We start from the raw sequence: 52569 nt of genomic DNA, 5'->3' as shown, positions 1-52569 counted from the left end.
ACGGCGATGATCGCCCGGCGGGCGGACTTACCCATCGCCTTCTCGATCTGGATCATCTCTTCAGGTAGGTCGAGGTCGCCGGCGATGTCGTGGAGGGCGGAGACGGCGCGCCGCCAGTTGCCCTTCTTGAGGACGATGACGCCGGTCCAGCCGTAGTCGGTGGTGACGACGTCGACGAGCTTGGAGCCGGGCAGGGAGCCGTCGGCGGAGGCGACGTTGTCCTGCCAGGCCTGCATCTGCTCGCCGAGGTCGCTGACGACGGGGGCCGCGGTGCGCCGGCCGCGCCGCCACCAGTACACGCCGTGGGCGAGGCCCCAGGCGAGGAGGAGGCCCGGGTAGGGGCTGTGGCCGGGCTGGAGTCCGCCGGTTGCCGCCATGGCGGTTAGGAGGCTGCCGCCGGTGGTGACCGCGGACGTTGCGGCGATGACGTCGCGGCGGGCCGGCATCCGCTTGCGGAGCCGCTTCTTCCCGACCCGCGCGTTCCAGCGTCCCCAGGCCGCCGTGACCGCAGCCCCGGTGAGGGTGGCGGCGACGGCCGTCTTCCAGCCGTCGGCGGGTACGGCGAGTGCACTGCCGGCGATGGCGAGGGTGCTGGTGGCGTAGAGGGGGGCCATGCCGCGGCGGGTCCGGTAGGCGAGCTTCAGGAGTCGGCGGGCCCGCTTGCTGGCCTGGCTTCGCCCTTTCCGGGCGTTGGGGGTGGTGGGCTTGGCGACGGTGCTGGTCTTCGACATGGCGGCCGTGTCTCCGTGTGTCGCGGCGGGAAAGAGAGGCGGCCCCGGCGGTCGCGCCGGGGCCGCAGTGGGGCTCAGACGTCGTTGGTGTAGGCCTCCTTGGCCGCCATCCGCCCGCCCTGGGCGGCGACGGCTTCCTGGATGTGGGTGTGCCGGTCGTGGATGTTCTTGCTGGACAGAGTGGCGATCGTGGCGCTGTCGAGGGCGGCCTTCTGGTACCGCTGTGCCATCGCGAGGGCCTCTGAGTAGGTGTCCCGAAGGGCGAGGAGCTCGTCGAGGGTGCCGCCGTCGTCGCCGAACTCCAGGGCGCCAGCCTGCTCGATGGCCGCCTCGATCGCGGCGAGCTGCTCGGCGGCGCGCTGGGCCAGCGCCGCGGCTTCCTCGGCGGTCACGTTGGCTTCGGACGCGAAGCGGGCGACGGCGGCCTTGAGGGTGTTGACGCCGGTGACTTCGGGGATGGTGGCAATGGCCATGGGGTCGTCTCCTGTGATGTCGGGCTGGTCAGTGGTCTTGATCAGGACGAGGTTGGGCTTGTTCCCGGGTGCGGCAGGGGGGCCGGGCGGGGTCGGTTCGGGGGTGGGGCCGGCCTCGGGCTGTACCTCGACGGCGGGTTCGTCCTTGCCGAAGCGGGCAGCGGCGCGCTCGCGGGCCTTGGGCCACTCGCGCTTCCAGCCGCGGATGAACCCTTTGCCGAAGGTCTGGCCGAACGTGGCCGCGGTCGCCGTGTAGGCGGCGAGCTTGGCGCCGAGCTTGCGGCCCGTCTTCTTACCGGCCTTGGCAACCCGCTCCTTGTGCTTGTCGCCGACGGCGCCGAGTGCGTTGTCGATGGCCTTGGCGCAGCAGTAGGCGATCGCGAAGAGCAGGATGAGGGCGAGCACGGTCACATCCCCAGGAGGAGACCGACGAGGCTGCCGACCTGAGTGGCGATGAACCCGAGCGCGCCGGAGGCGCCTTCACCGAGAGAGCCGGGGATCATGACGGCGAGGAACGGGGTGACCGCGGCGAGGAACAGGGTCCGCGTCTGCACCCCGGTCATGAAGTCGGAGATCAGCCACAGCAGAGCTGCCATCGCGAGGGCGAAGCTGATGCCGACGCCGGTGTACTGGCCGACGATTCCCGAGACCGCGCCATCGACCACGGTCACCATCCGGTTGAGAAGCTGACCGAGCGGGGTCGAGACCAGACCGATCGACGCGGTGAGCACGAGCACGGTCTGGATCTGCGGGCTCTTCATCTTCCCGGCAAGCTTGTTGATCCACGGCAGGCGGTCGGCGACGAACAGCACGCCGGCTGCGCCCAGGCAGGTCCCTCCGGTAGCGACGGAGATCCCTGCATCGATAGCAGGCATATCAGGTTCCCCTCTTGCGGTGACGGTGTGTAAGTGGTTTCATCGCGCGCGCGGGCGCGCGGGGGCGCGTTGGAGCCGGCGGCTCGTCCCGGACGGCTTGAGCCGAGCCGTTGAGCCATTACGGACGGTCAGCTTGCGGCGATGTCCTGCCGCAGCCCGTCGAGGAGCTGGACGGCCTGTTCGGCTGCTGCCGCTCGCCGGGATTCCGGGAGCTTCGCGATCGCGGCCCTGAGTTGATCGACGGCGATCGGGAGGGCGGTGAGGGGTCCTTCGGCGTCCGCGGCCCGGCGCCTGTCGCCCAGGTGCTGGGCGGACCGGGCCTGTCGCTCGGCCTGTCGTGGGCGGCGGGTGCGGGACGTCATCGGTTCCCTCCTGATGGGTGGCCTGTCCGGGTCTGCTTGCCGGGTCTGCGAGGGTTCCGCTCACCGGGGTTACTCGCCGGGGCTGTGACCTGCGGTTCTTGCTTCGACTGCTTCCGGCAGTCTCGGCAGAGTCCAGGGGCTGATGCCGCTGGGCTCCGCCGGCTGTGCCGGGGGCGAGTGTTAGGCGGGTACGGCTTCGGCTTCGCGAGTCGCGATCTCGCCCCAAATGCGGCGGACGCGGTGCTCGCGGGCCTGGAAGTTCAACTTGCGGAAGGAGGCATACGCCTGGCGGTAGGAGCGGGGCGGCTCCATCGCGTAGCGGAGCCAGCGGAGGACGACTTCGAGCTGTTCGTCGGTGAGAGTCACGCCCGGCTCGGGAACCTCGACGCCAGCGGCTGCAGCAAGTTCCTCGAGGGTCATGGCTCCCTCAAGAAGGGTCTGCTCCGCCCCCACTTCGCTGTCCGTTTCGTCCGTGGTCGCGGGCGGGATGGCCACGGCCTCGATTTCCGGGATGACCTGCGTGGCCACGGTGTGGCCATCCAGCTCAGGGAGGGCGTGGCCGACGTCCGTGGCCACGGGGCGTGGCCCGACGGTCAGGAGCTCCCGGGCCATGAACGCTGCGGCCTTCTTGCCGTGCTCCTCGTCTGCCTTGGCAAGGGTCTCCTCGGCCTTGGCGCGAGCCTTGCTGATCTTCTTCTGCGCGGTGGTCAGCACCTCAGCCCGCGCGGTTTGGCGGTGCAGCTCGGCGAGGTGCCCGGCTGTCTCGGCGAGGACTTCGGTGTGGGCTTCCGATTGCAGGTGTCGGGCGTCGGCTGCGGCCAGGGCGCGGGCATTGCGGTCCGCCGCCGACTGATCGGCGATCTGGGCCGCAGTCGCAGGGTCCGCGAGCACGTTCCCGGCGAACAGCCGCAGCCCCATAAAAACGGCGGCGGCGACCGGAACGCCGGCGAAGACCTTGGCGTGCCCGAGGATCAACAGCGTCGCCACGGACACGGCGATCGCCGCGGCCGAGATGCCGAGCATGACGGCCATGCCGATCCTGGACCGCTGCCGGATGGCGACCTCGGACATGCGCAGCGCACCGATCCAGAGGGCGTCGTAGACGATGGCGATGGACCAGCCGACAGCGAGTGCGGCTTTGCCGTGCAGGCCGATCATCTGGCCGAGCTGCCCGCCGACGGTGACGGCCATCAGCGTCAGTGCCGCGGCGGTAAGAAGCTTCTCGACTGTGGCGAAGACATCCAGGCGAGGCAGCCGATAGTCGGTGAACTTCACTGCCGTCCTCCTTAGTCCGTGTCGGGGGTGGTGTCGCGGTCGCCGTGCTCCCAGATCCAGGAGTCGCCCATGCCGTCGTCGGCAGGCTGGGGACTGGGCTCGGGCTCGGGAGGCGTCGGCCGGCTGAAGATGCCCATCACGCGGCCTGGGCAGTGCGCGCCTTGCGGCCGCGGTCGACGAAGCGGAGGGCGTCCATCGCGCGGGGGCCGTCCGGATTCGCGTGGTCGTGGTCGTAGGCGGCCAGCTTGATTTCCAGCTGCAGGTCCGGGTCGCCAGCAGCGATGGCGTCCTGATAGTCGGCGGCGAAGACGGCGATGCGGGTCTGAGTGGTCATGGCGGTGGTTCCTTCCGGTGGTCAGGCGGTGCAGGGTCAGCGGGCGTTGGAGTCGTACATGTCGAGGTTGATCGTGTAGTCGCCGTCGTCCTCGACGACGACCTCGGCCGGGACGGGCTGCGGCGCCGGCTGCTGCTCGGCGGGCTGCGATTCGGGCATGACTGTGCTCCTCGGGTGGTCAGGCCTGGATGGCGGCGAGTCGATCCAGCTCGGCCTTGTAGGTGCGCCGGTATGCGGCGATCTCGGCGTCGGTGACACCGTGCTGCTGACGCAGGGCCTCGACGTTCGCGAAGGCCTGCTCGTTGTCGGCCGTCAGCTCGCGGCCGGTCCGCTTCCAGTAGTCCTTGATGTGGGCGTAGGTGGCAGCGCCGGAAAGGATCCGGGTGTGCGCTTCGGCAGGGGTTTCGGGCATGGCTGTGCTCCTCGGTTGGTCGTGCCGGGTGGGGTGGCGGTCAGCGGTTCTCGAGCTGGGCCGCACGCTGATCGCAGTCGTCGGCCATGTCGCGGAACCGTCGGGCGAGGGAGGTCCGGCCGGCCTTCTCGTGCCAGGCGGCGGTCCTCCGGTGCTCACGGGCCTCAGCCCGATACGCCTCGGGGGTCGCGTGCTGCACGGCTACTCGCCGTCCTGCGGCTCGATGGGGTCGTGGCCGCCCTGCCCGCACCAGTCGCAGGCTGTGAACGCGGCGGCCATCAGGCGGCCCGCCCGTCGGACGGCGTGATGAGGGAGTTGGCGAGGTACTGGTCGACGGCCGCTTCGGGAACCCGGAGGCCACGGGGTCGGATCTTCCCACCGCCGTTGCGGTGAGCCGGGAGTCGCCCTTCGGCGATCAGGTTGTAGACGGTCGAGCGGGAGACGCGGAGCCGAGTGGCAACCTCCGCAGCGTTCAGGAACTCAGGCTGTTCGGTGGCCACGTTCTCCGTGGCCGGGGTCTCGTGGCGCATGAAGGCTCCCGGTGAAGGCATGGATGAGGTGAAGCCGGAGACTTAGACGGCTAAGTTCCGGTGTTCCAAGAGTGCGCCCACTTAGACGTCTAAGTCAAGCTCCAAGAGTTCCGGGCATGCAAAAGGGCCCCCGCCGAACGGCGGGGGCCCCGAGGGGAGCGATCAGGCTTCGGTGACGTAGTCGAGGATGTAGCTACCGGCGTCCAGCACCATGTCATTGACTTCCACGGCCCGCCCCGCGGCATCGAAGGCCGTGCGAACCACTCCCAGGACTGGAGTTCCCGGCTCTAGGCGCATCAGGGCCTCCTCGGCTCGCCTGGGCATCCGGGCGAGCACCTCCTCCTTGAAGCGAACCGGGCCGTGCCCAGCATCGTCGAGCCGGGCGTAGATTCCACCGGGGCCGGTGTCTTCGTCGGCAATGGGCGTGCCGTCGGCAAGGTCTGCCGGGATGTACGAGTCGGACATCAGAACGGGCTTCCCGCCGAGGACGTAGTGCCTACTGCGCAGGACGACTGGAGCGCCGCGCGGCAAGCCCAGGGCCTCGGCAATTCGCGGGGCCGCCTCCAGGTGGTCGACTCGCAGGCCGGCGACCGTGGGGCGCTCATTCCTTACGTCGACTGCCCACATGGAGACTCCGGCGCCCCACGTGGACTTGGAGAGGCGCTCAACCGCATTCCTCCGGACGGGCCTGAAGTCGCGAACCTTGGCCGCAGCTCCGCGGCTCACCGTCGTCAGGCCGTAGTGCGTCAGCTCTCGGAGAGCCTTCGTGACCGTTTCCCGCCCAGCGCCAAACTCCTCGGCCACAGCCGACTCGCTGGGGATCTTCTCCCCGACTCGATAGAGGCCCTGCTCGATGCGAGCTCGCAGTTCATCGACGATCTCTCTGTAGCCACGCTTCGCCCCAGCCAACGCTCCTCCTCCACGGTCGACGGCGAACGTCGACACCGATTTGGGTGACCGGCTTGACTTAGACGTCTATGTGCCGGACCGTATTCCAGTAGTTCCATCAGTACGCAGAGCCACAGGAGCGCCACTATCTGCTGCAACAGCGCTGCCGATGGCCCATTTCTGCGTACCTTCAAGCCACTGTACGCAGAACTTCCACGTCGAAGGGAAGGCGCCGTGAACGCGAACGGCCGGGCGGTCATCACCCGCCCGGCCTGTTCGACCAGCGAGTCATCACCTCGCTGATCAGTGATCCCAAACGCCAAGAAAGGGATACACCGTGAGTGTACCTGGCACGCCTCTGCTCGACTTCTCCAAGTGGGGATTCCTCTCAGCGCCGCTCGCCGAGCTGCTGGAGCGCCTAGGCGCTCGCATCGTCGAGGTCCCGGTCGACGACGACCACTTCCACGGCGGGTGCATGGACCGTGGCGGGAGCCTCGTCATCGTCCTGCCGGAGCGTATGAGTGCCCTCGAGAAGGACCTTTCGGCGCGCGGTCTGCTCGCCTACCGGTTCGACGTCGACACTTCGAACTGGCCCACGGGGGCGACGTTCTCCGACCTCGCCGACTTGGAGCATGCCGCGTGAGCGACCTTCAGGTATTCGCCTACGACGGAGCCGAGGTCCGGACCGTCGTCCTTGACGGTGAGCCGTGGTTCGTTGGCTCCGACGTCACCGCCATCCTCGGCTACGCCAACGGTCGGGACGCCCTCTCCTCCATCCCGGACAGGATGAGGAATACCGTCGCCATCGCCGACGGAAAGCGCGGCAACCCGAACCGGGTCATCGTCTCCACGCCGGGCGTCTACCGCCTGGTCATGCGCAGCACGCTGCCAGCCGCCGAGCGGTTCCAGGATTGGCTGGCGGAAGATGTGCTGCCGGCGATCCAGAAGACCGGGCGTTACGAGGTGCAGCCGTCGGTGCCCGCTCGCCGCGAGATCACGGCCGCTGCCGGCCCAGTCTCGTACAGGGATCAGGCGGAGATCCTCGCGATCCTCCGCCCCGCTTTGCCGGAGCCCTACGCCACTGCGACGGCGAAGGTCATCCTGGCCCGCGCGATGGGTGAGCGCCCAGAGCTAGACCCGGCGGAGACGCCGCTGTACGCGGCGACGTTCCTGGCGGAGAAGGGCCACAAGGCGAAGACCGTGGCCAAGTTCCAGTCGGGCTTCGGCGCCCGGGTGTCGAACGCCTTCTTCAAGCGACACGGCCGGCGCCCGGAGAAGATCGCCGGTCCGGCCGGTTCCCGGATCGACAAGGTCGCCGTCTACACCGAGGATGACCGGCCGCTGCTCGAGGAGGTGTACGCGGGGATGGCCGACCTGATCGCCGCGTTCGAGCACGGGGACCAGATCGCGCTCAGCGCCTGACCCCGGACAGCAGTGAAGGCCCCCACCCAACTGGGCGGGGGCCTTCGTCATGCCGCGATGCCGCCTGTCCGTTGCGCGAGCCGGATCAGCTCGCCGTGTTCGTACAGGCTCCCGCATCCTCGGCAGCCAGCGGACGCAGTGTCGAAGCTGAAGCGGAGTTGCCCGCCGCAGCGGCAGGTGGCGTACAGCTGGGCCGCAGGGCCGTCGGTGTCGCCTGCGTGGTGGAGGCAGGTGCGGTGGATGCGGGCGACTTCGGTAGCGAGTTCGTCGATCGCCTCGTGCTGGCGGCAGGCCGTGTCGAGGTTGAAGCGGAGGCTGGCGACGGCGGCGTCGAGGCGGTACTGGAGCCGGCCGCCGGTGCCCGGCTGCCCGTAGCCGCGGCTCGCCCAGTCGGCAACCCAGGTCTCGAGGATGGCCGTGATGCCGCCTTCGGCTATGAGTGACAGTGCGTCGAGGCGGACGGGGACGGGTGCGCTGCGGCTGCCGGTGACGCGGGGTCCGTTGCCTCCGGCGCCGGGTGCGAGGTCGGCGGCGATGCGGGCGTACAGGCCGCCGGGTCCGGCGAGTGCGGCGAGCTGCTCGGCGATGCGGGTCTGGCAGGGGTGGCAGGCGTATCGGCCCAGCTCGTCTTCCCACAGCTCACGGCGGCAGACGACACAGGCGGGGCTCTCGTTCACGGCGTGCTCCTTGTGCGGCAGTGCGGTCGGTCAGGCGGTGGGGCGGTTCATGCTCTGGACGTGGCCGGCGGCGGCGAGAAACCCAGCGGCCAGGTCGCTGTGGCCGCCGGCGAGTTCGGGGTACTGGGACCGTTCGGCGGCTCGTTCGTGGCGGTCGGCTTGGCCGCGGAGTTCGGCGACGACCGAGCGGAGGACGACGGCGAGGACGGCGTCGACGAGCTCGGCTTGTCCGGCGGGTGGGAGCCACCATTGCCCGTCGCGGATGGCTTGCCGGGCGGCAGCGAGGGCTTGGTCGCGGAGGCCGCTCACGGCTGGTCCTTCGGCGGTTCGAGCGTGGCGCGGAGCCGCTCGATGGTGCCTTCGTGGTCGGCCTGGAAGCAGGTCCCGGCCCTCATGCCTGCGTCGATGACTTCTGCGGCCACTTCGAGGCGGCGGCTAGCGCTGGCCCGGTTCCAGAACCAGAGCCATTCGCCGGGGGTGGGCCCTGAGAGGCGTATGGAGGTGGCCTCTTCCTCGCCCTCATGCAGGGCAGCGAGGGAGGCGTTGAGCGTCTTGACCTGCTCGACCAGCTCGAGGACTTCCTGCCGCCACCGTTCCCGACTGGCCTGGGCCTGCTCGAGTTCCAGGTCGCGGACGGCGAGCACGGCGTCTCGTACCCGCTGGACGCCATCGCTCCCGCCGCAGTTGACGTTGAGACCGATGGCCGCCTCGACGCCGGCGGCGTACTCGTCGCGCGGTTCGGGGACGGGGCTTGCGTTGTGGTGGCGGCAGCCGTCGCAGGCACACCGGCAGTCCGTCGGATGGGGCTGCTCGTCGCCGCGGAGGACGGTCAGGAGTGCGGTCTGCTGGTCGGCGGGCAGGTTGCGGCGGGCCCAGGTGCGGGCAGCGTCGATGCGTTCGATGAAGGCGAGCCCGCGCCGCTGGCTGGCCTCGAGCTCGGACCGCACTCGCCTGTGCTGGCTGGCAAGTTCGGCGTACTCGCGGCGCCACCGTTCCCGGCTGGCCTGTGCGGTGGCGAGGTCGACGCCCGCCTTCCGCAGGCTGACCTTGCTGGCGGGGTCGGCGGGCGGCTCGCTCTGGGTGTCGACGGCAGCGAGCACGGCGTCGGCGACGGCCCTGCGGACTGACAGCGGCACCCATTCCTCGTGCGCCTTCAGAGCGGGGCCAACCGCGTTGAAGGCGAGCGCGCGGCGGCGGTCGCGGGTCTGGTTGGTCACTGCCCCTCCTCAAGGACGTAGCCGGTCCGGCGGGGCTGGCCTTCACGGGTGGTGGCGGTGGCGTGGAGCTGGGATGCCTCGATAGCCCGGCGGCGGACTTCACGGCCGGCGGCGGTGATGGTGACGACATCGACCTTCCCGTAGCCCCACACGCCGGGGATGGTGATCGGCGTGCCGACGACCTTGATGCGGACGGGCACGTCGTCGGGGTGGTGGCGGTTGCTGAGGCTGCGGTAGGTCTGGCCGGGCTGGATCACAGGAGGTCTCCTTCGAGGCGAACGTCGGTGACGGGCTTGAACAGCCGCCACGCATCGGGCCGTCCGGGTGGCCGGGCGTGGTCGCTGGTGAGGGGGCGACTGCGGGAGTGGATCCATGCGACGAGGTCCGCGTCGGTGTACTCGGCGTTGGCGTAGGGATTGCCGTGGCCGGGCTCGCGGGGCTCGGTCACCGCCTACTCCTCGCTCTGGGCGATGTCGTGGAGGCTGAACCGCTGGCGGGTGGTGGTGATCCTGTCGAAGCGGATCTCCTGCACGGTGGGGATCGCGACGATCGCCTCGGCCGACCGGATTGCCAGGTCGGAGGTGGGCCAACCGCCCCTACCCCAGTCGCCCTTGCTGTCCTTGAACATGACGGACCAGGTGACCGTCACCTCGGGCTGCTGGCTCACGCTCCGGCCTCCTCGACGGCGGGCGGGTCGATGCCGAGCGCGCGGAGGACGGCGGCCAGCACAGTGCCGGGGTCGGCTCCGTCCTCGCCAGCGGTGCCCTCGATGGCGTGCCAGGCGGCGTCGTGCTCCAGCTCGGTCAGTCGGCGGCGCGGGGCGGGCGCGGTGCCGCCGGTCTGGCAGGCCATGTCGCGGAGGCCGGCGACGACCTCCTCGACACGGGTCACGGGGATGGCGGAGCCGGGGATGTCGGTCATGACGAGGATGTACGGGACGCCGGGGAGGGGCTTGACGGCCAAGCGGCCGCCGTCGCCGTCGGTGTACTCGAAGCTGCTCATGCAGGTCTCCTGGGGTGAGGGCTGGGGCCAGCCGCCCCGGGCTGCGGGACGGCCGGAAGGGCTGGGTCAGCGGTGGCCAGCGGCCCAGCAGTCGGGGCACAGATCCCGTCCGCCAGGGCGCTGGTGCCAGCCGTCGGGGCGGCGGATCCGGCGGACGTCCGTCACGGTGCGGGCGGCCGGGGAGTGCGTGGCGTTGTGGCAGCCGGGGCCATCGCAGTTGACGGCCGGTACGAGGTCGGCGGACATGTCGGGCCTTTCGGTCGGTTGGTGTGGCGGACTGGGCTGTGCGCCTCGCTGGCGTTCTCGGCCTCCCGGGTCTCCGTGGGCCCGGGAGCGTCGTTCGCGGCTTACGCGGGCACTGAGGGGCCTTCTCGGGCCTGTTGCGCCTGACGGTCTGGAACGTCGGCGAGGGTGATGCGGCGGGAGCGGATCGCGAGGATCACCGTGTGCGTCCTGTCCCGGCCGCCGAGTTGACGCTTCAAGCGGCGCCAGGCCCACGTGACCTTGCCGAGGCTGACACCGGTCCGGTCGGCGATCTCCTGGTCGGTGGCGCCGTTGGCGGCGAGGCGGAGGAGCTGCCGTTCGAAGTCGGCGGTTGGGGCGGGCTTGCCGCGGCGGCGGGCCTTGTACCGGGCGACCGCTTCCCGCCGGCATTGCTGGCATCGGGCGGTGGGGTCGGTGGGCGAACGGTAGGTGGTGGCTGCCGTGAGTGGGTGGCCGTTCCTGCATGCAGCCATCGGGGGCTCCGTCCGTGAGAGGCTCTGGGTGCGGACGCCCTCGCTTTCTCCGAGGGCGTCCGTCCAGCGTTCAGGCGGCGGGGGTGAGGTGCTTGCGGACGATCCGCTGATGCCAGCGGTACGCCCAGTCCGGGCAGTTGGCGCAGTTCTTGTGGGTGTGGCCGGGCAGTGGGTCGGAGCGGCGGGCGTCCATGGACCAAGCCATGGAGTCGGCTGAGATGAGGTCGTCGGCGTAGGCGCCCAAGCCCTGGGTCTTCACTCCGAAGCCGTGGAGCTTCAGGCCGCGGCCGGCGAAGTGCTGGACGATTTGGCGGATCTCATCGGTGGCTTGCCTTCGGCAGACGGAGCCGAGTCCGACGACGGGTTGCGCGGCGAGATCGATGCCCGCCTCTGTGTACAGCTGCGCGCAGTGGATGTAGTCGGCGAGGCTCTGGCCTTGGAGGACGGGGATGAACGGGAGGTCGGGGGCAAGTGCGCGCAGTTCGAGATAGTTGTCGACGGTGAATCGCTGGTGGATTCGGACGGCGGCTGTCAGGTCCTGCTCGGGCTCGAAGGGGTCGAGGCCGCGGGCTGCGCGAGTGCCGTGGAAGGTCATGCCGTTCAGGGAGCCGCCGCGGATGACGACCTCTTCGCACATCCAGTCCTGTGGGGCCGCCCATTCGAGGCGGCCGATGGCTTCGGCGTAGCGGCGGACTTCGGCGACGTAGCCCTCTGGAGTGATGGTCCATCGGCCGTGCTGTTGGAGTTCGGTGAAGCCGCCGGAGTCGAGGGCCCAGGGGGCGCGGGCGCGGGGGAATGTCTTGCGGTCCTTGAGGCGGTTGCGAGAGATGAACAGCGGTATCTCGGAGGTGGCGAGCCAGTTCGGCATGTGGGTTCCGAGGAAGAACCGCGTTCCCTGCTCGGTCATGCCGCGGCCTGGGCGCGGCGGCGCTGGATCGCGGCGATGACGGTGATCGCGGCGATGGTCATCCATGCCTTGCCGAGCAGCTGGCCGGGGAGGTAGGCGAGGCTGTCGAAGGCGAGCCACAGGAAGACGAGGCTGTCGGCGGCGAGGCCGGCCGCGTTGGAGGCGGCCATGGCGGTGATCAGGCCGCGCTGTCGGAGCGGCTCGTAGACGGCGAAGTCCATGGTTTCGGCGATGGCGAAGGCTGCTGCGGAGGCGAGGGCCAGGGCGGGGCTGGCGAGCCAGTACGACAGGGCCGCGCCTACGACGATCGCTGCGATGACGGGGCCGCGGCCGGCTGCTTCTCGGGCGAGGTCGCGGAGGACGAGGGCGAGGCCGACGAGGTAGACGCCGGCGGGTGCTGTGTAGCCGAGGCCGACGGGGAGGAGGCCGATGTGTGTGACGGCAAGGTTGGCGGCGGGGATGGTGGCGATGTACGCGGCGAGGGCGACTGTGGCGCGCAGGTTCATCGGGTGGCCTTTCGTGCGGGTCGTCGCGGGATGGGCTGGTGCTGTTCGTGGCCGTCGAGGGCCGCGGTGTAGCGAGCGGGGTGGACGGCGCTCATGCGGCGTCCTGCCGTTCGGCGGGGTAGGCGGTGTCGAGCCGCTCCGTGATCCACTGCTGACGGCAGCGGGGGCACTGGTAGCCGTGGCGGGTGCGCTGGCCGCGGCGCCGTTTTAGGGCGGGCTCTATGTCCCGCTCGAGGCAGTTGGGGCACGTGTCCTTCACCTGGTTCCTCCTGGCGTGCAGCCCTCGCAGGGGCATCGGGTGGGAGCGTTGGGCCGGTCGGCGATGATCCAGTGGCGGTAGTCGGTAAGGGCCGCATCGATCTGCGGGCCGGACGCGGGGGCGACTCGGGCGGGTGGCCGGGTGCCGGTCGGCCAGGCCCCGGGGTGCGGGATGTGGACGGGGTCCGGGACGGTGGTGGCGGCGGTCGTCCGCTGCCTGGGCACGGTCGGGTAGATGCCGGCAGCGGCGAGGATCACGGCGACGAGCTCGCCCTCGTCGCGGGCGGCGACGATGTCCTCGGGGGTCAGGTCGGTCATGACGCCGCCTTGCGGATTCGGTTGCACGCTCGGCAGTACCTGCGGCCGTCGTAGACGTGCGTGTTCACCTCGTCGTAGGGGTGCCCTTGCGGGCAATGAGTCCTGGTGCCGTTGATCGCCCAGCTCTTGCCGCGTCGTGTGTTCTCGGCCCCCGTGACGGGCTCAAGGTGGTCCACGTTGATGCAGCGACGGTGCAGGCAGGTTGGGCCACCCAGACACCCCTGGTCCCGGTTGTGGCAGGTGTGATCCAGAGCCATGCCGGCGGGTATCGGCCCCACTTTGAGTTCGTAGATCGCGCGGTGGGCCAGCTTCAGTGAGCCATCAACGCTGATCTGCCCGTAGCCCATGTTGGTGACAGTTCCGGTGTAGAGCAGGCATCCGTCGGCCCTGGGCTCGATGCGCGCTTCCAGCCTCTGAAGCGGTGCGCCGTGAATCAGGACGAGGGTGAACCCGCCCGCCCGCTTCTGGGTCCGCCGGTATCGCCCGTAGCAGGTCTGGCAGCGCCCTCGGGCGTAGTACTTCGGGGAGGAGCACTCAATGCAGTGGCGTTCTTCCGTGGACGGCATCTCGCGCTCCTAGGTCGCAGCCATGTCGACGAACCGGGCAAAGTGGCCCTGGAAGGCTGCGGTGATCGTGGCGGTGGGCCCACCGCGGTGCTTGCCGACGATGAGGTCGGCCTCGCCTGCTCGCGGCGACTCCCGCTCGTAGGCGTCGGGCCGGTGGAGCAGGATCACGATGTCGGCGTCCTGCTCGATCGCGCCCGACTCGCGGAGGTCGGAGACCTGCGGGAGCTTCTCCTGCCGCTGCTCGGGTCCGCGGTTGAGCTGGGCGAGAACGACGACGGTGATCTGGAACTCCTTGGCGAGGAGCTTCAGCTGTCGGGACATCTCGGAGATGGCCACCTGCCGAGACTCGGCCTTGGGGGCCTGCATCAGCTGGAGGTAATCCACGATCACGAGCCGCAGGCCGGCGGTACGGACCAGGTTGCGGACGCGGGCCCGCAGCATGGGCATCGACAGGGTCGCGCCGTCGTTGATGTGCAGCGGGGCGGCGGCGATGTCGGGTGCGCGGCGGGCCATGCGCTGGACGTCGTCGTCGGTGGCCATGCCGAGCTTCATGTGGTGCAGGGCGACGCGGGCCTCGGCGGAGACGATGCTGCGGCCGAGCTCGCTGGCGCTCATCTCGAGGGATTCGAAGAGCGTCGGGATGCCGTGCCTGATTGCCGCGGCCCTGGCGAAGCCGAGAGCGGCCGTGGTCTTGCCCATGGCCGGCCGGGCGCCGATGACTACGAGCTGACCGGGTGCGAATCCGCCGGAGAGCAGGCTGTCGAGGTCCATGAAGCCGGTCGGTACGCGGTTCTCGTTGGTGGGCGGGGTCGTCGCCTCAGTGAGCACGTCTTCGAGCAGGGTGCCGACGAGTCGCGTCTCGTCCTCGGCGCTGGTGCGGACGACACCGTCAAGGGCGGTCTGGACCGCGGCGACGTCCTCGTCGGCGTTGAAGGCCGCCGACTTGGAGCGGGCCTGGGCGTCGGCGCCGACGGCCGCAAGGCGGGCGGCGACCGCCTTCTCGGTGATGCGGGCGGCGTACCAGCCGGCAGAACCGTGCTGGGCGTGGGCGTACAGCTCGGTGAGCTGGTCCTGATTGAGCGGAACGGCGGGGATGCGGCCTTCGGCGCGCCATGCCTGGAGCTGCCGGTCGACGGCGACGTAGCGGATCTCGCCATTGGCGAAGCCGGCCCGCAGTTCCTCGACGGCGTACCAGACCCAGCGGTACTGGTCACGGGTGAAGTCAGCCGGGTCGAAGCCCTGCATAGCCAGCTCGTCCACGATGTCGGGGCGGGCCATGGCGGTTGCGGCAAGGATCCGTTCGGCGTCGATGTCGCCGTGGTCAACCTTGTCGGCGTCGATGTCGTCCCACATGTCGTTCACGCGGCACCGCCCTGGCGGCGGTCGTGGCCGGCGAGGTGGACGACTCCGCCGCGGAAGATCTCCGCCGCGCGGGAGGTGACCCGCTCGCCGACGATGTGGCTGATCTGGTTGGGCTTGACGTCGCTGGTGACGAGGATCGGCAGCCGGTTGACGTACCGCTCGTCGAAGATCTCGTAGAGCCGTTCCTGGGTCCAGCCGGACGGCGAGACGCGGGCCGCGGCGAGGTCGTCGATGTAGAGCAGGTGTGCGGTCTGCAGCTCCTTCATGAGCTTCTTCGGGGTGCCGCCCTCGCTGTCGGGGCGGAGGGCGTCGAAGAGGGCGGTTGAGCGCCACGTCTGGACGATGGGGGTGCTGCGGTAGTCGCCGGCGAACTGAGCGGCGACCCATCGGCGGGCGGCCCGCCAGGCGGTGTGGGTCTTGCCGACGCCGAGGGGGCCCCAGACGAACAGGCTCGTGGGAGTGCCGGGCTCACGGTCGGCCCATGCGGCCACGTCGTCGTGGAGCGGGATGTCCTCGGCGTACAGGGCGGGGATGCGGTCGGTGAAGGCGGCGACGGCCTGGTCGCGGCGTTCGTTGCGCCAGGAGTCCATCGGGGACTCGTCAGGCGAAGTGGGAGGCATCTTCGATCTCCTGCTCGGTGAGGTCACGTTCGCTGGTCTGGGGGCCGGACGAATGCCGGCGTTCATTGGTGGCCTGCCTGCGCAGCGTTGGGTACTTCTCGCGGAGCTTGGCCGGGCTGAGGATGTGGGCGTTCCAGAAGCTGGAGGCGTGAGCCCAGTCGATGGCGGTGATGGCCTGATCCGGCGAGACGCCATCGAGGTCCAGTAGGCGGCGCATGTCTGTGCGCCATTTCTCGGTGATGCGGGGGCGCTTGTCGCCGCCCTTTTCGATCACGGCGGCCAGGTGCTTGCAGACCCGTTCGACGTCGTGCCGGGGAAGCGCATCCGCGGACTCCGAAGGAGTTCGAGAAGTCTTTTCTTTTACTTCTGTCTCTGTCTCTGTCTCTGCTTCGGTTTTGCTTCGCGGTTGCTTCGGTTTTGCTGAAGCACTTGCTTCGCGGTTTGCTTCGGCGGCGGAGGCGGCCCGACGGGACTCTCCGGACCGCCTTCCGCCCCGCTGACCTGCGGCTGCTCGCTTGGCGCTGAGCTCGGCCACCTCGGATGCGGAACGTTGGTGCCAGGTGTAGTCGTGCACGACGTAGGTGTCGGACGTCGCTGGCCGGCACTTCGGGCAGTCGTGTTCGCCTTCATGCCACAAGCCAACGCGTAGCAGTGCCGAAGCAAGTGCTTCGGGTTTGCTTGAGTCCGTGAGCCGGCCGATGAGTCGCTTCGGGATTACGCCGTCGGTCAGCTGCCGGGAGGAGTACGCCAGCCCGCAGATGTAGAGCCAGGCCGCTTCTCCACCCGCTTCGATGATCTTCGGGTGGTCCGGCAGACCGTCGTGCACCCTGACGTAGGTGCGCTTGTCCTTCTCGGTCATCCGACGTCTTCTCTCTGGCTGGATGGCTGGTGCGGGTGGTGGTGCCGCGGTCAGGCGGCGGTGGCGGCGGCCGGCTGGGGCATGGGGATGCCGGTCGCGGCGGACACGATGTGCGCGGCGAGGAGCGGCGGGACGGCATTGCCAATCTGGAGAAACCGCTTCGTCTTCGAGCCCTGCCACGGGTAGTCGGCCGGGAAGGACTGCAGGACTGCGGCTTCGGCCTCGGTGATGCGCACTGCCTGACCGGTGTCGTTGCAGACCCAAGAGACGTCGTTGCAGCGGGCGCCGAAGAACAGGGTGGCGGCAGGCTGGTCCATGGACCTGCGGGCTGCGTTCTTCTGGGTGTTGTTGCGGAGTGACCAGGAGCGGGTCTTCTCGGTGAGCGCCCAGGACGGGCCGTCGGCGCTGAACTCGTTGCCGCCGGGGGTCTTCCTGTTGCCGCGGGTGTTCACGGTCTGGCCAGCGGCCCAGCCGAGTGCGTCGGCCATGGAAACCCATTCCCGCAGGCGGTCGCCGAACAGATCGTGGGCCGGCTCCTCGGCGTGTGTGGGAGTGGGGGCGGTGACGGGCCGGAGCCGGGAGGCGATGAGGATGGCCCGCTTGCGGGACTGGGGGACTCCGTAGTCGGCGGCGTTGAGGATGCCGGTCCAGGCGCTGTAGCCCCAGCCGCGGAGGTGTTCGCGGTATTGCTCCCACAGGGGCAGGACGTCGGGGACTTCCTCCATGCACACCCAGTCGGGGCGAAGGTCGTGGAGCCAGCGCATGGGTTCGGCGGCGAGGAGGCTGCGGTCGTCGCGGCACGCGGCCCGTAGGGCGACGCGGGTGTCGCGGCCGTGGGCGAGGTCTTGGACGGTTTGGTGGACAAGGGGCTGGTCGATGAGGCCGAGACCCTTGCCGGCGCGGGACCAGGCCTGACAGGGCGGGGACCAGATCTGTCGCCTGGAGCGCCCTTTGAACGGGGCGGTGGGGTAGGTGGCGATGTCGGTCTGGATGGTGAGGTGTCCGGCGGCGGCCCGGGTCTTGCAGGCGGCGGAGTCCCATTCGAGGCCGACGTCGCGGAGGCCGAGCATGCGGAGGCCGGTTGACCAGCCGCCGGGGCCGGCGAAGCCGTCGAGGATCAGGTCGGACATCAGGCGGCCTTCCCCAGCTCGATGGCGGTCTGCTTCTGCCGGTAGAGGGAGAGGGCTCGCTGGAGTCCGTCGCGGGTGACGCCGAGGCGGGCGGCGATCTGCTCTCGGCTGTGGCCCTGACGCTCCAGCTCGAGGCAGTCCTCACCGAGGGCGATGTAGCGCGGGGTGGTCGGGCAGGCCTGAGGTTCGGCATCCGGGTCGTCGATGGCGTCGTCGTCCCACATGGCGGGCCTGACCCATCCGAGTCGCGCGGCATGGTTACGGCGACGCTCGGCTACCCAAGGGCTGATCTCATCGGCGGAGATGGGGAGATGCGATTTCTTCACGTAGAAGTCGCGTACCGCTCGCGCCAGCTGGGCGGTGACCTTCGAATCGCGCCCGGTTCGACCCAGCTGCTCGAGGGTCTTGGGGCTGACGCAGGTCACGTAGGCGCTGATGGCCCGGGTGGTCCAGCCGAGTACGGCAAGGGCCTGAACACGTCGGATGGTTCCTGTGGCGTCCACGCGGGCGCCGGCTGGGTAGTCGTCCAGGGTGGGCGTGAACGAGGTCAGGGCAGCCGCGGTCTCGGTCCGGATCCGCTTGCTGGGCGGGTACGGGGCCTTGCCGTACAGGAGCCCGCAGAGGGTGGGGAGCGGCACACCGGTTTTGGCTGCCTGCACGTGGAGGGCGAGCCCGTTGTGCTGAAGGCGAGTGACGTGCTCGCGTGCAGGTTCGGCGTCGACCATGGGTTCCCACTGGCCGTAGGCCATCAGGCGCCGGCGGCGGCGCTGGTTGTGTGCCCTCGCGGCTCGCTGGGCGGCGGTCCTGGTCATCGGTCGTCCTCCGTCCGTCGGGTCTGGTTGGGGATGCGGGTGGGTGCGTCGGGCCAGATGGCTCGGCATGCGGCGAGGTCTCGGGCTGCTCGGGCTGCGTTGACGTCGCGGGCGGCTTGTGCGGCGCGGGCCTGCCAGGCGGCGAGGTCGAGGCGTTGCTGGCGGCGGGCGCGGATGTGGCGGTCGAGGAGCCAGCAGAGGTAGCGGTAGGCGGCGAGGACGGCCACGCAGATCACGAGGACGGTGGTCGCGCCGGCTTCGGCGGGGCTCATGCCGCCTGCTGCTTCCGTGCGGTGGCGCGGTGGGCTGCGATGGCCAGGGCCTTGTCGGTGAGTTCCCAGACGCTGATGCGGTGGCCGTGGGTGCTGGACAGGTCCGAGGGGACGTAGTAGCCGGTGTGCCGGATCAGTCCTCCGCCGTGGAGTGCGCTGATCGCGGCGCCGAGGTAGCCGAGGCCGAGCTCGGGGAGCAGGTCGCGGAAGTCGTTGGCGGAGAACTCGCCCTGGTGGCGGCCGACGGTGAGGACGGCCTGCTCGACGAGGAACTGGCTCCAACTGGACTGGGTGGCTATCTCCTTCAGTAGGAGATCCTTTTCGGCGGAGGCGTGGCGTTCGGCGACGGTGAGGCGACGGGTCATGGCGATGTCCTTCCGAATCTGCTGTCCTGGGGTGGGCCGGCCGCATTGCCCGCGGCCGGCCCGATGGGGCTACTGCTCGGCCGGTTGCGGTGCGGCGTGCAGCCAGGCGAGGAGCGGACCGGCGATGTCGCGGGCTCCGTTGGGGCGCTCGATGACCTTGCGGTTGAGCTCGGGGCAGCGGGACTTGAGAACTTCGAGCCGGTTGTCGAGGTCCATGGACACCGCGATGTCGAACTCGTACTCAATGCCCTTGCGCTGCTCGGGGCGGGTGCCAACGCGCTTCGGCTCCCTCTTCCCTCGCTCGTTCTCCTCCAGAACCCACTCGGTGTAGGACCGCATCGAGGCGACGACGTGGCCGGGGTAGGCGAGGAGCGCGGCAACCATGTCGTTCTGGATGGGCGTGCCGTCCTTCCAGCCCGCGAACGCGTTGTTGCCGTACTTGCCCTTGGCCCTCTCGACCTGGTCGAGGGTTCCGTCGGTGCCGGTCCAGAAGTGGCTGAGGCTGTCGACGAAGACGGTCGGGTAGCCAGCCTGCCCGGCTGCTTCCAGTGCGCGGCCAAGGTCCCGGGGGTCGTAGCGGTCCATGGCTAGCGTGTCGAACTGGATGCCGCCGATTCCGGCGTAGAGGCTGGCGGCGCCCTTCTCGGTGTCGATGACGGCGAAGCGTCGGCCCTCGGAGAGGCCCTGGGCGATGCTCAGCCCGGTCCAGGTCTTGCCCGATCCGGACACGCCTTGGATGGACAGTCGGGCCTTGCGGCCAGCCTTGTTGGCGGGCTGGAACGCGAACTGGCTGGCGCTGTGGTCCTGGGTGGTGGGGCGGGCTGTGCGGACGGGCGGGGGGAGCTGGGACACGATGGCTCCTAGACGTACTGGCGCTCGATGTACGGCGGCAGGGAGAGGACGGTGGAGGTCTCGGCGTAGGCGGGCCAGTGGCCGGTGTCGCGGCCGTAGAGGTAGCGGCCGACGGCAAGCTGGGTGAGGTAGCCGCCAACGTGACGGGCGACGGGGTCGAGCTCTGCGACGGTCACCAGGTAGGGCGGCTGCTTCTCCTGGTAGATGAACTTGAAGGCGGCGCCCTCGGGGAGGAGGCCGAGCTCGACGGCTGCGCGCCGGTAGACGTGTTCCTGGATGTGGTAGCCGAGTTCGTGGACTGCCTTGCTCAGGTAGTCCGGGTGAACGGACCTCGTCGTCTTGTAGTCGCCGATCAGGTCCGGCCGGAGCCAGTCGAAGCGGCTGCGCCACCAGATCTCTCCGTCCGGCCAGAACGCCGACTGCTCGGCGACTCCACTGCCGGGCGTGAGGATCTCGGAGGCTTCCGGGTGGGTGGCTATCACCTCGGCCATGTCGCAGATCCGCTGGTAGGCCTCCGGCTTGAGGGGTACTCCGCCGGCTTCTCGTATGGCGACCACGCGGGCTTTGATCTCGTCGGTGTCCCAGCGCTTCTCGTCGACCACGACCAGCTCGGGCCCGTCGCCGAGGACCACGGTGTGAGCCGCGGTCCCGAACTCGAACGCCGGCTTGTAGGGCTGCGGGTGGTCGAGGAGGTAGCCGTAGCGGGCGGGGCAGTCGGCGAGGAGCTTGGCGCCGGAGGCTGAGAGGCTGCCGCCGGGGACCGGGTCAAGGTGGTAGAGCTCAGCCGGGATGTCGTACAGGCCGGGCTCGATGTCGGTGGTCACTCCGGCTCCTCGACCGGTGCGCCACACGGCTGGTCCTCGCAGATCAGCTCGTCGTCGAGGCGGATGAACGGGCCGTTCTCGTCACCGCAGTAGGCGCAGGCTCGGGGCATCAAAACGGGTACCTCTCCGTGATCGGCGTGCGGCGGATGAGCGGGATGCGCTTGCTGCCCCACGGGTTCCAGCAGTGGCAGATCTCCATGGGCGGCACGGGCTGGCCGGGCGGTGTCTCGATGCCCTGGCCTTCGGGGTCGGTTCGGCCGGTGCCGTGGCAGTCCTTGCAGCGGGGCTTGGGCTCGAGCTGCAGGTAGAGGGCGTGTTCGTACACCTCGATACGCAGTCGGCCGATGCGGATAGTCATGACTGGTCTCCTGATTTAGGGATGGGTGGGCCCTCGCCCTGGGTCAGGGAGGTGGGGCGAGGGCCCTGGCTGGAGCGGCGTGGGGTCGCGCTCGACGGCCGGTCTGTGCGGTTTGGTGGCCGGGCTCGGGGGCCGGTTTCATCCGCCGGCCCGGCAGTCTTCAGCTGGCCTTGCGGCCGGGGAGCGGCGCCCGCCACAGCGGCACGACGCGGATCGCTCGAGCGGGCGGGGTGGCGTCAGCCTGGCGGCTGCCTTCCCCGTAGGGCCCGTTCACGCCGGGACCGCCTTCTCGTCGAAGTCCAGGACGCTGAGGAGTCCGCTGAGCTGCCGGGTCCGCTCGTCCAACTGGTCGGCGAGGTCCGTGTTCCGCCGCTCGGCAATCTCCAGCTTGGTCGTGGCCTCGAGGAGCTCGGCCCGCAGCCGGTCGACTGCGACCTCCGCACGGGATCGGTGCCCAGCTTCCACCTGCTTCTGCCACGCGCTGTGCTTGTCGCAGGCGAGGTCCCCGTCGCACTCGTCATTCGCCTTCTCGCACGGTGCGCACTCTTCCCAACCCCCGAAGACCTGGTGCATGTGTGCGGTCTGCTGGTGGCTGGCTGCGAGTGCGGTGCGCAGGATCTCGATCTCGGCTCGGGCATCGAACTGTCGATCAGGCACAGCGTCCTCCTCGGTTGATGCGCCACCCGAGGAGGACGAGCGCGATGGATGCGAGGCCCGCGAGGGCATCCAGGACGGCGATCCGGCGGGGGCTCATGACGCCGCCTCGATCCGGGCGCCGAACTCCTCGACACCCTCGACGTAGCCGGCGGCCTGGGACTGAGCGAACCCGGCGCCAGCGACGGCCACCGCCTTCGGGACGGCCTTCGTGGCGTCGTACTGGCGGATGCCCCAGAGGACGGCGTGGCAGGCCCACAGGAACTCCCACGAGTAGTCCTCGAAGCTGACCTCCCAGTGGTCCGGGAAGCGAAGCCGGAAGTCACCGTGGCGGAACTGGGCGAGGGCGAACTCGGCGGTTCCCCGGTACTCGGTGCTGTACTGGTCGCTGTTCAGCACCTGCTCGCCGACCGCTTCCACGAGGCCCGGGTGCTGAGCCTCGTAGCCTGCGGCCTCGCCGACCAGCCAGGTCCGAAACATGTCCTCCGACCAGGACTTCACCTCGCCGGCGGTCACCTTCTCCTGCCAGTAGCCGGGGTTGATGCCACCCGACGAGGAGCCGCGGAACATGTCGAACAGGTCCTCCGTCGGCCACAAGGCGAACGCGAAGGTCGGGCCATCCACACAAATCAGCAGGCCGTGCGGCCAGGTGATCAGATCGAACCGGTGGAAGTTGGGTACCGGGTCCGCGAAGACGAGGTGCCGGTACAGGCCGTCCTCGTGCAACACAGTCATCTGGTGACCGGCGGTCTCCCGGGCGAACCGGGCGGCGATCTCGGGGTAGTCGGTCACGACTTGCCTCCGGCAGCCTTCGACTTGCTGCACTTCTCGGGGTGGGCCGCGGCCAGGTCGGCGAAGACGGCTTCGTACCACTCGCCCGGCTGGGGGTCCTCAACGTGACCGAGAGGCGGGTGCGCCAGCAGGTGGGCCAGGTGGACGGAGGCCTCGCTCACGGCAGGCGGCACGTCCAGGCGGGCGATCTCAGGCGTCGGCGCGGTCATCGGGACTCACCCCCGTCGGCGAGGAATGCGGCGACGATGGGGAACTGGGCGTCGACCGACCGCTGAGCGGCCTTCTCGGCGAGGTGCTGCGGCGCGCAGCCCTGGCACGCGTCGTCGTCGCAGTCGTCGAGGTGGATGTCGAGGATTCGCGGGGAGACGCTGTGGTCCACCAGTGCGGACAGCGTCTCGCGGTCGGTCGCGGTCATCGGACGCCTCCCTCGTGACGGGCCAGCGTCCGGCGGTCGTGCTCGCGGCCCGACCAGTACGTGTAGAACAGCTCCGTCATCGCCGCCGCCTTCTCGGCCGCAGGCAGCCTGTCGAACGCAAGCCGGCCGATCTCCTCGGGCTCGAAGCCTTCCGGGCGCGTCGCCAGCAGGAACTCCTCCGCCTCGTCGTACAGCGACTGGAAGGCGGTGACGTAGCCGACCTGGTTCTGGCTCATCAGGACGTCGAACTCGTCGGGGGTCTCGAAGGCGGGATCGGGCATGATGTGGGACATCGGTCCTCTTCTCCTTGCAGGTAGATGCAGGTGAGGGGTGGATCGGGAGGCCCTGGCCGGCGGTGTGTGGTAGCCCGGCGGTCGGGGCCGCATGCCGCAGCTAGGCGGCGATGGAGCGGCATTCGTCGAGGTGGGCCTCGATGACTCGGACCTCGTAGGCGATGCGCCGGGCGACTGCGTATCCCTGGGGCCCGATCTTCTTCAGCCGCCACTTGTAGAGGGTCGACTTGGCGACGCCGAGCATCACGGCTGCCTCCTCGATCCAGACGCTCCCCGGCGGAGCGGGGATGTGCTTAGAGGGCTGCGGCACGAGAACTCTCCTGATTCATGGTCGAGGCGTCCCGTTCTGGGGACGCTGGGGGCGCGAAAAGCACCAGCACGGCGGTACCGACGGCCTCCGAGATTGAGTGCGCGTCGTCCATGGATGCGGTCTTCTGGTGGCCGGAGAGGAGTCCCTCTATGACTCCTTTGCTGCAGCCGCTGGTCTGGGCCAGGGTGCGAACGGAGAGGGGAACGCCTGATCCGGGGTGTTCCATGACCCACTTGAGAATGCTGCGGTCGCGAAGGGCGTAGCGGCGGCTCAATGGATCTCCAGTGGGACGGGGTTTCCTTGACTGAGATGAGCTAACCACACCTGGGACGCCGTGTCCACAAAATAGGACGGCCGGATCTGGAGTTTTCGCAAAGAAACCGTCTCGGTAGCATGGATGTGTAGACGATTCGTCTGCGATCCGGGATGGTTGTACGGCCTGACCTGCGTCTTCCCGAGTCGAAGCGGGCAGCAATGGAGACAGTCGACTTGAACGTAGATGGAGAGGGCGAAGACATGACGGTGCCTGCCACCGCCCCAGACCTCAACGCGGCCGACGCCGCCGGGGCCCTGTCGCGTCTCATCCTGGCCGCCCTTGATGAAGGGCTGTCGTACCAGCAGCTGGCGGATCGCGCCGTCGATCCGAAGACCGGCGCCACAGTGTCCAAGCAGTACCTGCAGAAGCTCGCGAAGACCCCGCCGGCCAACCCGCCGAACCCAGGGCAGCTCGGAGCCATCGCCGTGGGGCTCCGCAAGTCCGAGCGGCGGGTCAAGGAGGCGGCCGCAGAGCAGTGGCTGGAGTATGAGGCCTTGGAGCTTTCGGGCTACGACGAAGACGTGCGGATCATCGTCGGTCACCTGGCAGGAAAGTCGAAGGCGGAGATCCGCCAGTGGCGCGCGATGATGGAAGCCGCGGAGCAGGCCAAGCGCGAAGACTGACAACTGGTCAGTAATGGCACACCGGCGATCGGATGTGTACATAGTTCTTCGCTTCAACCGATTGTGGTCAATCCCTCGCCGGTCGTAGTCTTCACCCACCGCGCACAACTGGACCCACACGTCCCAGTAGTGCCGACTTCGGGGAGGGCGCATGCTGAATGTCACCTACGAACTCGCAGACAACCTTGGGTATGGGATGCCCGTCGAGGTTCACGAGACGCGTGGCAGCGTCCGTATACGCCTCGATCGCAACGCGACGCTTGAGGAAATCGTGGCCTGCCTCAACCCGGTCATTGCTGAAGTCCTGGCCGGCGGGCAGTGGTTCCACGTCTGGAAGGGCGAGATCGTAACGGTCGACTCGCCCGAGGATCCGCGCGACGGAGGTACGGTTGCCCGGCTACATCGAGGACCGCTGGTACAAGAAGGGCCCCGCCGACCCGAAGACGGGAAAGCCCACGCGGGCTGAGACCGACCGGCATGGCAAGGGCAAGCGGTGGCGGGTGGCCGGCATTCCCGGCGTCCGCGACCGGTCCTTCGAGAAGCTGGAAGGCCCCGACGGGGCCAAGAAGTGGCTTAAGGACTCGGCGACAGACACCACCCGAGGGACGTTCTACGATCCGCGCGACGGCAGCATGCTCCTCGAGGAGTACGTGACCGAGCACTGGTGGCCCAACCTGCGACTGCCGCCGACCACGAAGAACGGCATGAAGCCGCGGGTCTTCAAGCACATCGTCCGCCATGTCGGCCATCTTCCGTTGAACCGGATCGGGCACGACGAGATCAGGGCGTGGCTGACGCGCGTTGAGAAGGACATCGACGTCAACACCGTCCGCACCACCTGGCGCCACTTCTCTTCGATCATGCAGGCGGCGCACAAGGCGAAGCGCATCCCGGAGAACCCGTTCAGGGACGCCGACCTGATTGCCCCCGCCCCGTCGGTCTCGAAGGCGAAGGCGTGGCCCAAGGACCAGGTGTCGGCGGTGCGCAAAGAGCTGGGGGAGCGGTACGGGATTCTTGTCGACCTCGCCGTGGGCGCAGGCCTCCGCCAGGGGGAGTGCTTCGGCTTCTGCCCGGACGACATCGACGGGGACGAGATCAACGTGACCCGGCAGGTCGTGCTCGTCGGCCACAAGCCGGCGTTCGCCCCTCCGAAAGGCAACAAGACGAGGACGGCGCCGTGTCCGCCCGAGCTTGCCGCGGCTCTGAAGCAGTACGGCGAGGCGCACCCTGCTGTGGAGGTGACGCTGCCGTGGATCGACCCGGCCCGACCCAACCTGGAGTGGGAGAAGCGTCCGAAGCGGACAGTACGTCTACTAGTCACGACCCCCACTGTGTCCGGCAGGAACCGTGGCGCGCTGACACGAATGACCTTCGATGACCATCAGTGGAAGCCGGCACTGGCCAGGGCCGGTGTGATCCCGGATCCGGTCAAGGAGCTGGTGCAGGGGAAGGGTAAGCGGCCCTGGCAGAGGGTGAAGTGGGAGATGCCGCGGGAGGACGGGTTCCACGTTACGCGGCATACATTCGCGTCCGTCGTGCTGGCTGCTGGCGAGACCATTACCCAGCTGGCAGCATGGATGGGGCACAGCGACCCGGCGTTCACGCTGCGGACCTACGTTCACTTCATGCCGAAGTCAGGCAAGAAGGCGATGGCTGCGCTGGGTAGTTGGATGTCGGCCGAGGCGCCCAATTCGGGGGGCGAAGAGCCTTCCCAGTAAGTGGATCTCCCCAGATCCCGCCCAGCCCCTACGAGAGAAGCGCCCCGACCTGGATTCTTGCAGGTCAGGGCGCTTTCTTCTGAGGTGTTCAGCCAGTACTCCGTGTACTGCCTGTCCTTGGCCACGTACGAGGCCCAGGTCTTCGGACCGGTGCCACCGGTGCCCTGCTTCCACCACTCGACCAGCAGGTGGTCGCGGCTGTAGCCGGTGAGCAGGGAGTGGCCGTCCTGCGGGGTGTCCGGGGTGATCCCCGCGGCGTCGAGGATGGTCGGCGCGATGTCGATGTTGGCGACGACGCGGTTGTCGACCGTACCCGAACCCAGGCCGCCGGCAGGCCAGGAGAGGTAGAAGGGCACCTCGTGCGACGGGCTGTAGGGAACCGACTTCGCGGTCCAGCCGTGGTCGGCCCAGCCGAAGCCGTTGTCTCCGATGTAGATGACCAGGGTGTTGTCCAGCTGCCCGAGGGCGGCGAGCTTGTCGTGGAAGGCCTGGACGGCGTCGTCCACGGTCAGCAGGGTCCGCAGCTGCTCGGCACGGATCTGCCGGCCGTCGGCCAGGGTTCCGGTCGCGTTCTGGATGTAGGCCGGCTTGTCGGCCCGGTCGGCCTCGGGAACGGAGGGGCGCCCGTTCCAGGTCGGGACGACCGTGTCCGCGTACTTGGCCTCGGGGGTGCGCGGTCCGTGCGAGGCGTACGGGGTGACGTACGCGAACCAGGGCCGGCTGTCGGTCGCGGCCTTGTCCAGGAAGTTCAGCGTCTTGTTCTTGATGATGTTGGTGGTGTAGCCGTTGATCGTCTGCACCGTGCCGTTCACGTTCCAGTTGGCGTTGGTGTACGCGGGCTGGAGCAGGGCGAACTCCTCGAAGTGCGGCGGGTTGTCCGCCAGCGTCCAGGAGTTGAGGTACTTGCCGAACAGGCCGGTGCGGTAGCCGGCCTGCTTGAGGTAGCGCTGCACGGTGGTGTGCTGGTCCAGGCTGTGGGACGCGGCGTTGTTGCGCACGCCGTGGTTGTGGGCGTAGCGGCCGGAGAAGACCGAGGACCGGGACGGCGCGCACAGCGGCGTGGCCACGTGGCCGTTGGTGAACTTCACACCCTGGTCGGCGATCCAGCCGATCGTCTTCTGGATGGCCCAGTCGGTGTGCTTGGGCTGGTCGTCCGTGACGATCAGCAGGATGTTGGGGCGGGCGGCGGACGCGGTGCTCGCCGCGGCCGGATGGGCGAGGGCGGGGGTGGCCGCTGCCGCCGCCACGGCGGCGGCGCCGGCGAGGAAGCCGCGCCTGCCGACCGCACCGGTCCGGGGCGTACTGATGTGCTCGCTCACGAGGGTCTCCTGTACGTGCGGGGGAGTTTGACGTACGAACCGGGGGCTCCCGGCAACGCCTGCGCGTAACCGGAACCTGCAGGTCAGACCCTAGAATTCAGTTCCCCGCCACTCAATGACGGCCGCATGGCAGTGCTGTTCCAGTGCTGTGCCGGGGACGTACCGCCGATGTGCCGGGGATGTGGCGCCGTCATGACGGCGACATGGCAGCGGATGTGACGTGTCGCTCAGAGCCGGTGGACGCGTTCCCCGTCGAAGCCCAGCGGCGACCGCCCGGAGGCCAGGATCCGCAGTCCGGGGGCCACGGCGAGCAGGTCCCGCAGCCAGGCCAGGGCGTCCGGGGCGAGCTGCTCCGCGCCGTCCACCACGAGCAGCATGTCCCGCTCGGCCAGCCAGGAGGCCACGCCCGCCGTCCGCCCGCACGGCAGCAAGGGCGTCCCGGGAACGCAGCTCAGTTCGGCCGTCAGCTCGCGCACCCCGAGGAGGCCGCGGACCGGCTCCGCGGCGACGACGGCGACCCCGTCGTAGAAGTTCGACACGAGCCGCCGCGCGATCTCACGCACCAGCACGCTCCGCGGCCCGCGTAACCCGCCGGCCACGGTCAGCACGCGCCCCCGCCGGACGGTGGAGAGCAGGCGGGACATCTCGGCGGATGTCGCGGGCAGTGTTCCGGACGGCGACCCTGAGTCCCTCATCGGCACGATGCCCCCCATTGCATGCGTGACCAAGCGCGGCAACAGGGTTCTTTCGAGCCGCGTGACGACGATTATGCGCCACGCTGGGCAGAAGACCAGGGGAATGTCGTATTCCGCTGCCCCGCCCCCGGTGGGCCGCTCGATGGGAGCGGCCCACCGGGGGCGGGGCGGGGCGGGGCGGGGCTGGGCGGGTCCGGGCTGGGTCCGGGGCGACTACGCCCGGCGGCGCAGGCCGAGCGCGACGAGGAGGGCCACTGCCAGCACGATCGCGGCGTCGATGGCCAGGACCGTGCGCACCCCGGTGAAGAGCGAGGTCTGCGTGGTGGCCAGCACGCCCAGCAGCGGGATGCCGATGGTCAGGCCGACCTGCTGGGTGGTGGTTACCAGGCCGGTCGCCAGACCCTGTTCCGAGTCGGGCACACCGCTCGTGACCACCAGCCCGTACGAGATGATCGCGCCGAGGTGGCACATGCTCGCCAGCGACACCAGCACGGTGGCCAGGAGAGCGCCCGACGACGATCCCGCGGTGAGCAGCGCGCCGGTGAACACGCCCTGACCGACCAGGGAGCCGGCCAGGGTCCGGTGGGCGCCGAAGCGGCCGATGACCCTGGGCGCGTACGAACCGGCGAGGATCGAGGCGATGCCCTGGACGCCGAAGACCAGACCGGTGCGGAAGGCGGACAGCTCCAGCGTCTCCTGGAGGTAGAGGGTCAGCACGAAGACGACCGTGGACATCATCGAGAAGGTGACCAGACCACCGACATTGCCCCAGGCCACCGTGCGCCGCTTCAGCATCGCCGGAGAGACCAGCGGGGCGGGGGACTTGGACTCCACGGCCACGAACGCGACGAGAAGTGCCAGCCCGGCCACCAGCGTGCCCCAGACGTCCACGCCGCCGAAGCCGCGCTGGGCCGCCGTCGTCAGGGCGTAGATCAGCGCCAGCAGCGCGCCGGTGACGGTGACGGCCCCGGGCGTGTCCAGTCGGGGCCGGTCCGTCGTGCGCGACTCCCGCAGCAGCCCCGGGGCGAGGAGCAGTACCACCACGGCGGCGACCGCGAGCAGTCCCATCGTCGAACGCCAGCCGAGCGTGTCGGTCAGGACACCGCCGAGCACCATGCCGATGGTGAAGCCCAGGGACAGCAGCGTGCCGGAGATGCCGAGCGCCCTGTCGCGCAGCGGGCCCTCGGGGAAGGTCGTGGTGAGCAGGGACATGCCGGTGGGCACGATGACCGCCGCCCCCAGTCCCTGGAGCGCGCGCCCGGTCAGGAAGGAGGTCGGGTCCCAGGCGAGCGTGGCGAGGACGGAGGCCGCGCCGAAGACCGTGAGACCGGTCAGGAACAGCTTCTTGCGGCCGTACAGGTCCGCGATCCGGCCGAAGAGGAGCAGGAAGCCGCCGGACGGCAGCGCGAACGCGGTGACCGCCCACTGCAGGCCGGCCCGGCTCAGCCCGAGGTCCTCGCCGAGCACGGGGAGGGCCACGTTCAGCACGGAGAAGTCGAGCGCCACCATGAACTGGGCGGCGCAGAGGACGAAGAGGACCAGCCTGGCCCGGCCGGAGAGCCGGCCGTCCTCGGGAGCCACCGCCTGTGGCGGGTTGGTCGTGGAGTGTGTGTCTATCGCCATGGCCACTACCTTCGTGGCGCGGGAATGGCCGTGGAGAGTGGGAACTTATCCTGTTGGCGGCACCACCAGGCAGCCGTGCGGGGAGGCCGTACGGCCGGCCGGCCGGGCAAGCCGAGCAGACAGCAGACAGCAGACAGCAGACAGCAGACAGCAGACAGCAGACCATGCCGAGCAGGGGGACTCCGTGGCCACACCGATCGAAGCGCACCGACGGACCGAGCTGCGAGGGTTCCTGATGAGCAGACGGGCCAGGATCAGCCCGGCCGAGGCGGGCCTGCCGGACGGCGGGGCCCGCCGCCGCACGCCGGGCCTGCGCCGCGAGGAGGTCGCCGTGCTCGCCGGCGTCGGGGTCTCCTGGTACCAGTGGCTCGAGCAGGGCCGCGACATCACGGTGTCCTCGCAGGTCCTGGACTCGGTGGGCCGGGTGCTGAAGCTGAGCAGCGCCGAACGCCGGCACCTGTACGTGCTGGCCGGGCTCAACCCGCCCGCCCTGGAAGTCGCCCCGGCCGACCAGGACATGTGCGACGGTCTGCAACGCCTGATCGACGCGTGGATGCCGTTCCCCGCGCACATCATGGACGCGTACTGGAACACCGTGCTCTACAACGACGCGGCCGCGCTGGTGCTGGGCATGCGCCCGGAGATCGTGCAGAACTGCCTGATCGCCTTCTTCACCGACCCCGTCTACCGGGCCCGTTCCGCGCGCTGGGAGGAGAACGCGGTGTCGGTGGTGGCCCAGTTCAGGGCGGCCTGCTCGGAGCGCCCGAACGACGAGGGGTTCCGGGCCGTCGTCGAGGAGGCCCGGGAACTCAGCCCGGAGTTCGCGGAGTTGTGGGAGCGGCGGGACATCCGTCCCGCCGGGCAGACCAAGAAGCAACTGGAGCACCCGGTCGTCGGCACCCTGTCCGTGGAGTCGACCCAGCTGCGCGTACCGGCCCGCCCGGACCTGGTGATCGTGCTGCACAACCCGCTGCCGGGCACGGACACCGCCGCGAAGCTGGAGTGGTTGACCTCGCCCGAGGGCCGACGGGGCTCCATGTACCCGATAGCGGGCTGAGCGGGGACACCCGAGGGGCGCGAGGGGGCCAGGATGACGCAGCACCGACGGGCGGACCGGGGAGCCGGTCGCGGCGCGGACGGGGGCGTGGACCGCACCGCGGACCGGCGGGCCGGGCGGATGGCGCACCGTGCAGCCGCCCGGAGCGCGGACGGCACCGCGAACGGCACCGCGGACGGGACCGCGGACGGGACCGCCGGTGCGGACAGCGCGGACGGCACCGCGAACCGGCGGGCCGGGAGTGCGGCGCACCGGGCCGGCCGGAGGGACGGCGGGGCCCGGCGGGGGCATGACGCGCACCCGCGGCCCCCGCGGCCCCTGCCGCGCCGGCACCGGCGTCGGAGCGGCTTCCGGGGGCGTCGGCCGCTGTTCCTCCTGGTCTGCGGTTTCCTCCTCGTCGGCGTGTGCGCCGCCACCGGGATCGCCTGGGACCCCTTCACCGCCGCCCAAGACCAAGCGGGGAAGGCCCCGGCGGCCGCCATCGGCACGCCCTGGTCCGTCGGGCCCGCCGACGGCACGGTAGAGGCCTCCGAGGGTTCGGCCGGGAGCGCGCCGCCCACCGATGGCGCGAGCCCGACGGCCGACCCCCAGGCCACCGCCGCCCCCGGCACGGGACCCCTGCCCTTCGACCTGCCCGGGCCGGCCGCCCTGCGCTCCGGTGCGGCGGGCCGGAAGCTGGTCTTCGCCCACTACTTCACCCCGTACCCGCTCTCCCTCGACAACGCGAGCGCCGACAAGGACTACTACACCCGCAACTACCTCGACCCGGCGGGCGAGAACGGCAAGCACGGGGCGTACGGCGGACTGCTCCGCGACCGGCCGCCGCCCGTGCCGCCCCGGGGCGGTGACTGGGAGTACGCCAACCTCCAGCAGGAGGTGCGCACGGCCGGCGCGGCCGGTATCGACGGGTTCACCCTCGACCTGCTCTCCCTCTCCGGCAAGAACTGGGAACGCGCCAAGCAGCTGATGGCCGCCGCCCACGCCGCCGACCCGGGCTTCAAGATCATGCTGATGCCGGACATGACCTCGCTCGGCACCGACGACCCCGCCGTGCTGGCCGGGGCGATCGCCGAGCTGGGCGCGGCCCCCTCCGCCCACCGGCTCCCGGACGGCCGGCTCGTGGTGTCCCCCTTCAAGGCCGAGGCCAAGAGCGCCACTTGGTGGAGCCGGACCCTGGAGATCCTGCGCACCCGGCACGGCATCCGGACCGCCTTCGTCCCGCTCTTCCTCGACTTCGGCGCGCACGACGGGGACTTCGCCCCGATCAGCCACGGGTTCTCCGAATGGGGCAGCCGCAGTTACGTAGGCCAGGAGAGCTCCACGCGGGACGTACGGCGCGCCCACGACGCGGGCAAGATCTGGATGCAACCGGTATCGGTGCAGGACGCCCGCCCCAACCAGGGCATCTACGACGAGGCGGGCAACACCGCTACGCTGCGTGCCACTTGGACGCGGGCCATCGAGGACGGCGCGGACTGGGTGCAGCTCACCACCTGGAACGACTACTCCGAGGGCAGCCAGTTCGCGCCCTCCCTGCACAACGGGCACACCTACCTGGACCTGAGCTCGTACTACCTGACCCGGTTCAAGACCGGCGGCTGGCCGAAGATCGTCCGGGACACGCTCTACCTGACCGCCCGCACCCAGTTCGCCGGCGCCGGCCCCACGGGCCCGCAATCGCTGCTGATGTCGCTGCGCAAGGGGAGCGCCGCGCCCCGCGACACGGTGGAGGTGCTCAGCTTCCTCGCCGGGCCCGCGGTCGTCCGTACGGCCGTCGGATCCGCGAAGGACACCCACGAGGCCCCCGCCGGGCTCCACTCCGAACTGCTGCCGCTGGAACCGGGCACCAGTTCGGCGCAGGTGGTGCGGGACGGGAAGCCCGGGGCGACGGTGGAACTCCCGTACCCGGTGGACCGCACGGCCGCGGTCCAGGACCTCCAGTACTACGGGGCGACCAGCGGGCGGAACGCCTAGCGAGCGTCTCCTCGATGGGTCGATCGGCCGATAGGGTGCATCCTCTCCGTACCCGGCCGCGGCGGGCTGAGCGCCAAGGTCCATTTCGCCGCGGACGACGGGGCGGGACCCCTGGCCCTCACCGTTTGCGACGCTGACCAAGGAGACGGAACTTGGGTCGGTTACAGGGAGAATGGCTCCAGTTCGCCGGCGTCTGGGCTGGTCCTTCGATTCCTGGTGACGTGCAGTCGTAAGGCCGACCTAGTGCGGCAGGACGAAGGGCGGGCCATCCCGGGCGCACCTGCCCTCAATTTACGGTGGAGGAGCTGTGGCTTTGTGGCCAAAAGATCGTCGACGGCAAGCCGTTGCGGCGTGCGCTGCCGTGGCGATCGCGGCAGTGTCGGGGGCCTTGTCTGCGCTGGCCAACTTTGTCTCGCCAGGGCAAGCGGCTGTACTCGGGCTAGCCTCTGGCACGTTAGGGCTCACCGGAGCGCTGTGGTGGGCGCTGCGCCAAGAACGAGAAGAGGCTCAACGGCAGTGGAACACCGCGATCGCGTCAGGCCCCGACGGATGCGTTCTTGACGGTGCTCACATCGCCGACAGTCTGCTGACGGCTCTGAATCCGGACCAAGAGGTGGTGCCGTTCTCGCCCCTGAGAAGCTCGGACGTGAGGGCCATCAGCCTGTGGTGCGGTGGAACGAGCGGACTTCGGGTTTGGCGCGTGGTCGGGGAAGCCGGCAGCGGCAAGACGCGCTTGCTCATCGAGGTGCAGCGCCGCATGGCGGATCGGGGGTGGAAGTGCGGATGGGTCCGTCGCGATCGGGCTGCTGACGCGGCATCCGCAGCTGCTCTGCAGAAAGGCCCAGTGATGCTGATCGTCGATGATGTCGATACCCAGCCAGACTACCGCGATTTGACTGCGATGTTGGCTGCTGTCGTCCGACGTGATGCCAGTGTCCGGCTGCGAGTGATTCTCGTAGGCCGTGATTTCGGGGAGTGGTGGGGGCAGCTGCGTGACGGGCTGGACCCGGTTGTGGACGCGAAACTGAAGCCGCCTGGTCACACCCGTCTGTCCGCTATGGGTGCCACGACGGCAGATCAAGAGCAGCTGTTTGACGTGGCACTTGGCCACTACGCCCGTCGTTTCGGTCGATCCGTGCCCAGCGTCGGCCTGACAGGTCTCACCCTCGCCACGCCCATCGCTGAGCTGCACGCCGCAGCTGCCAGTGCCGCGTACCACAGCTTGACTGGGTCCGTCTCGATCGATGCAGCGCTGCAACATCTTTTCCGGAGCGAAGAGGCCTGGTGGCTGGCCAACGCGGCAGCTTGGAGCATCACATCGCCCTTGCCGGTACTTCAAGCCGCTGTCACCGCTGCCACGCTGGTTGGCGCCGACGACCGTGCCCAGTGCGCACGTCGACTCGCCTGTCTCCCAGGGCTCACCACGGCATCGACCGAGCGACTGGACGACCTTGCCCGCTGGCTGCACCAGCTCTACACCCAACGAGGTGGTACGTGGCTTGACCCGCACCTCCCCGCCCAGCTTGCCGAGCGTTACGCCGTGAGGTGTGCCACCGCCCAGCCGTCGCTACCCTCCGCGCTCGCTGCCGCCGCCCTGACCAGTTGAAGGTGAACCGTGACTACTGAGCCCAAAGAGCCCAGCTTCAACGGCGCCGCAACCCAGTTGTTGCGACGGTTGGCCCGTGCTGCTCAGCACTGTCCCACCGACGTCGAATCAACTCTCGTCCGCGTGATTGGGCACGATCCGAGCACTCTTCTGCCGCTGGCTGTTTCCGTCGCACGTGCCGGGCAGGGACGGATCGATGACGCAATTGCGGGTGTGGTTGCATCAAGCAACCACACCGAAGCTGAACTTGTCGATCTCTATCTTTCCATCCCGGCCACGACCGGCACACTCACGCACACGGCGCTGGCGCTGGCGGAGCAGCTCCTCAACGTAGCGTCGACGAACGAAGATCGGGCTAAGGCTCTCAGTGGCCTGGGGCACAGGCTGATGAGGGTGGGGCGATATCAGGATGCGGTGGCTGCTACGGAGGAATCCGTTGGATTGTGGCGAAAGCTAGCCGCAGACAATCCTGGTACTCATTCCGACGATCTCGCCAGAATCCTTCACAATCTCGGGGTGCAATTATCGGCGGCGGGCCGTTATCAGGATGCGGTGGTCGCGATGGAGGAATCCGTCGGATTGTGGCGAAAGCTCGCCAATGAGCATCCTGTCATTCATGCCGACGCCTTAGCCCATGCGTTGCGGGGACTAGGGCAGGGCCTTGCGAAGGTAGGTCGACATAGGGATGCCCTCCCGCTGGAAAGAGAAGGCGTACTGCTGTGGCGTCAGATCGTGGAAACTGACCACGCCGCGAACATGTATCTTGCCGCCGCCCTTGTAAACCTCGCTGCGCGCCTGTCAATCACGGGCCGGGTCCCAGAAGCGCTAGCCGCAGCCGAAGAGTCAGTCGCACTGTTGCGGCAGCTCGTGGAGTTCGACGCTGACTCGCACCTCGGGCCTCTCGCCGACGGCCTGCATGCGCTGGCGCAGAGGCTTTCGGACGCAGGTCAGGACGAGGAAGCGGTGACCGTCGAAGATGAGGCAGTGGCTCTGTATCGAGGGCTGGCAGGGATTGACCCCGACAGTCACGCCGAGGGACTTGCTTCCACTTTGATCGGCCTTGGGTGCTATTTGGAAATCGTGGATCGGGGGCGAGAGGCCTTGGTGGCAACCGAGGAAGCTGTCACCCTGTATCAACGGCTGGCCGAGGTCGACCCCGACAGTCATGCTGCTGGCCTTGCCAATGCGTTGCATAATCACAGCGGGCAGCTCGCCGACGCGAATCGGCATCGTGCGGCGCTACTCGCGGCAGAGAAGGCGGTTGCCCTGTTTCGGAAGCTGATGGAACCCGATCCCGAGGCCCATGTGGCCAACCTCGCGCGTGGGCTACGTGGCCTCGGGCTGCGCCAATCCCAGGCCGGCAAAATTCAAGAATCCGTGCAGACTCTCCGAGAGTCCGTCGAACTTCTGCGCCCTCTTGTCGACGACGAGCCTGAAATTCACGGGCCGGGCCTCGCGCATGCCCTGAACAGCCTCGGACACCGGTTGGCTGAGACCCGGCGGAACTCTGAGGCTCTTACGGCGGCCGAAGAGTCCGCTGCATTGTGGCGTCGACTCGTCGCAGCCGGTACTGGATCCCACGGCGCCGCCTTGGCGGCCAATCTGCGGTGCCTTGCACATCACCTGTCGGCGGCGGGAAGGGCACAAGAAGCCCAACGCGCAAGAGAGGAAGCGGACTTCCTGCAACGGCGGCCGTCGTCGTAGCAGCGGAGGGTCTCAGGATGTGGTCGGTGGGGTGCGCACGGTCAAGCCTTTGCGTCAAGCGGATGGCTTCGTCTCAGAGAGGCGGTTCCGGGCCGCTTCCGTGGTCAGGCACGCAGGGGTGACTGTTGCTCCCTCGGGCTGACGAACTCCGGCTGGTCGAGCAGGCGCAGCCAGCTGCCGTCGGGCTGGCGCCGCACGACCTGGGCGCGGGCCCCGGCGCCGTCCCGGGGCGGGGTCGAGGTGAGCGCGATGCCGTCGGCGACGAGGGTCGGCAGCGGGGTCTCCTGCGCGAAGACCGGGCGGTGGGCCAGGACCTTTTCCCACAGTGCGCGGATCGCCTCGCGGCCCACCGTGCGCTCGCAGGCCGGATAGGCCATCACCGCGTCCTCTTCGTAGAGCGCGGCCACCCCTGCGGCGTCCCGGGCGTTGGAGCGCTCGACGAACAGGCGGATGATGTCCTCGGGGCGCATGGCCTTCTCGTACGACTCGTACATTTCTTCCTCCGGTGCTCGTCGACTCGTGTTCCCAGCCTCGTCCGCCGTCGATCAGAAGTCCAACAGATGGATCTTCTGACGTTTGGAATTCCTGGTCATGGAATTGAGGCAGCTCGAATACTTCGTCGCCGTCGCCGAGGAGCAGAACTTCACCCGGGCGGCCGAGCGCGTCCACATCAGCCAGTCCGGTGTCAGCGCCCAGATCCGCCAGCTGGAACGGGAGTTGGTTGCCGAGCTCTTCGATCGTTCGGGCCGTACCGCGACCCTCACCGCCGCCGGAGCGGCGGCCCTCGCGCCCGCCCGGGCGGCGCTCGCCGCCACCGAGGCGGTCGGCCAGGCGGTGGGCGAGGTGTCCGGCCTGATCCGCGGCCGGATCACGGTCGGCATGGTCCTCGGCTGCACCGTGACGGCCCTGTTCGAGGCCCTCGCCGCCTTCCACCGGGCGTATCCCGGCGTGGAGATCGCCCTGCTGGAGGACAACTCCGACCGACTCGTCCAAGGGGTGCGGGCCGGAACCGTCGACCTGGCCCTCATCGGCACCGCGACCGCCAACCCGGCCGGGCTGGATGCGCTGACCATCGTCAGTGAACGGCTCGTCGCCCTGGTCCCGCCCGGCCACCCGCTGGCCGGGCGCCGCAGCGTCCACCTGCGGGACCTGGGTGCTCACCCGATCGTGTGCATGCCGGCCGGCACGGGGCTGCGTACGGTGTTCGACCAGGCCTGTGCCGCCCGCGGATTCGATCCGGTGATCGCACTGCAGGCCGGAGCCGCGGACGCCATCGCCGACCTCGCCGCCCGCGGGCTCGGCGTCGGCATCCTCAGCGAGTCCATGGCCGCGGGCCACGGGGACCGGCTGGCCGCCCACCTCATCGAGGACGTCGACACCCCGGCCCTGCTCTCGCTCGTCTGGCGCCCCGGGCACGCCCCCGCCGTACGCGAGCTCGTCGCCCACGCCCGGCGGGCCTTCGGCAGGGAAACGCCTGGCGGCGCACACGACGGCGGGAGATGATCCGCACGACACACCGTGCCGCAACCACGGAGGACCCCGTGACCGAGCCGATACGACCCGCCGGCACCCCAGCCGGGTCGCCCACCGACCCTCCGGGGGAGTTCCCCGGAGGGCAGGCCCTGTTCCGCCTGGACCCCCGCGTCTCCCACCTGAACCACGGCTCCTTCGGCGCCGTGCCCGTGCCCGTCCAGGAGGCCCAGGAGGCGCTGCGCGCCGAAGCCCACGCCGACCCCGACGCGTTCTTCATCGGTGTCTCGGACCGGCTGGCCGCCGCCCGCGGCCGGATCGCCGAGCGCCTCGGCGCCGACCCCGACCACCTCTCCTTCGTCTCCAACGCCACCGAAGGGGCGAATCTCGCGCTCGACGCGATCCCCTTCGCGGACGGCGACGAGATCCTGGTCAGCGACCACGGCTACGGCACCGTCGTCGCGGCCGCCGCCCGCCGCGCCCCGGTCACCACCGTCGCCCTCGACTCCCGGCTGCCCGACGAGGACGCCGTACGGGAGACCGTGCTGGCCGCGCTGACCCCTCGTACCAAGGTGGCCGTCCTCGACCACGTCAGCTCGCCCACCGCCCGGATCATCGCCTCCCCCCGGCTCCTGGCGGACCTGCGCGAACGCGGGGTCACCACGGTCGTCGACGGCGCCCACGCCCCCGGCATGCTCGCCGAACCGCTCGCCGGCGGCGCCGACTTCTACTTCGGCAACCTGCACAAATGGGGGTACGCGCCGTCGGGCAGCGCCTTCCTCGCCGTCGCCCCGCAGCACCGGCGCCGCGTCCGCGCCCTCGTGCCCTCCTGGGAGGACGAGCACGGCTTCCCGCGCTCCGTCGAGTACCGCGCCACCGTCGACTACACCGGCTGGCTCGCCGCCCCCGAGGGGCTCGACCTCATCCACCGCCTCGACGCGGCCAAGGTGCGGGCCCACAACAGCACGCTGGCCGCCCACGGCGCGGCCCTGCTCGCCGAGATCCCCGGGATCACCCCGCTGCCGTACGACGACGCCCTCGCGATGCGCGCCCTGCGGCTGCCGTCCGGGGTCGCCGAGACCAGGGACGAGGCCACCGAGCTGCGTGAGCGGATCGCGGCCGAGCAGGGCATCCGGGTGCTGATCTGGCCCTGGCCGGGCGGCGGAGGCATCCGCGTCTGCGGGCAGATCTACAACCGCCCCGCCGAGTACGAACGCCTCGCCGCCGTCCTGCCGTCGTACCTGCTCAGGCACGCCTGAGCAGGTACGTGTCCATGATCCAGCCCTTGCGGGCCCGGGCCTCGGTGCGCAGTTCCTCGATCCGCCCCGCGACCTCGGCCAGCTTGCCCGAGACCAGGATCTCGTCCGGGGTGCCCACGTAGGCCCCCCAGTAGATGAAGAGGTCCTGGTCCAGGTGGGCCGTGAAGGCGTGCCGCGCGTCCAGCATCACCACCACGTCGTCCACGTCGTCCGGCCAGCCCTCGGCCAGCCGGCGCCCGGTGGTGATCTGGACCGGCCGGCCGACCCGGTTCAGGTTCGTGCGGTGCCGGGCCAGCAGGGCGGAGATGCTGCTGATGCCGGGGACGACCTCGTGCTCGAAGGCCACCCGGCCCCGCTCCAGGACCTCGTCGAGGATCGCGAGCGTGGAGTCGTACAGGGACGGGTCGCCCCACACGAGGAACGCCCCGGTCTCGCCGTCCGCCAGGTCCTCGTCGATGAACCGTTCGAAGATCGCGGCCCGCGCACTGCGCCAGCCGTCCACCGTCGGGGTGTAGTCGGCGGGGGTCCGGTCCCGGTCCGGGTCGCGGCCTTCCACCAGGCGGTGGCCGGGACGGGCGTGCTCGTCGAGCATCGCGCGCCGCAGCCCGGTCAGGTCCGCCTTCTCCTCCCCCTTCTCCAGGATGAGGAATGCGTCCGCCGCGCCGATCGCCCTGACCGCCTGGAGGGTCAGGTGGTCCGGGTCGCCCGCGCCTATGCCGATCACTGAGAACTTCTTCACCCGGCTATTGTGCCCATCATGCGCGTCGCCCTGTTCGTCACCTGCGTCAACGACGCGCTGTACCCGCGGACCGGCATCGCCGTCGTACGCCTCCTGGAGCGGCTCGGCGTCGAGGTCGACTTCCCGGCGGCCCAGAGCTGCTGCGGCCAACCGCAGTACAACACGGGCTATCGGTACGAAACGGAACCGCTGCTGCGGCGTACGGCCCGGGCCTTCGCCGGATACGAGTACGTGGTCACCCCCTCCGGCTCCTGCGCCGCGATGATCCGCGAGCACTACCCGCGCATCGGCCGCAAGGCGGCGGGGGAGGGGCGGGGCACCGAACTCGCCGAGGCGGCCGCCTCCCTCGCCCCGCGCGTGTACGAGCTCACCGAGTTCCTCGTCGACGTGCTCGGCGTGACGGACGTCGGCGCGTACTTCCCGCACACCGTCACCTACCACCCGTCCTGTCACGGCCTGCGCGGCCTGGGGCTCGGGGACCGGCCGCGCCGCCTGCTGGCCGCCGTCAAGGGCCTGGACCTCGTCGAACTGCCCGGCGCCGAGGAGTGCTGCGGCTTCGGCGGCACCTTCGCCGTCAAGAACCCGGACGTCTCCACCGCCATGGGCACCGACAAGATCGCGAACGCGGCGGCGAGCGGAGCCGAGGTGCTGTGCGGCGCCGACAACTCCTGCCTCGCCCATCTCGACGGCCTGCTGCGCCGCGCGGACGCCTCGCTGCGGGCCCTGCACCTCGCGGAGATCCTGGCGGCCGCGGAGGAGGACCCCCTGCCATGAGCGGTACGTACCTCGGCATGCCCGCCTTCCCCGCCGCCGCGCGGCAGGCCGTACGGGACGACGTCCTGCGCGCCAACCTCCGGCACGCCACCCACACCATCCGCGACAAGCGGGCCCGGGCCGTGGCCGAGCTGGAGGACTGGGACCGGCTGCGGGCCGCCGGAAAGGCGATCAAGGACCACACGCTGCGTCACCTCGACCACTACCTCCTCCGGTTGGAGGAATCGGTGACGGCCGCCGGCGGCACCGTCCACTGGGCGGCCGACGCCGACGAGGCCAACCGCATCGTGACCGACCTGGTCCGTGCCACCGGCGAGCGGGAGGTGGTCAAGGTCAAGTCCATGGCCACCCAGGAGATCGGCCTCAACGAGGCCCTGGAGGAAGCCGGGATCGCCGCCTACGAGACGGACCTCGCCGAACTCATCGTGCAGCTGGGCCACGACCGGCCCTCGCACATCCTGGTCCCGGCCATCCACCGCAACCGCGGCGAGATCCGCGACATCTTCCGCACGGAGATGGGGGAGTGGGGCCGCCCGGCGCCCGAGGACCTCGGCGACGACCCGCGCGAACTCGCCGAGGCCGCCCGCCTGCACCTGCGCGAGAAGTTCCTGCGGGCCGAAGTCGCCGTATCCGGCGCCAACTTCATGGTCGCCGAGACCGGCACGATGGTCGTCTTCGAGTCCGAGGGCAACGGCCGCATGTGCCTGACCCTGCCCAAGACCCTGATCTCGGTCGTCGGCATCGAGAAGGTCGTCCCCACCTTCCGCGACCTGGAGGTCTTCCTCCAGACGCTGCCGCGCTCCTCGACGGCCGAGCGGATGAACCCGTACACGACGATGTGGACCGGTACCGAGGACGGCGACGGACCCTCCGTCTTCCACCTCGTGCTCCTCGACAACGGGCGCACCGACACCCTCGCCGACGAGACCGGCCGCCAGGCCCTGCGCTGCATCCGCTGCTCCGCCTGCCTCAACGTGTGCCCCGTCTACGAACGGGCCGGCGGCCATGCCTACGGCTCGGTGTACCCCGGCCCCATCGGCGCCATCCTCAGCCCCCAACTCCGGGGCACGGGAAGCGAGATCGACGCGACGCTGCCCTACGCCTCCACCCTGTGCGGGGCCTGCTACGAGGTCTGCCCCGTCGCCATCGACATCCCCGAGGTGCTCGTCCACCTGCGCGAGCGGGTGGCCCAGGGCGGGCCGGTGACCCGGGAGGGCGTCCGCGTGACCATCCGCCCCGCGCACGGGCACACCGCCGAACGGGCCGCCATGCGCGCCGCCCGGCTGCTCCTGGACCGCCCGGCCGCCCTCCGCGCGGGCGAACGCCTCCTGGCCCGCGCCCGCAGGCTGGCGCCGCGCCGACTCCCGGGACCCGGACGGGCCTGGACGGACACGCGCGAACTCCCCTCCATCCCCGCGGAATCCTTCCGTGACTGGTGGGCCAACCGCGAACGGGAGACCCCGCAGTGAGCAGCAAGGACCGCATCCTGGCCCGCATCCGCCGGGCGACCGCCGGCCAGGACGCCCCGGCGACCGCCGGCCCCGACGCGCCGGCCACCGCCACCCCCGGCCCGGACACCGCCATTCCCCGCGACTACCTGCGGGTCCACGGCACCCGCACCCCGGCCGAAAGCGCCGATCTGCTCGCCGCCAACCTCGCCGAGTACCGAGCGAAGGTCCACCGCGCCGACGAGGACGGCATCGCCCGGCTGCTGATGCGGCTCCTCGCCGCGCACGGCTCGCGGACCGTCCTCGTACCGCCCGCCCTGCCCCCGCACTGGCTCGCGGAGGCCGACCCGGTGCGCGTCCACGACCGGGCAGCGTCCACCGCGGCCGAGCTCGACGCGGTCGACAGCGTGGTCACCGGCTGCGCCCTGGCCATCGCCGAGACGGGCACGATCGTCCTCGACGGCGGACCGGACCAGGGCCGGCGCCGCATCACGCTCGTCCCCGACCACCACATCTGCGTGGTCCGCGTCCCGGAGCAGCTCGTGGACTCCGTACCGCAGGCCCTCGAACGCCTCGACCCGGCCCGCCCGCTGACCTGGATCTCGGGCCCCTCCGCCACCAGCGACATCGAACTCGACCGGGTGGAGGGCGTGCACGGCCCGCGCACCCTGGAAGTGGTCCTCCTCGGCGCACAATGAGGGCATGCCCTCCCACATCGCCCTCACCGCCCTCGTGGTCCACGACTACGACGAGGCCATCGACTTCTACACCCGCGCCCTCGGCTTCGACCTCGCCGAGGACACGGCCCGCCCGGACGGCTCCCGCTGGGTCGTGGTCCGCCCGCCCGGCGCCACCGAATCGGCCCTCCTGCTGGCCCGCGCCAAGGACGAGGCCCAGCGCTCCCGCGTCGGCGACCAGACGGGCGGGCGCGTCGGCTTCTTCCTGTACACCGACGACTTCGCGCACGACCACGCCCGGATGACCGCCGAGGGAGTCCGCTTCCTGGAGGAGCCGCGGCACGAGCCGTACGGCTCCGTCGCCGTCTTCGAGGACCTGTACGGAAACCGCTGGGACCTCCTCCAGCCCGCCGGGTAACCCCCTCAGCCAGAACCAGCCGGGCCGGTGAGCCGGGGCGCCTCCCGCGCGGGATCGACGGCCTCGCCCGACTCCACCCGGCCCGCCAGCTCCAGGGCCCACCCGGCCAACCCCGCCACGTCCATCCCGTACGCCTCGCCCAGCCCGGCCAGCGAGCCGGCGCCCCGCCGCAGCAGCCGCGCCCCGCCGACCGCGTTCCCCCGCGCGGCGTGCGTCAGCCCGACGGCGAGCTGCGCGAGCCCCCGCCACAGCGGGGCCTGCGCCTCGGGCCCCGACTTCCACGCGTCCTCGAACACCTCGTGCGCGTGGAACGGCATCCCGGCGTCCAGCAGCCGCTGCGCCTCGCGCACGGTCTCCGCCGGCGAGCGCACCACCCCCTCGGGCTGCCTCTCCACCCCCGGCGCCCCGTAGGGCAGCGGCCGCCCCAACCCGTCCCTGGGCCGGGCGCTCCGCGCCCGCCCGTCGCCATCCCGATCCCGTGCGTTCACCGGCCCATCCTCCCCCGGGGCGATTACCGGTGCATGCACACCCCTCGGCGTGGGGTAATGTTCTGCATGTGCCGCCGGTCAGGGGAAACCCGGAGAAGACCGGACGAAGGTGCAACGGGACGTGGCGCAGCTTGGTAGCGCACTTGACTGGGGGTCAAGGGGTCGCAGGTTCAAATCCTGTCGTCCCGACTCGAAAGAGTCGTAGGCAAGGGGCCGTTTCAGAGCAATCTGAAACGGCCCCTTGACCGTTTTCGGGGACCGCTTGGGGACCGGGGCGGGTACGGCGCCCGCGCACGCCAAGAGCGCGGGCGCGGGCGCCGCCAGGGCACGCCGGGCGTGCGGCCGCGCCGGTACGGGACGCCGGTCGGCGGGCGTCCCGAGGGGCGCGGCTCGGGCCTATGCCTCCTGGGCGGCGGTCACTTCGCGGCGACCGGGCCGCGCATGCGGTCGCTCATCCACTTCAGGTCACCGTTGAACAGGGTGTCCGTGTACTTGTAACCGTCGTGACCGCCCTCGAAGGACGTCACGCGGGTCTCGATCGGGCCCTTGGTGATCTCCTGGCGGAGCTTGTCGAGAGCAGCGACCTCCTGCTTCGGCTCCTTCGTGCCCATGAGGAAGGAGATCGACACCTTGCGTTCCGTCGTGGGCCCGGTCGAGGGGCTGGGCGAGGGACTGCTCTTGGGGCTGCTCTTCGAGCCGGCCTTGGCGCTGCTCGACGGGCTGCTCGTGGGGCCGCCCGCGGCGCCGCTCTTCTTGATCAGCTGCTCGGCCAGCCAGGCCGGGCTGTTCTCCTGCTTCTCCTTCGGATGGCCGTTCCACAGCGGCGAATCGGGGGCCGCGTCGGGCCCTCCCGCGATCGCCACGCTGAACCGCTCGGGGTACTGGAGCACCATCTTCATGCCCACGTAGCCGCCGGAGGAGGAGCCGAAGAAGCCCCAGCCCTTCGGGTCGGCGTAGGTACGGAAGTTCTCCCGCACCAGGTCCGGGACGTCGTCCGAGATCCAGGTGCCCATCTTGGGCTGCCCCGGTATGTCGCTGCCGTCGTAGTAGGTGTCCTTGTTGGCGTTCAGCACCGGCATGACCACGATGAAGGGCAGGCTCTCGCCCTTGTCGGCGGCTTCCCCGATCCGTTCCTGGAGGCGGAACTCCTTGGAGAAGAAGTAGTTCGTCGGGTAGCCAACGGCGCCGGGCAGCGCCATCAGCACCGGGAAGGCGCTGTCCTTGTACTCGGGCTTGCCGTACTGCTTCGGCACCCAGGCCCACACCCGGCCGGTGAAGCCGGACTTCGGCCCCGTCAGGTCGGTGCGCACCACCCGCGTCCCGTCCGGCAGCTCCCGCTGCGTCGTCCACTCGCGCGGGCGGGTCGGCATCAGGACGTCGGAGGCCTTGTTGCTCTCACTCGGCTTCGCCGTCTCCTTCGGGGCGAAGGAGACGGGATCGCCCTCGCTGGAGCAGCCGGACAGCGCGGCGACGGCGGACAGGACGAGGGCCGCGCAGAGCGTGGCTGAACGGTGTTTCACTCGGACTCCGGTGCAGACTTACGGATCTCGAACGGGAACTCGAACGGATCTCGTTGGTATAGATGGGCACGGAGACACATCAGTTCCCACGAACCGGCGCGGATGGGACCGAGCGCGTACTCGACGACGGCGGACTCGAACTCGGTCGGCGAGCGTGAGCGTATGGGTGAACACGGCGGCGGGCCCCACGGGCCCCACGGGCTCCGGGATTCCGAACTCGCCTGTCGGGACGGACGTGTTGACGGAGGCCCGGAGCGGTGAACGGAGCCGCCGGCCGGATGGGGGAGGGGGGCGGGCAGGGCCCGGGGGTCAGCCCTTCGGGACGGTGTTGACGTAGTTCGTGCCGGCGCTGTAGAAGCCGTCCACCGTCTTCTGGACGTCCGCCTGGGAAACGGCCTCGTCGGCCTTGTGGTAGACCCAGTTGACCTTCATGTCCCAGGTGCGCATGCCTCCGGCGGAGGTGAGGTCGATGAGCCAGTTGCTGAAGTGGATGTCCATCTTCTCGCGCGGGACGTACTTGCCGGAGCTGGTGAAGGTCTCCTTGCCGTCCAGGGTGTAGACGACCTTTCCGTCCATGGCGGTGATCATCAGGAGGTGCCAGCCCTCGAGGCGCTGCTTGGTCGTCTTGTTGACCCGGTCCGGCGGATCGGCCTTGAACCAGCTGACGTTGTCGAGTCGCGGCCCCGTCGTACCCCAGCCGCCGTTCGGCAGGTACTCGAAGTCGAGTTCGCTGTAGTTCGCCGAGGAGTCCGAGGGGGAGATCGGGAAGAAGGTCTGCACGACGTGGTCGCCGTTGCGGCCGCTCGTGGGCTTGTCGCTGAAGTAGACCCGGGCGGCGTAGGTCCCCGTGAAGAGGTTCTGGCCGGTGGTCTGCACCTCGACCTGCTTGGTGCCCTGCTTGGTGCCGTCGGTGGAGGACTGCAGCTGCAGGACCTTGCCGCCCTGGGCGGTCGTGTCGGCGGGGAAGCCGGCACCGGCGCTGTTCCAGCTGTCCTGGATCCCCGGGCCGCCCGCCCCGGTACGGATCTCCCAGCCGTGGGCGGCGAGCTGGGGGTCGTCGGCGCCGCTGTAGTGGAAGTTGTCGAACAGGGTTCCCGGCGGTCCGGTGGGGGTCGGCGAGGCACCGGCCCGGCCGTCGTCGGCGCCCTTGCCGGACGCGGGGCCGCCGCCGGAACACGCGGCGAGCACGCACAGGAGGGCGGGCAGTGCGAGCGCGGTCCACGCGCGGCGGCGAGAGGTGCGGCGGGGCTGGCTCACACGGGCTCCTTGGGGCGTAGAGGCGGTACCTGGACACGCCCACTGCATGAGGGATCGACGGCTGATCCGATGAGGGGGTCATCCTAAGGTGCCGGCCGGGCGTCGAGGTGACCGGTCGGAGGCCTCCCCGTGGCCTCAGGAGTGAGCGGTCGGGGGCGGTTCCGCCGGCGATGGAATGCTCCCGCGATGAAATGACCCTGGCCGAAAACCTACCAACCGGCGCCCGGTCGACTGTGCGATCAGTACTTACTGGACGGTACTGCCGATCGGTATTTCGATCCGATTACAACGCTTGATCAGATGCCGCTAAATCCAGACATCGGGCCCAAGTCGATGCATGGCAGTGCACTAGCGTTCGCCCTGCGATCCCGCGTCTACGTACCCTGCACTGAAAGGCCTCGCAAGGTGCGCTCAGTCATCACTCCCACCGAACGTGGATCGGCGTACCCGGCATTGTCTGAAATGCCCGAGTCGGACTTCGAAGAACCCGCTCCGGCACCGGTGTTCGTCTCCGAGTCGGGTCGGCGAGGCCGTCTGCTGCGTGGTCTCGGATGGCCGGTTTCCGTCGTCGGTGCGATCCTCGCGGTCGCCATGGGCAGCAGTCTCATCGGCGGACAGGCGGACGCCCCGGCGATGGGGATACCCGTGCAGCCCTCGGCGCCACCCGCCCCGTCGCCCTCACCCGCGGCGTCGCTCTCGTCCACCGCGCCGTCCCCGTCGGTCTCACCCCGGACGGCCACGCGGTCGGCGACTCCCCAGACGAAGCCCTCGGCCGGGACGACGCCGAAGCCGTCGGCCGGTACGCCGAAGAGCACGTCCGGTACGTCGAGGTCCTCGAACCAGAACCAGAACCAGAACACGAACAACGCGCCGCGCGTGGCAACGCCTTCCGGCCAGCCGGCCAAGCGCAGCTGATCATCCGCACCACCCATCTCCAGGAGCGTCATTGTCCCGGTCCCGGCACCAGCGCCGCCGGCAGTCCCTGCTGAGGCCACGCCGACTGGCCGCGCCCCCGTTGCGCTTCTTCATGCCCCTCTCCCTGCTGGCCTGCCTGCTCGCGCTCATCGTCCTGCGCGGTCTCGCCACCAACGAGGTGTTCCACGACGCCCGGGTCGCGGAATCGGTCGACAAGACGACCGTGCCGCAGGACCTGCTCAAGGGCGGCCCGATCATCGACGCGCGCGGTGACAAGAACGAGCACCCCGTGAACTACCGCATCCCCGACCGCACCGTGGTCCTGAGCTTCGACGACGGTCCTTCGGAGGAGTGGACCCCGAAGATCCTGGAGCTGTTGGAGGAACGCAAGGTCCACGCCTCCTTCTTCGTGACCGGTTCGATGACCGCACGCAACCCGGAGCTGATCCGGAAGATCGTCGAGGACGGCCACGAACTCGGCGTGCACACCTTCACCCACCCCGACCTGGTGTACCAGTCCCACGCCCGGGTCAGCTGGGAGCTGGCGCAGACGCAGCTGGCACTGGCCGGCGCCGCGGGCGTCCACAGTTCGCTGTTCCGCCCGCCCTACTCCTCGTACTCCTCCGCGCTGGACGACCTGAACTATCCGGTGATCAAGTACGTGGGCGCGCGCGGCTACCTCACCGCGTTCATCGACAAGGACACCGACGACTGGAAGCGCCCCGGGGTCGAGGCGATCGTCAAGGCGGCCATGCCGGACAAGCCCGGTGAGGGCGAGATGATCCTGCTGCACGACGCGGGTGGCGACCGCTCCCAGACCCTGACCGCCCTCGGTCAGATGATCGACAAGCTGCAGGGCGAGGGCTACCGCTTCGCCACCATCTCCGAGGCGCTCGGGGCCTCCAGCGCCACCACGCCGGTGCACGGGTTCCAGCTGTGGGCGGGCAAGGGCTACATCTGGGCCACCCAGCTCGCCGTCCACACCCTGCCGGTGCTCATCGCGCTGCTGGCCGTCGTCGGCTTCCTCAACTTCGGCCGGTTCGCGCTGATGCTCGTCCTCGCGCCGATCCACGCCCGCCGCGCGAGGCGCCGGGACACCTGGGGAGAGCCCGTCACCCGGCCGGTCACGGTGCTCGTCCCGGCCTACAACGAACGCGAGTGCATCGCCAACACCCTCAACTCCCTGGCCGCCAGTGACTATCCGATCGAGGTGATCGTCATCGACGACGGTTCCACGGACGGCACCGCGGACATCGTCGAGGAGATGGACCTCCCGTTCGTCCGGCTGATCCGCAAGGTCAACGGCGGCAAGCCCAGCGCGCTCAACGCCGGCGTCGCCGCCGCCTCGCACGACATCATCGTGATGATGGACGGCGACACCGTCTTCGAACCCTCCACCGTGCGCGAGCTCGTCCAGCCCTTCGGCGACCCGGGGATCGGCGCGGTCTCGGGCAACGCCAAGGTGGGCAACCGGGACAGCCTGATCGGTGCCTGGCAGCACATCGAGTACGTCCTCGGGCACAACCTGGACCGCCGGATGTACGACATGCTCGGCATCATCCCGACCATCCCCGGCGCGGTCGGCGCCTTCCGCAAGGAGGCCCTGGAGCGCGTCGGCGGGATGAGCGACGACACCCTCGCCGAGGACACCGACATCACCATCGCGGTGCTCTGCGAAGGCTGGCGGATCGTCTACACGGAGTACGCCCGCGCCTGGACCGAGGCTCCTGCCAGCCTCCAGCAGCTCTGGTCGCAGCGGTACCGCTGGAGCTACGGCAGCATGCAGGCGATGTGGAAGCACCGCCGCGCGCTGACCTCCCGCGGACCGGCCGGGCGCTTCGGCCGGCTCGGACTGCCGCTGGTCGTGCTGTTCGGCGTGGTCGCCCCGCTGCTGGCGCCGCTGGTCGACATCTTCCTGCTGTACGGCGTGCTGTTCGCCGACGCCCCGGTCACGCTCGCCTCCTGGGGCGGGTTCATCCTCATCCAGGCCGTGCTGTCCTGGTACGCCTTCCGGCTCGACCGCGAGAAGCCCCTGCACCTGATCAGCCTGCCGATCCAGCAGGTGGTCTACCGGCAGCTGATGTACATCGTCCTGCTGCAGTCGGCGATCACGGCGGTGACCGGTGGCCGGCTGCGCTGGCAGAAACTGCGGCGCACCGGCGAGGTCGCCACCGCACCCGTGGAGGCCTGACCGTGACCGCATCCGTCGAGTGGGGCCGCACCCACGACACCGTCCAGCTGAGGGTCCCCGACGCCCTGCGGCAGCAGTACGAGCCGGAGCCGGAGGCGCCGGTCCAGCGCAAGGGCGGCCGTGACCGCTACCTCGACCTGCTCCGTGCCCTGGCGCTGGGCCGCGTGGTGCTCTACCACAACTTCAGCTGGTTCTGGCTGCCCCTCGTCTTCCCGTCGATGGGCGTGATGTTCGCGCTGGCCGGCTCGCTGATGACCCGCTCGCTCAGCCGTCCCGCCCTCGGCGTGATCCGCGGCCGACTGCGCCGGCTGCTGCCGCCGATGTGGCTGTTCGGCGCCATCGTGATCACCCTCCAGATCCTCGACGGCTGGGGGCCCGACTCCGAGGGCCACCCGAGCTGGTGGTGGGGCAAGCTGGCGTTCTGGATCCTGCCGCTGAGCACCCCGCCGTTCGCGGACGAGCTGGGCGGTTTCCACGGGCACGTCGAGACCACCTGGGCCGACCAGGTCGTCGTGCCGCTCTGGTACCTCCGCGCCTACCTGTGGTACGTCCTGCTCTCGCCGCTGATGCTGCGGGCGCTGCGGCGGTTCCCGGTGGCGACGCTGCTCGCGCCCCTCGCGGTGGTGGCCGTCATGAACCTCTTCTTCGCCGAGCAGGAGTTCATCCCCAGCCGGATCTGGGAGACCGCCGACGACTTCGTGACGTTCGGCGCCTGCTGGATCCTCGGAATGGCCCACCAGGAGGGGCTGCTCAAGAAGATCCCGCAGTACGTGGTGCCGTCCATCGCGCCGCTGATCATGGTGGCCGGTCTCTGGTACCTGACGACCCGGCCGGTCGAGCCGGGCGAGGCGACCGACATCGAGTCCTGGCCGATCGCCCAGGCCCTGTGGTCCATAGGCTTCGTCGCCATGCTGCTCCACCTCAGCCCGTCCTGGGAGCAGTGGCCCAGGCGGCTGGAACGCTGGAACGGGCTGATCAGCCTGCTCAACTCGCGCGCCGTCAGCGTCTACCTGTGGCACGAGGTGGCGCTGGTGCTCGCCGTGCTGGCGGTCGACCCCCTCTGGAAGATCGATTTCCTGTCCGAGAACCTCCCGTGGCTGCTGAACAGCCCGTGGTTCACACTGTTGCTGGCCATCCCGCTGATCGCCCTGCTGGTGCTCACCTTCGGCTGGATCGAGGACGTGGCCGCCAAGCGCCCGCCGAGGCTCTTCCCGTACCCGCGCCGCCAGCGGGGCAAGCGCCGGTCCGCGGACTGACGCGGGGCCGTGCGGAGGACCAGGGGCCGTTCCGGAGCGATCCGGGACGGCCCCCGCGCCGTTTCGGCGGGACGCGTCGACCGCCTCGCGGGGCGGAGGCCGGCGGTGATCCGCACCCGCGGCGGTCACGCAGGGACGCGTTCGTTCACCGTACGTGCCCGTGGGGGCGATTGTGTGCGGTGGGCTGTGGCGGTGCCTACCGTGGAACCTGAAGGACGCGCCGCGTGCGGCGGCCGTCGTCCGGCAGGGCAACCGAAGGCGGCTGTGATGGCTCCGGCGGACGGGCAGACGGACCAGGTCATCGAGAGTCCGCGCGACCTGGCCCATTCCCAGCGCCGATTCCAGGACCTGCTGGACGCCGTGATGGCGGTCGGCAGGGAGCTGGAGCTCCCGGTCGTGCTCCGGCGCGTGATCACCACCGCCATGGGCCTGGTCGACGCCCGGTTCGGAGCGCTCGGCGTGCTGAGCGAGGACGGCGAACAACTGGAGGAGTTCATCCCCGTCGGACTGAGCGAGCAGCAGACCGCCGACCTGGCCGGAGTCGCCTTCCCGCACGGGCGCGGACTCCTCGGGCACCTCATCCGGCACCCCGAGCCGCTGCGCGTCCCCGAAATCGCCGCCCACCCGCACTCGGTCGGCTTCCCCGCCGGCCACCCGCCGATGAGCACACTGCTCGGAGTGGCGATCAGCTCCCGCGGGCGCGTCTACGGCAACCTCTACCTCACCGAGCGGCGCGACGGACGGCCCTTCGACCGGGGCGACCAGGACGTGGTCGTGGCCCTCGCCGGAGCGGCCGGTCTCGCGATCGAGAACGCCCGCCTCTACCGGCAGGTGCGCACCAACGCCGAGTACTTCCAGCGGCTCCTGCTGCCGCGGCTGCCGGACCTCGCCCCGTTCCGCGCCGCCGCCGTCTACCGGCCCGCCGCCGCTCCGGACCACGTGGGCGGCGACTGGTACGACGCCCTGATGCTCTCCGACGGCGCGTGCGCCCTGGTCATCGGCGACGTCGTCGGGCACGACCTCCAGGCGGCGGCCACCATGGCCCAGACCCGCAGCATGCTGCGGGCCCTGCTGTACGACCGCCGCACCCCGCCCAGTGCCGTCCTGACCAGGCTCGACCGCACCCTGGAAGCGATCACCGACAACCCGATCACCACGGCCTGCCTGGTGCGCATCGAGCCGGGCGCCGACGGCTGGACGCTGCACTGGAGCAGCGCGGGACATCCGCCGCCGCTCCTGCTCACGGCGGACGGCGACGCCCGGTACCTGCTCGCCGAACCGGGTCTGCCGCTCGGTGTGGACGCCGCGGTACCCCGGCCCGACCACAGGTGCCCCCTTCCCGGCGGGGCGACCCTGGTGCTGTACACGGACGGGCTGGTCGAGCACCCCGACCGCACCCTCGACAGCAGCCTCGACGCCCTCGCCCGGCTGGCCGCCGCCCACACCGGAGTGCCGCTCGACGACCTGTGCCGCGCGCTGGCCGACGCCCGCCTGGGCGACGGCCGCGACGACCTGGCCGTGCTCGCCCTGAGCGCCCCGGTGTGAATCGCCGGCCCGGCTATCCTTCGAGCTCGGCTTCGGCCTCCGCCTCGGCCACGGCGATGACGAACCCCAGGGCTTCCGCGATGTGGGTGGCCGCGGACATGACGCGGGCGGTGCCCACGATGGGGGCGATGGCGACCAGGACGTCCTGCACCTGGGCGGGCGTCAGGTTGGTCTTGATGGCCGGGTCGATGTGGGCGACGTAGGACATCGCCGGTGCGTCCATCGCGGCGAGCGCGGCGAGGCGCGTGAGTATCAGCGTGTCCGCGGGAAGCCCGCACCGTTCGAGCGAGTCCATGGTCATGGCGGCCAGGGTGTCGAGCACGGGGTGGTCGGATGCTGTCGTCATGGTGAGCCATCTCCTGGGAGTCGGGGCGCCGACGCGTCGGAGGCGGGGAAGGAGCCCCCTGAGTCGAACGCCTGTATCGACCGTAGGGACATTCCCGCCGGGCTGCATCTCCACCCGGCGAGCGGCGGGGGGGGCCCCCCCCCCCCGCCCCCGCCGGGGGGGCGCCCTCTAGAATAAGAGAAGCACGCCGGGCCCCCACCGGTCCTCCACACCCCCCCCGGGG

70 protein-coding genes and 1 tRNA gene (1 of these 71 only partly in view) are annotated in these 52569 nt (G+C 70.1%); 19 read left to right on the top strand and 52 right to left on the bottom strand.

From position 1 onward, the window contains the following. From ACIQ5Y_RS27480 to ACIQ5Y_RS27425, 12 genes are all read right to left on the bottom strand, one after another. Nucleotides 1–731, bottom strand: the start of a protein-coding gene (locus tag ACIQ5Y_RS27480) for a hypothetical protein (protein ID WP_403885893.1). 1243 nt of this gene lie to the left of the window's left edge; 731 of the gene's 1974 nt are visible here — the first part of the coding sequence; it begins with the start codon at nucleotides 729–731; its stop codon lies off the left edge, out of view. 74 nt (nucleotides 732–805) lie between these two features. Then, entirely contained in the window at nucleotides 806–1609 is an 804-nt protein-coding gene (locus ACIQ5Y_RS27475; RefSeq protein WP_403885890.1) for a hypothetical protein, read from the bottom strand. A 2-nt stretch (nucleotides 1610–1611) separates the two neighbouring features. Further along, entirely contained in the window at nucleotides 1612–2016 is a 405-nt protein-coding gene (locus tag ACIQ5Y_RS27470; protein WP_403885887.1) for a hypothetical protein, read from the bottom strand. 191 nt (nucleotides 2017–2207) lie between these two features. Then, the gene (locus tag ACIQ5Y_RS27465; RefSeq protein ID WP_403885884.1) at nucleotides 2208–2441 is read right to left on the bottom strand and encodes a hypothetical protein; all 234 of its coding nucleotides are present in this window, start codon (nucleotides 2439–2441) and stop codon (nucleotides 2208–2210) included. A gap of 180 nt (nucleotides 2442–2621) precedes the next feature. After that, nucleotides 2622–3716: a hypothetical protein gene (locus tag ACIQ5Y_RS27460; RefSeq protein ID WP_403885882.1), complete on the bottom strand. Its 1095-nt coding sequence runs from the start codon at nucleotides 3714–3716 to the stop codon at nucleotides 2622–2624. A gap of 11 nt (nucleotides 3717–3727) precedes the next feature. Beyond that, the gene (locus ACIQ5Y_RS27455; protein WP_403885879.1) at nucleotides 3728–3853 is read right to left on the bottom strand and encodes a hypothetical protein; all 126 of its coding nucleotides are present in this window, start codon (nucleotides 3851–3853) and stop codon (nucleotides 3728–3730) included. Further along, nucleotides 3853–4050 (bottom strand): hypothetical protein, encoded by a 198-nt coding sequence (locus tag ACIQ5Y_RS27450; protein ID WP_403885876.1) that lies wholly within the window; start codon nucleotides 4048–4050, stop codon nucleotides 3853–3855. The genes ACIQ5Y_RS27455 and ACIQ5Y_RS27450 overlap by 1 nt, the downstream gene beginning before the upstream one ends. 36 nt (nucleotides 4051–4086) lie before the next feature. Further along, nucleotides 4087–4209 carry a hypothetical protein gene (locus tag ACIQ5Y_RS27445; protein ID WP_403885873.1) on the bottom strand — a complete coding sequence of 41 codons (123 nt, stop codon included), beginning with the start codon at nucleotides 4207–4209 and terminating at the stop codon, nucleotides 4087–4089. A gap of 19 nt (nucleotides 4210–4228) precedes the next feature. After that, nucleotides 4229–4462: a hypothetical protein gene (locus tag ACIQ5Y_RS27440; protein ID WP_403885870.1), complete on the bottom strand. Its 234-nt coding sequence runs from the start codon at nucleotides 4460–4462 to the stop codon at nucleotides 4229–4231. A gap of 40 nt (nucleotides 4463–4502) precedes the next feature. Next, nucleotides 4503–4661, bottom strand: a complete 159-nt coding sequence (locus tag ACIQ5Y_RS27435) for a hypothetical protein (protein ID WP_403885867.1) — start codon at nucleotides 4659–4661, stop codon at nucleotides 4503–4505. Between the two features lie 79 nt (nucleotides 4662–4740). Further along, entirely contained in the window at nucleotides 4741–4992 is a 252-nt protein-coding gene (locus tag ACIQ5Y_RS27430; RefSeq protein ID WP_403885864.1) for a helix-turn-helix transcriptional regulator, read from the bottom strand. Nucleotides 4993–5154: 162 nt separating this feature from the next. Then, entirely contained in the window at nucleotides 5155–5937 is a 783-nt protein-coding gene (locus tag ACIQ5Y_RS27425) for a GntR family transcriptional regulator (protein ID WP_403885860.1), read from the bottom strand. 280 nt (nucleotides 5938–6217) lie between these two features. Here ACIQ5Y_RS27425 and ACIQ5Y_RS27420 point away from each other — a divergent pair, with 280 nt between their 5' ends. Together ACIQ5Y_RS27420 and ACIQ5Y_RS27415 are read left to right on the top strand one after the other, a co-directional pair. Beyond that, nucleotides 6218–6523: a hypothetical protein gene (locus tag ACIQ5Y_RS27420; protein WP_403885858.1), complete on the top strand. Its 306-nt coding sequence runs from the start codon at nucleotides 6218–6220 to the stop codon at nucleotides 6521–6523. Continuing rightward, a complete protein-coding gene (locus tag ACIQ5Y_RS27415) occupies nucleotides 6520–7302 on the top strand; it encodes a Bro-N domain-containing protein (RefSeq protein WP_403885855.1) in 783 nt (260 codons plus the stop codon). The genes ACIQ5Y_RS27420 and ACIQ5Y_RS27415 overlap by 4 nt, the downstream gene beginning before the upstream one ends. Nucleotides 7303–7349: 47 nt before the next feature. Here ACIQ5Y_RS27415 and ACIQ5Y_RS27410 read toward each other — a convergent pair whose 3' ends face one another. The 30 genes from ACIQ5Y_RS27410 to ACIQ5Y_RS27265 all read right to left on the bottom strand — a co-directional run bounded on the left by ACIQ5Y_RS27410 (nucleotide 7350) and on the right by ACIQ5Y_RS27265 (nucleotide 23408). Then, nucleotides 7350–7979 carry a hypothetical protein gene (locus tag ACIQ5Y_RS27410; protein WP_403885852.1) on the bottom strand — a complete coding sequence of 210 codons (630 nt, stop codon included), beginning with the start codon at nucleotides 7977–7979 and terminating at the stop codon, nucleotides 7350–7352. Nucleotides 7980–8009: 30 nt separating this feature from the next. Next, on the bottom strand, nucleotides 8010–8288 hold the full coding sequence (locus ACIQ5Y_RS27405) for a hypothetical protein (RefSeq protein ID WP_403885849.1): 279 nt from the start codon (nucleotides 8286–8288) through the stop codon (nucleotides 8010–8012). Then, nucleotides 8285–9196 carry a hypothetical protein gene (locus ACIQ5Y_RS27400; RefSeq protein WP_403885846.1) on the bottom strand — a complete coding sequence of 304 codons (912 nt, stop codon included), beginning with the start codon at nucleotides 9194–9196 and terminating at the stop codon, nucleotides 8285–8287. The genes ACIQ5Y_RS27405 and ACIQ5Y_RS27400 overlap by 4 nt, the downstream gene beginning before the upstream one ends. Further along, nucleotides 9193–9453, bottom strand: a complete 261-nt coding sequence (locus tag ACIQ5Y_RS27395) for a hypothetical protein (protein WP_403885843.1) — start codon at nucleotides 9451–9453, stop codon at nucleotides 9193–9195. The genes ACIQ5Y_RS27400 and ACIQ5Y_RS27395 overlap by 4 nt, the downstream gene beginning before the upstream one ends. After that, nucleotides 9450–9644, bottom strand: coding sequence for a hypothetical protein (locus ACIQ5Y_RS27390; protein WP_403885840.1), 195 nt, complete (start codon nucleotides 9642–9644; stop codon nucleotides 9450–9452). Before ACIQ5Y_RS27390 ends, ACIQ5Y_RS27395 begins: the two co-directional genes overlap by 4 nt. A 3-nt stretch (nucleotides 9645–9647) precedes the next feature. Beyond that, nucleotides 9648–9863, bottom strand: coding sequence for a hypothetical protein (locus ACIQ5Y_RS27385; protein WP_403885837.1), 216 nt, complete (start codon nucleotides 9861–9863; stop codon nucleotides 9648–9650). Beyond that, nucleotides 9860–10198 carry a hypothetical protein gene (locus tag ACIQ5Y_RS27380; protein ID WP_403885835.1) on the bottom strand — a complete coding sequence of 113 codons (339 nt, stop codon included), beginning with the start codon at nucleotides 10196–10198 and terminating at the stop codon, nucleotides 9860–9862. Before ACIQ5Y_RS27380 ends, ACIQ5Y_RS27385 begins: the two co-directional genes overlap by 4 nt. Nucleotides 10199–10264: 66 nt before the next feature. Further along, on the bottom strand, nucleotides 10265–10444 hold the full coding sequence (locus tag ACIQ5Y_RS27375; protein ID WP_403885833.1) for a hypothetical protein: 180 nt from the start codon (nucleotides 10442–10444) through the stop codon (nucleotides 10265–10267). Between the two features lie 101 nt (nucleotides 10445–10545). Beyond that, nucleotides 10546–10935, bottom strand: coding sequence for a hypothetical protein (locus ACIQ5Y_RS27370; protein ID WP_403885830.1), 390 nt, complete (start codon nucleotides 10933–10935; stop codon nucleotides 10546–10548). Between the two features lie 70 nt (nucleotides 10936–11005). Next, on the bottom strand, nucleotides 11006–11842 hold the full coding sequence (locus ACIQ5Y_RS27365; RefSeq protein ID WP_403885827.1) for a hypothetical protein: 837 nt from the start codon (nucleotides 11840–11842) through the stop codon (nucleotides 11006–11008). Further along, nucleotides 11839–12348, bottom strand: a complete 510-nt coding sequence (locus ACIQ5Y_RS27360; protein WP_403885824.1) for a VUT family protein — start codon at nucleotides 12346–12348, stop codon at nucleotides 11839–11841. The genes ACIQ5Y_RS27365 and ACIQ5Y_RS27360 overlap by 4 nt, the downstream gene beginning before the upstream one ends. A 91-nt stretch (nucleotides 12349–12439) precedes the next feature. Next, nucleotides 12440–12607, bottom strand: a complete 168-nt coding sequence (locus ACIQ5Y_RS27355; RefSeq protein ID WP_403885821.1) for a hypothetical protein — start codon at nucleotides 12605–12607, stop codon at nucleotides 12440–12442. Then, on the bottom strand, nucleotides 12604–12924 hold the full coding sequence (locus ACIQ5Y_RS27350) for a hypothetical protein (protein ID WP_403885818.1): 321 nt from the start codon (nucleotides 12922–12924) through the stop codon (nucleotides 12604–12606). Before ACIQ5Y_RS27350 ends, ACIQ5Y_RS27355 begins: the two co-directional genes overlap by 4 nt. Further along, nucleotides 12921–13490: an HNH endonuclease signature motif containing protein gene (locus ACIQ5Y_RS27345; protein ID WP_403885815.1), complete on the bottom strand. Its 570-nt coding sequence runs from the start codon at nucleotides 13488–13490 to the stop codon at nucleotides 12921–12923. Before ACIQ5Y_RS27345 ends, ACIQ5Y_RS27350 begins: the two co-directional genes overlap by 4 nt. 9 nt (nucleotides 13491–13499) lie before the next feature. Continuing rightward, nucleotides 13500–14843, bottom strand: coding sequence for a replicative DNA helicase (locus tag ACIQ5Y_RS27340; protein ID WP_403886110.1), 1344 nt, complete (start codon nucleotides 14841–14843; stop codon nucleotides 13500–13502). 5 nt (nucleotides 14844–14848) lie between these two features. After that, nucleotides 14849–15472 (bottom strand): DnaA ATPase domain-containing protein, encoded by a 624-nt coding sequence (locus ACIQ5Y_RS27335; RefSeq protein ID WP_403885812.1) that lies wholly within the window; start codon nucleotides 15470–15472, stop codon nucleotides 14849–14851. After that, the gene (locus ACIQ5Y_RS27330; protein ID WP_403885809.1) at nucleotides 15453–16331 is read right to left on the bottom strand and encodes a hypothetical protein; all 879 of its coding nucleotides are present in this window, start codon (nucleotides 16329–16331) and stop codon (nucleotides 15453–15455) included. Before ACIQ5Y_RS27330 ends, ACIQ5Y_RS27335 begins: the two co-directional genes overlap by 20 nt. Nucleotides 16332–16381: 50 nt before the next feature. Further along, nucleotides 16382–17461 (bottom strand): DNA cytosine methyltransferase, encoded by a 1080-nt coding sequence (locus ACIQ5Y_RS27325; RefSeq protein WP_403885806.1) that lies wholly within the window; start codon nucleotides 17459–17461, stop codon nucleotides 16382–16384. Next, nucleotides 17461–18273, bottom strand: coding sequence for a hypothetical protein (locus ACIQ5Y_RS27320; RefSeq protein WP_403885803.1), 813 nt, complete (start codon nucleotides 18271–18273; stop codon nucleotides 17461–17463). Before ACIQ5Y_RS27320 ends, ACIQ5Y_RS27325 begins: the two co-directional genes overlap by 1 nt. After that, the gene (locus ACIQ5Y_RS27315; protein ID WP_403885800.1) at nucleotides 18270–18545 is read right to left on the bottom strand and encodes a hypothetical protein; all 276 of its coding nucleotides are present in this window, start codon (nucleotides 18543–18545) and stop codon (nucleotides 18270–18272) included. The genes ACIQ5Y_RS27320 and ACIQ5Y_RS27315 overlap by 4 nt, the downstream gene beginning before the upstream one ends. Continuing rightward, a complete protein-coding gene (locus ACIQ5Y_RS27310; protein ID WP_403885797.1) occupies nucleotides 18542–18910 on the bottom strand; it encodes a hypothetical protein in 369 nt (122 codons plus the stop codon). Before ACIQ5Y_RS27310 ends, ACIQ5Y_RS27315 begins: the two co-directional genes overlap by 4 nt. A gap of 69 nt (nucleotides 18911–18979) precedes the next feature. Next, a complete protein-coding gene (locus ACIQ5Y_RS27305; protein WP_403885794.1) occupies nucleotides 18980–19762 on the bottom strand; it encodes an ATP-binding protein in 783 nt (260 codons plus the stop codon). An 8-nt stretch (nucleotides 19763–19770) separates the two neighbouring features. Continuing rightward, nucleotides 19771–20586 (bottom strand): PD-(D/E)XK nuclease-like domain-containing protein, encoded by an 816-nt coding sequence (locus ACIQ5Y_RS27300; protein WP_403885791.1) that lies wholly within the window; start codon nucleotides 20584–20586, stop codon nucleotides 19771–19773. Between the two features lie 109 nt (nucleotides 20587–20695). Further along, the gene (locus ACIQ5Y_RS27295) at nucleotides 20696–20944 is read right to left on the bottom strand and encodes a hypothetical protein (RefSeq protein WP_403885788.1); all 249 of its coding nucleotides are present in this window, start codon (nucleotides 20942–20944) and stop codon (nucleotides 20696–20698) included. 270 nt (nucleotides 20945–21214) lie between these two features. Beyond that, nucleotides 21215–21601 (bottom strand): hypothetical protein, encoded by a 387-nt coding sequence (locus ACIQ5Y_RS27290; RefSeq protein ID WP_403885785.1) that lies wholly within the window; start codon nucleotides 21599–21601, stop codon nucleotides 21215–21217. Between the two features lie 93 nt (nucleotides 21602–21694). Then, a complete protein-coding gene (locus ACIQ5Y_RS27285; protein WP_403885782.1) occupies nucleotides 21695–22390 on the bottom strand; it encodes a hypothetical protein in 696 nt (231 codons plus the stop codon). After that, the gene (locus ACIQ5Y_RS27280) at nucleotides 22387–22599 is read right to left on the bottom strand and encodes a hypothetical protein (protein ID WP_403885780.1); all 213 of its coding nucleotides are present in this window, start codon (nucleotides 22597–22599) and stop codon (nucleotides 22387–22389) included. Before ACIQ5Y_RS27280 ends, ACIQ5Y_RS27285 begins: the two co-directional genes overlap by 4 nt. Then, the gene (locus ACIQ5Y_RS27275; protein WP_403885777.1) at nucleotides 22596–22805 is read right to left on the bottom strand and encodes a hypothetical protein; all 210 of its coding nucleotides are present in this window, start codon (nucleotides 22803–22805) and stop codon (nucleotides 22596–22598) included. The genes ACIQ5Y_RS27280 and ACIQ5Y_RS27275 overlap by 4 nt, the downstream gene beginning before the upstream one ends. Next, nucleotides 22802–23098 (bottom strand): hypothetical protein, encoded by a 297-nt coding sequence (locus tag ACIQ5Y_RS27270; protein ID WP_403885775.1) that lies wholly within the window; start codon nucleotides 23096–23098, stop codon nucleotides 22802–22804. The genes ACIQ5Y_RS27275 and ACIQ5Y_RS27270 overlap by 4 nt, the downstream gene beginning before the upstream one ends. Before the next feature lie 100 nt (nucleotides 23099–23198). Beyond that, on the bottom strand, nucleotides 23199–23408 hold the full coding sequence (locus tag ACIQ5Y_RS27265) for a helix-turn-helix transcriptional regulator (RefSeq protein ID WP_403885772.1): 210 nt from the start codon (nucleotides 23406–23408) through the stop codon (nucleotides 23199–23201). Nucleotides 23409–23924: 516 nt separating this feature from the next. On the opposite strand from ACIQ5Y_RS27265, the gene ACIQ5Y_RS27260 reads away from it, so the two are divergent. The 3 genes from ACIQ5Y_RS27260 (at nucleotide 23925) to ACIQ5Y_RS27250 (ending at nucleotide 26065) form a co-directional block, all read left to right on the top strand. Beyond that, a complete protein-coding gene (locus ACIQ5Y_RS27260) occupies nucleotides 23925–24347 on the top strand; it encodes a hypothetical protein (RefSeq protein WP_403885769.1) in 423 nt (140 codons plus the stop codon). Between the two features lie 151 nt (nucleotides 24348–24498). Continuing rightward, nucleotides 24499–24813 (top strand): hypothetical protein, encoded by a 315-nt coding sequence (locus tag ACIQ5Y_RS27255; RefSeq protein WP_403885766.1) that lies wholly within the window; start codon nucleotides 24499–24501, stop codon nucleotides 24811–24813. Next, nucleotides 24737–26065: a tyrosine-type recombinase/integrase gene (locus ACIQ5Y_RS27250; RefSeq protein WP_403885763.1), complete on the top strand. Its 1329-nt coding sequence runs from the start codon at nucleotides 24737–24739 to the stop codon at nucleotides 26063–26065. The genes ACIQ5Y_RS27255 and ACIQ5Y_RS27250 overlap by 77 nt, the downstream gene beginning before the upstream one ends. Here ACIQ5Y_RS27250 and ACIQ5Y_RS27245 read toward each other — a convergent pair. The 3 genes from ACIQ5Y_RS27245 to ACIQ5Y_RS27235 all read right to left on the bottom strand — a co-directional run bounded on the left by ACIQ5Y_RS27245 (nucleotide 25966) and on the right by ACIQ5Y_RS27235 (nucleotide 29702). Further along, nucleotides 25966–27384, bottom strand: a complete 1419-nt coding sequence (locus ACIQ5Y_RS27245; RefSeq protein ID WP_403885760.1) for a sulfatase — start codon at nucleotides 27382–27384, stop codon at nucleotides 25966–25968. The two genes, ACIQ5Y_RS27250 and ACIQ5Y_RS27245, sit on opposite strands and share 100 nt — an antisense overlap. Nucleotides 27385–27611: 227 nt before the next feature. Next, complete coding sequence (locus ACIQ5Y_RS27240) at nucleotides 27612–27947, bottom strand: hypothetical protein (protein ID WP_403885758.1); 336 nt, start codon at nucleotides 27945–27947, stop codon at nucleotides 27612–27614. A 345-nt stretch (nucleotides 27948–28292) separates the two neighbouring features. Next, nucleotides 28293–29702 carry an MFS transporter gene (locus ACIQ5Y_RS27235; protein ID WP_403885755.1) on the bottom strand — a complete coding sequence of 470 codons (1410 nt, stop codon included), beginning with the start codon at nucleotides 29700–29702 and terminating at the stop codon, nucleotides 28293–28295. Between the two features lie 235 nt (nucleotides 29703–29937). On the opposite strand from ACIQ5Y_RS27235, the gene ACIQ5Y_RS27230 reads away from it, so the two are divergent. The 4 genes from ACIQ5Y_RS27230 to ACIQ5Y_RS27215 all read left to right on the top strand — a co-directional run bounded on the left by ACIQ5Y_RS27230 (nucleotide 29938) and on the right by ACIQ5Y_RS27215 (nucleotide 36043). Then, a complete protein-coding gene (locus ACIQ5Y_RS27230; protein WP_403885752.1) occupies nucleotides 29938–30759 on the top strand; it encodes a helix-turn-helix transcriptional regulator in 822 nt (273 codons plus the stop codon). 33 nt (nucleotides 30760–30792) lie between these two features. Continuing rightward, entirely contained in the window at nucleotides 30793–32733 is a 1941-nt protein-coding gene (locus ACIQ5Y_RS27225) for a glycoside hydrolase family 71 protein (RefSeq protein WP_403885749.1), read from the top strand. Nucleotides 32734–33577: 844 nt separating this feature from the next. Next, the gene (locus ACIQ5Y_RS27220; protein ID WP_403885746.1) at nucleotides 33578–34339 is read left to right on the top strand and encodes a hypothetical protein; all 762 of its coding nucleotides are present in this window, start codon (nucleotides 33578–33580) and stop codon (nucleotides 34337–34339) included. Between the two features lie 9 nt (nucleotides 34340–34348). After that, nucleotides 34349–36043, top strand: coding sequence for a tetratricopeptide repeat protein (locus ACIQ5Y_RS27215; RefSeq protein WP_403885743.1), 1695 nt, complete (start codon nucleotides 34349–34351; stop codon nucleotides 36041–36043). Nucleotides 36044–36147: 104 nt separating this feature from the next. On the opposite strand, the gene ACIQ5Y_RS27210 is transcribed toward ACIQ5Y_RS27215, so the two are convergent. Continuing rightward, nucleotides 36148–36537: a YybH family protein gene (locus ACIQ5Y_RS27210; RefSeq protein ID WP_403885740.1), complete on the bottom strand. Its 390-nt coding sequence runs from the start codon at nucleotides 36535–36537 to the stop codon at nucleotides 36148–36150. Between the two features lie 97 nt (nucleotides 36538–36634). On the opposite strand from ACIQ5Y_RS27210, the gene ACIQ5Y_RS27205 reads away from it, so the two are divergent. Continuing rightward, nucleotides 36635–37546, top strand: coding sequence for a LysR family transcriptional regulator (locus ACIQ5Y_RS27205; RefSeq protein WP_403885738.1), 912 nt, complete (start codon nucleotides 36635–36637; stop codon nucleotides 37544–37546). A 38-nt stretch (nucleotides 37547–37584) separates the two neighbouring features. After that, the gene (locus ACIQ5Y_RS27200; protein WP_403885735.1) at nucleotides 37585–38772 is read left to right on the top strand and encodes an aminotransferase class V-fold PLP-dependent enzyme; all 1188 of its coding nucleotides are present in this window, start codon (nucleotides 37585–37587) and stop codon (nucleotides 38770–38772) included. Here the strand turns inward: ACIQ5Y_RS27200 and cobF are convergent. After that, a complete protein-coding gene (gene cobF / locus ACIQ5Y_RS27195) occupies nucleotides 38759–39511 on the bottom strand; it encodes a precorrin-6A synthase (deacetylating) (RefSeq protein WP_403885732.1) in 753 nt (250 codons plus the stop codon). The genes ACIQ5Y_RS27200 and cobF overlap by 14 nt on opposite strands. Nucleotides 39512–39529: 18 nt before the next feature. Here cobF and ACIQ5Y_RS27190 point away from each other — a divergent pair, with 18 nt between their 5' ends. From ACIQ5Y_RS27190 to ACIQ5Y_RS27175, 4 genes are read left to right on the top strand one after another with little or no spacing between them, the layout of a single operon-like run. Continuing rightward, entirely contained in the window at nucleotides 39530–40285 is a 756-nt protein-coding gene (locus ACIQ5Y_RS27190) for a (Fe-S)-binding protein (protein WP_403885730.1), read from the top strand. Next, nucleotides 40282–41754: a lactate utilization protein B gene (locus ACIQ5Y_RS27185; RefSeq protein WP_403885727.1), complete on the top strand. Its 1473-nt coding sequence runs from the start codon at nucleotides 40282–40284 to the stop codon at nucleotides 41752–41754. The genes ACIQ5Y_RS27190 and ACIQ5Y_RS27185 overlap by 4 nt, the downstream gene beginning before the upstream one ends. Continuing rightward, complete coding sequence (locus tag ACIQ5Y_RS27180) at nucleotides 41751–42431, top strand: lactate utilization protein C (protein WP_403885724.1); 681 nt, start codon at nucleotides 41751–41753, stop codon at nucleotides 42429–42431. The genes ACIQ5Y_RS27185 and ACIQ5Y_RS27180 overlap by 4 nt, the downstream gene beginning before the upstream one ends. A 4-nt stretch (nucleotides 42432–42435) precedes the next feature. Beyond that, nucleotides 42436–42828, top strand: coding sequence for a VOC family protein (locus ACIQ5Y_RS27175; RefSeq protein ID WP_403885721.1), 393 nt, complete (start codon nucleotides 42436–42438; stop codon nucleotides 42826–42828). Between the two features lie 5 nt (nucleotides 42829–42833). Here the strand turns inward: ACIQ5Y_RS27175 and ACIQ5Y_RS27170 are convergent, their stop codons facing one another. After that, entirely contained in the window at nucleotides 42834–43316 is a 483-nt protein-coding gene (locus ACIQ5Y_RS27170) for a DUF309 domain-containing protein (RefSeq protein ID WP_403885718.1), read from the bottom strand. A 115-nt stretch (nucleotides 43317–43431) separates the two neighbouring features. On the opposite strand from ACIQ5Y_RS27170, the gene ACIQ5Y_RS27165 reads away from it, so the two are divergent. Further along, nucleotides 43432–43505 (top strand) — tRNA-Pro (locus ACIQ5Y_RS27165). A gap of 227 nt (nucleotides 43506–43732) precedes the next feature. Here ACIQ5Y_RS27165 and ACIQ5Y_RS27160 read toward each other — a convergent pair. The 3 genes from ACIQ5Y_RS27160 to ACIQ5Y_RS27150 form a co-directional block, all read right to left on the bottom strand. Then, on the bottom strand, nucleotides 43733–44836 hold the full coding sequence (locus tag ACIQ5Y_RS27160; RefSeq protein ID WP_403885715.1) for an alpha/beta hydrolase: 1104 nt from the start codon (nucleotides 44834–44836) through the stop codon (nucleotides 43733–43735). A gap of 309 nt (nucleotides 44837–45145) precedes the next feature. Further along, entirely contained in the window at nucleotides 45146–46093 is a 948-nt protein-coding gene (locus tag ACIQ5Y_RS27155) for a glycoside hydrolase family 16 protein (protein WP_403885712.1), read from the bottom strand. 374 nt (nucleotides 46094–46467) lie between these two features. Next, complete coding sequence (locus tag ACIQ5Y_RS27150) at nucleotides 46468–47040, bottom strand: hypothetical protein (protein WP_403885709.1); 573 nt, start codon at nucleotides 47038–47040, stop codon at nucleotides 46468–46470. A gap of 68 nt (nucleotides 47041–47108) precedes the next feature. On the opposite strand from ACIQ5Y_RS27150, the gene ACIQ5Y_RS27145 reads away from it, so the two are divergent. The 3 genes from ACIQ5Y_RS27145 (at nucleotide 47109) to ACIQ5Y_RS27135 (ending at nucleotide 52000) form a co-directional block, all read left to right on the top strand. Further along, entirely contained in the window at nucleotides 47109–49199 is a 2091-nt protein-coding gene (locus ACIQ5Y_RS27145; protein ID WP_403886107.1) for a bifunctional polysaccharide deacetylase/glycosyltransferase family 2 protein, read from the top strand. A gap of 2 nt (nucleotides 49200–49201) precedes the next feature. Then, complete coding sequence (locus tag ACIQ5Y_RS27140; protein WP_403885706.1) at nucleotides 49202–50455, top strand: acyltransferase; 1254 nt, start codon at nucleotides 49202–49204, stop codon at nucleotides 50453–50455. A 267-nt stretch (nucleotides 50456–50722) separates the two neighbouring features. After that, nucleotides 50723–52000, top strand: coding sequence for a SpoIIE family protein phosphatase (locus tag ACIQ5Y_RS27135; RefSeq protein WP_403885703.1), 1278 nt, complete (start codon nucleotides 50723–50725; stop codon nucleotides 51998–52000). A 13-nt stretch (nucleotides 52001–52013) separates the two neighbouring features. Here ACIQ5Y_RS27135 and ACIQ5Y_RS27130 read toward each other — a convergent pair whose 3' ends face one another. Next, the gene (locus tag ACIQ5Y_RS27130) at nucleotides 52014–52346 is read right to left on the bottom strand and encodes a carboxymuconolactone decarboxylase family protein (RefSeq protein ID WP_403885700.1); all 333 of its coding nucleotides are present in this window, start codon (nucleotides 52344–52346) and stop codon (nucleotides 52014–52016) included. Between the last annotated feature and the right edge of the window lie 223 nt (nucleotides 52347–52569).

Origin of the sequence: Streptomyces sp. NPDC096339 (genome assembly GCF_044762985.1) — a bacterium.
In the GTDB taxonomy this organism is placed as follows: domain Bacteria; phylum Actinomycetota; class Actinomycetes; order Streptomycetales; family Streptomycetaceae; genus Streptomyces.
The sequence above is the reverse complement of the archived record's forward strand: the minus strand, read 5'-3'. Positions and strand labels throughout refer to the sequence as shown.

Excerpts from the sequence above, each read along its gene's own strand:
- ACIQ5Y_RS27350 (WP_403885818.1), bottom strand. The coding sequence starts at position 12,924 with ATGACCGACCTGACCCCCGAGGACATCGTCGCCGCCCGCGACGAGGGC.
- ACIQ5Y_RS27430 (WP_403885864.1), bottom strand. The coding sequence starts at position 4,992 with ATGCGCCACGAGACCCCGGCCACGGAGAACGTGGCCACCGAACAGCCT.
- ACIQ5Y_RS27225 (WP_403885749.1), top strand. The coding sequence starts at position 30,793 with ATGACGCAGCACCGACGGGCGGACCGGGGAGCCGGTCGCGGCGCGGAC.
- ACIQ5Y_RS27150 (WP_403885709.1), bottom strand. The coding sequence starts at position 47,040 with ATGACGCTCCTGGAGATGGGTGGTGCGGATGATCAGCTGCGCTTGGCC.
- ACIQ5Y_RS27445 (WP_403885873.1), bottom strand. The coding sequence starts at position 4,209 with ATGCCCGAATCGCAGCCCGCCGAGCAGCAGCCGGCGCCGCAGCCCGTC.
- ACIQ5Y_RS27185 (WP_403885727.1), top strand. The coding sequence starts at position 40,282 with ATGAGCGGTACGTACCTCGGCATGCCCGCCTTCCCCGCCGCCGCGCGG.
- ACIQ5Y_RS27175 (WP_403885721.1), top strand. The coding sequence starts at position 42,436 with ATGCCCTCCCACATCGCCCTCACCGCCCTCGTGGTCCACGACTACGAC.
- ACIQ5Y_RS27345 (WP_403885815.1), bottom strand. The coding sequence starts at position 13,490 with ATGCCGTCCACGGAAGAACGCCACTGCATTGAGTGCTCCTCCCCGAAG.
- ACIQ5Y_RS27270 (WP_403885775.1), bottom strand. The coding sequence starts at position 23,098 with ATGTCCCACATCATGCCCGATCCCGCCTTCGAGACCCCCGACGAGTTC.
- ACIQ5Y_RS27380 (WP_403885835.1), bottom strand. The coding sequence starts at position 10,198 with ATGAGCAGCTTCGAGTACACCGACGGCGACGGCGGCCGCTTGGCCGTC.
- ACIQ5Y_RS27310 (WP_403885797.1), bottom strand. The coding sequence starts at position 18,910 with ATGACCCGTCGCCTCACCGTCGCCGAACGCCACGCCTCCGCCGAAAAG.
- ACIQ5Y_RS27455 (WP_403885879.1), bottom strand. The coding sequence starts at position 3,853 with ATGGGCATCTTCAGCCGGCCGACGCCTCCCGAGCCCGAGCCCAGTCCC.
- ACIQ5Y_RS27315 (WP_403885800.1), bottom strand. The coding sequence starts at position 18,545 with ATGAGCCCCGCCGAAGCCGGCGCGACCACCGTCCTCGTGATCTGCGTG.
- ACIQ5Y_RS27210 (WP_403885740.1), bottom strand. The coding sequence starts at position 36,537 with ATGTACGAGTCGTACGAGAAGGCCATGCGCCCCGAGGACATCATCCGC.
- ACIQ5Y_RS27255 (WP_403885766.1), top strand. The coding sequence starts at position 24,499 with ATGCTGAATGTCACCTACGAACTCGCAGACAACCTTGGGTATGGGATG.
- ACIQ5Y_RS27325 (WP_403885806.1), bottom strand. The coding sequence starts at position 17,461 with ATGTCCGACCTGATCCTCGACGGCTTCGCCGGCCCCGGCGGCTGGTCA.
- ACIQ5Y_RS27135 (WP_403885703.1), top strand. The coding sequence starts at position 50,723 with ATGGCTCCGGCGGACGGGCAGACGGACCAGGTCATCGAGAGTCCGCGC.
- ACIQ5Y_RS27230 (WP_403885752.1), top strand. The coding sequence starts at position 29,938 with ATGAGCAGACGGGCCAGGATCAGCCCGGCCGAGGCGGGCCTGCCGGAC.
- ACIQ5Y_RS27205 (WP_403885738.1), top strand. The coding sequence starts at position 36,635 with ATGGAATTGAGGCAGCTCGAATACTTCGTCGCCGTCGCCGAGGAGCAG.
- ACIQ5Y_RS27360 (WP_403885824.1), bottom strand. The coding sequence starts at position 12,348 with ATGAACCTGCGCGCCACAGTCGCCCTCGCCGCGTACATCGCCACCATC.
- ACIQ5Y_RS27260 (WP_403885769.1), top strand. The coding sequence starts at position 23,925 with ATGACGGTGCCTGCCACCGCCCCAGACCTCAACGCGGCCGACGCCGCC.
- ACIQ5Y_RS27190 (WP_403885730.1), top strand. The coding sequence starts at position 39,530 with ATGCGCGTCGCCCTGTTCGTCACCTGCGTCAACGACGCGCTGTACCCG.
- ACIQ5Y_RS27320 (WP_403885803.1), bottom strand. The coding sequence starts at position 18,273 with ATGACCAGGACCGCCGCCCAGCGAGCCGCGAGGGCACACAACCAGCGC.
- ACIQ5Y_RS27375 (WP_403885833.1), bottom strand. The coding sequence starts at position 10,444 with ATGTCCGCCGACCTCGTACCGGCCGTCAACTGCGATGGCCCCGGCTGC.
- ACIQ5Y_RS27295 (WP_403885788.1), bottom strand. The coding sequence starts at position 20,944 with ATGACTATCCGCATCGGCCGACTGCGTATCGAGGTGTACGAACACGCC.
- ACIQ5Y_RS27465 (WP_403885884.1), bottom strand. The coding sequence starts at position 2,441 with ATGACGTCCCGCACCCGCCGCCCACGACAGGCCGAGCGACAGGCCCGG.
- ACIQ5Y_RS27280 (WP_403885780.1), bottom strand. The coding sequence starts at position 22,599 with ATGACCGCGCCGACGCCTGAGATCGCCCGCCTGGACGTGCCGCCTGCC.
- ACIQ5Y_RS27365 (WP_403885827.1), bottom strand. The coding sequence starts at position 11,842 with ATGACCGAGCAGGGAACGCGGTTCTTCCTCGGAACCCACATGCCGAAC.
- ACIQ5Y_RS27370 (WP_403885830.1), bottom strand. The coding sequence starts at position 10,935 with ATGGCTGCATGCAGGAACGGCCACCCACTCACGGCAGCCACCACCTAC.
- ACIQ5Y_RS27335 (WP_403885812.1), bottom strand. The coding sequence starts at position 15,472 with ATGCCTCCCACTTCGCCTGACGAGTCCCCGATGGACTCCTGGCGCAAC.
- ACIQ5Y_RS27440 (WP_403885870.1), bottom strand. The coding sequence starts at position 4,462 with ATGCCCGAAACCCCTGCCGAAGCGCACACCCGGATCCTTTCCGGCGCT.
- ACIQ5Y_RS27275 (WP_403885777.1), bottom strand. The coding sequence starts at position 22,805 with ATGACCGCGACCGACCGCGAGACGCTGTCCGCACTGGTGGACCACAGC.
- ACIQ5Y_RS27450 (WP_403885876.1), bottom strand. The coding sequence starts at position 4,050 with ATGACCACTCAGACCCGCATCGCCGTCTTCGCCGCCGACTATCAGGAC.
- ACIQ5Y_RS27130 (WP_403885700.1), bottom strand. The coding sequence starts at position 52,346 with ATGACGACAGCATCCGACCACCCCGTGCTCGACACCCTGGCCGCCATG.
- ACIQ5Y_RS27235 (WP_403885755.1), bottom strand. The coding sequence starts at position 29,702 with ATGGCGATAGACACACACTCCACGACCAACCCGCCACAGGCGGTGGCT.
- ACIQ5Y_RS27340 (WP_403886110.1), bottom strand. The coding sequence starts at position 14,843 with ATGTGGGACGACATCGACGCCGACAAGGTTGACCACGGCGACATCGAC.
- ACIQ5Y_RS27330 (WP_403885809.1), bottom strand. The coding sequence starts at position 16,331 with ATGACCGAGAAGGACAAGCGCACCTACGTCAGGGTGCACGACGGTCTG.